Origin of the sequence: Vibrio splendidus 12E03 (genome assembly GCF_000272105.2) — a bacterium.
Lineage (GTDB): Bacteria > Pseudomonadota > Gammaproteobacteria > Enterobacterales > Vibrionaceae > Vibrio > Vibrio splendidus_I.
Genome location: NZ_AJZD02000335.1, coordinates 1 through 41675, shown reverse-complemented (window position 1 = coordinate 41675; position 41675 = coordinate 1). Strand labels below are relative to the sequence as shown.

Below are 41675 nucleotides of genomic sequence, written 5' to 3'. Positions count from 1 at the left end.
TCGTCGGTTCAAATCCGGCTCCCGCAACCAATTTCAATGCTATTATATAGCTTGTATTGGTAGCAAGTTTGCACAGTGTGAACCTCACTGTGAGTTAAGTGCGATATCGAATATGATGGCACTTAACATATAAGGGTCCAGCAACAAAAACCCCGGCTTATACGGGGTTTTTTGTTATCTAAGCATTTGTAAATGTATTTAGATAATGTTTGCTTGGAATTTAAATTGGGCTTTGAGCCCTTTTTTTGTTTCTGGAGTGGTTAAATGACTGGTTTAGAAAGACAACTTACTGAAATGCTTGACGCTCCAGTAGCAGCATCAGGTTATGAGTTAGTTGGATTAGAATTTATTCGTGCTGGTGAGCACTCAACGCTACGTATTTACATCGATTCACCAAACGGTATCAATGTAGATGATTGCGCTGAAGTTAGTCACCAAGTAAGTGCCGTAATGGACGTTGAAGATCCAATTTCAGTGGCTTATAACCTTGAAGTGTCTTCACCTGGTTTAGAGAGACCACTGTTCAAAGCAGAGCATTACCAACAATTTATTGGTCACGAGGTAAGCATCGTTTTGAAAATGGCTGTCGGCAACCGTCGTAAATGGAAAGGTGATATCCAATCTATCGAAGGCGAGACAGTGAAAGTATTGGTTGAAGGACAAGAAGAAGAATTCGTCCTGAGCAATATTGCGAAAGCTAACCTGATCCCTAAATTTTAGTTCTCCTAGAGAGAAGAGCTTAAGAGGCTAGATTAATGAACAAAGAAATTTTGGCGGTAGTAGAAGCTGTTTCAAATGAGAAAGCAGTTCCTCGTGAGCGTATTTTTGAAGCGCTTGAAATCGCGCTTGCAACGGCAACAAAAAAGAAAAGCGAACTAGAAATCGAAGTTCGTGTTGAAATTGACCGTAAAACGGGTGATTTCGAAACTTTCCGTCGTTGGGAAGCTGTTGAGGAAGTTGAATTCCCAACAAAAGAAATCTCTATTGAAGCTGCAAAGTACGATGACCCAGAGATCGAACTTGGCGGTTTCATTGAAGATGACATCGAATCAGTAACGTTTGACCGTATTACGACTCAAACGGCTAAGCAAGTTATCGTACAGAAAGTACGTGAAGCTGAACGCGCTCAAATCGTTGAGCAGTTCATCGATAACGAAGGCGAGCTAGTAACTGGCGCAGTTAAGAAAGTTAACCGTGACACTATTATCTTAGACCTTGGTAACAACGCTGAAGCGGTAATCCTTCGTGATGACCAACTTCCTCGTGAAAACTTCCGTCCAGGTGACCGTGTTCGTGGTCTTCTTTACGCAGTTAAACCAGAAGCTCGTGGTTTCCAGCTTTTCGTTACTCGTTCGAAGCCAGAAATGCTAGCTGAACTATTCCGTGTTGAAGTGCCTGAAATTGGTGAAGAGCTAATTGAACTTAAAGGTGCTGCACGTGACGCTGGTTCTCGTGCTAAAATCGCTGTGAAAACAAACGACAAACGTATTGACCCAGTTGGTGCGTGTGTTGGTATGCGTGGCGCACGTGTACAAGCTGTTTCTAACGATCTTGGTGGTGAGCGTATTGATATCGTTCTTTGGGATGATAACCCGGCTCAATTCGTAATCAACGCAATGGCTCCTGCTGATGTTGCTTCAATCATCGTTGATGAAGATGCACACTCTATGGATATCGCTGTTGAAGCGGATAACCTAGCACAAGCGATTGGCCGTAGCGGTCAAAACGTACGTCTAGCTTCTCAACTTACTGGTTGGGAACTGAACGTAATGACTGTTGCTGATCTCGAGAAGAAGCACCAAGAAGAAGCAGTTGCTTCTATTGAAAACTTCATGAAGCACCTAGACATTGAAGAAGACTTTGCTCAAATGCTTGTTGAAGAAGGTTTCTCTACGCTTGAAGAAGTAGCATACGTTCCTGTGAACGAGCTTCTTGAAGTAGATGGTCTAGACGAAGGTATCGTTGAAGAACTACGTAACCGTGCAAAAGACGCACTGACTACTCTAGCGCTAGCGAAAGAAGAAACTTTCGACGGTGTTGAGCCTGCTGAAGACTTACTTGCACTTGAAGGTCTTGAGCGTGAAATGGCTTACAAGCTAGCAGCAAAAGGCGTTGCGACACTGGAAGACCTAGCTGACCAAGGCGTTGATGAACTAGAAGGCATCGAAGACCTAACTGCAGAACGTGCAGGCGAGCTAATTATGGCTGCGCGTAACATCTGTTGGTTCGGCGACGAAGAATAATTCAGCAAGGAGAGAAAGCGGTATGACACAATTAACAGTTAAAGCACTGAGTGAAGAGATTGGTACGCCAGTTGACCGCTTAATTGAACAACTTGCTGATGCAGGCATGAAGAAAGCAGGGTCGGATCAAGTGACTGATTCAGAGAAGCAAACATTGCTAACGCACCTTAAAAAGGAGCACGGCGATACTTCAGGCGAAACAGAACCGACTCGTTTAACTCTTCAACGCAAGACCCGCAGCACGCTAAGTGTTGCCGCTGGAGGCGGTAAGAGTAAGGATGTTCAAGTAGAGGTACGTAAAAAGCGTACTTACGTGAAGCGCAGCACTATTGAAGATGAAGCGAAACGTGAAGCTGAGGAAGTAGCTAATCGTGAAGCGGAAGAGAAAGCACAACGCGATGCTGAAGAGCAAGCGAAACGTGATGCTGCAGAGAAAGCACAGCGCGAAGCCGAAGAAAAAGTAACACGTGAAGCGGATGCAAAACGTGAAGCTGAAGAGAAGGCTCAACGCGCACAAGCTGAAAAGGCTAAAAAAGACATGAATTCAAAAAATGCAGACGCTAACGCACAAGCGAAAAAAGAAGCGGATGAACTTAAAGCTCGTCAAGAGCTAGAAGCAACTCGTAAAGCAGAAGCTGAAGCAGCTAAGCTTGTTGAAGAAGCTCGTAAGTTAGCAGAAGAGAACCAAGAACGTTGGTCTGAAGAAGAGAAGAAGAAGAAAGAGCAAGAGAAATCTGCGGATTACCATGTGACTACTTCTACTTACGCTCGTGAAGCTGAAGATGCGGCAGATAAAAAAGATGAGAAAGCACCTCGTCGTCGCAAGAAGAAAGCAGTTCCTGCTAACCAACCGGCAAACAACCGTGGTGGTCGTAACCAACGTGGTCGTGGCGGTAAAGGTAAGCTTGCTAAACCAACGTCAATGCAGCAAGGCTTCGATAAGTCAGCAACTGTTGCTAAATCTGACGTTGCTATCGGCGAAACTATCGTTGTTTCTGAACTGGCTAGCAAAATGTCAGTTAAAGCAACTGAAGTTATCAAAGTAATGATGAAGATGGGCGCTATGGCGACTATCAACCAAGTGATTGACCAAGAAACAGCACAACTTGTTGCTGAAGAAATGGGTCACAAGGTAATCCTACGTAAAGAAAACGAACTTGAAGAAGCAGTACTAGCTGACCGTGATAGCGATGCTATCGCTGAAGGTCGAGCTCCTGTTGTTACTATCATGGGTCACGTTGACCACGGTAAAACTTCAACACTTGATTACATTCGTAAAGCACACGTTGCTTCTGGCGAAGCTGGCGGTATCACGCAGCACATTGGTGCTTACCACGTAGATACTGACAACGGCATGATCACTTTCCTTGATACTCCTGGACACGCGGCGTTTACAGCTATGCGTGCTCGTGGTGCTCAAGCGACAGATATCGTTGTACTTGTAGTTGCAGCAGACGATGGCGTAATGCCACAAACAATCGAAGCAATCCAGCATGCGAAAGCGGCAGGCGTTCCTCTGATTGTTGCTGTGAACAAGATCGATAAAGAGGGTGCAAACCCAGACAACGTTAAGAATGAGCTAGCTCAATACGACGTTATTCCTGAAGAATGGGGCGGTGAGAACATCTTCGTTCACATCTCTGCTAAACAGGGTACAAACATCGATGGTCTTCTAGAAGCAATCCTTCTTCAGTCTGAAGTTCTTGAACTTACAGCGGTTAAAGAAGGCATGGCGTCTGGTGTTGTTGTTGAATCTCGTCTTGATAAAGGTCGCGGTCCAGTTGCAACAGTACTAGTACAGTCTGGTACTCTAAACAAAGGCGACATCGTTCTTTGTGGTCAAGAGTACGGCCGTGTTCGTGCAATGCGCGATGAGAACGGTAAAGACATCGAAACTGCAGGTCCATCTATTCCTGTAGAAATTCTAGGTCTTTCTGGTGTTCCTTCGTCAGGCGATGAAGCGACTGTTGTACGTGATGAGCGTAAAGCACGTGAAGTTGCGAACTACCGTCAAGGTAAATTCCGTGATGTTAAACTAGCTCGCCAACAAAAAGCGAAACTAGAGAACATGTTCGCGAACATGACGGCTGGCGAAGTTGCTGAGCTTAACGTTGTACTTAAAGCTGACGTTCAAGGTTCTGTAGAAGCGATTGCTGACTCTCTACTGAAACTGTCTACTGACGAAGTTAAAGTGAACATCGTAGGTTCTGGTGTTGGTGGTATTACTGAAACTGATGCAACTCTTGCTGCAGCTTCTAACGCTATCATCCTTGGTTTCAACGTTCGTGCTGACGCAACTGCGCGTAACACGGTTCAGAACGAAAACCTAGATCTACGTTACTACTCAATCATTTACCAACTGATTGACGAAGTTAAACAGGCGATGGGCGGTATGCTTGCTCCTGAATTCCGTCAAGAGATCATTGGTCTTGCACAAGTTCGTGACGTATTTAAGTCGCCTAAACTTGGTGCAATCGCTGGTTGTATCGTTACTGAAGGTACGATTAAGCGTAGCAACCCAATCCGTGTACTTCGTGAAAACGTTGTTATCTACGAAGGTGAACTAGAGTCACTTCGTCGCTTTAAAGATGACGTACAAGAAGTTAAGAACGGTTACGAGTGTGGTGTCGGCGTTAAGAACTACAACGACGTTCGCGTTGGTGACCAGATCGAAGTATTCGAAATCGTTGAGGTTAAACGTACTCTAGACTAATCAGTCTGTACGACTCGACATATTGACTAAGGTTACTAACATTACTAGTAAAGGTAATAAGTAATCGGTTGTTGAATACACCATGGGGGGCTGGTAATTACCAAGCCCCCCATCTTTCTAAGTGAGAAAAGAAAATGTCAAAAGAATTTAGCCGCACACAACGTGTGTCTCAGCAGCTTCAAAAAGAGCTTGCGCTTATCCTACAACGTGAAGTTCGTGACTCACGTATTGGTATGGTAACTATCTCAGACGTAGAAGTGTCTCGTGACCTTGCTTACGCAAAAGTGTTCGTGACTTTCCTATGTGTTGGTGAGCAAACTCCTGAATCATGTCTTAAAGCTCTTAAAGAGCATGAAGTGCCAGTTCGTATGGCTCTTGGTAAGCGTATTCGCCACCGTCTAACGCCTGAAGTTCGTTTTACTTACGACAACACACTAGTAGAAGGCATGCGTATGTCTAACCTAGTAAGTGAAGTTCTGAACGACGACAAGCGTAAGCAAGAAGAAGCTGGCCGCACTGACGAAACTCAGTCTAAGGGCGAAGAGTAATGGCTCGCCGTCGTAAAGGTCGCCCTATCAACGGGGTAATTCTATTAGATAAGCCGACTGGTATTTCGTCTAATGATGCACTGCAAAAAGTAAAGCGTATTTACTTTGCAGAGAAGGCAGGGCACACCGGTGCTCTGGATCCTCTTGCGACTGGCATGCTGCCAATTTGTCTTGGTGAAGCAACGAAGTTCTCTCAGTTTCTTTTAGATTCTGATAAGCGCTACGTTGTTATTGCTAAGCTTGGTGAGCGTACCAATACTTCTGACTCTGATGGTGAAGTGGTTGAGACACGTGATGTTAACGTGACTCAAGAACAGCTCGAGCGTTGCATTGCGAGCTTCAAGGGTGAAACCGATCAGATACCATCAATGTTTTCGGCATTGAAGTATCAAGGTAAGCCTTTGTACGAATACGCACGTGCAGGTATCGAGGTTCCTCGTGAGTCTCGTAAGATCACTGTGTACTCTATTGAACTGCTTCGCTTTGAAGGCGATGAAGTTGAAATGGAAGTGCATTGTTCGAAAGGCACATACATCCGCACAATTACCGATGATCTTGGTGAAATGCTCGGTTGTGGTGCTCATGTGACCATGCTTCGTCGTACTGGTGTAGCAAAGTACCCATACGAGCGTATGGTGACTTTGGAGCAGTTAAACGAGATCCTAGAGCAAGCACAGACGCAAGAAATTGCACCGAAAGAGCTGCTTGATCCTCTGCTGATGCCAATGGACACTGCTGTTGAAGACTTACCAGAAGTAAACCTGAACGCGGAACTGACTGACTTAGTTCAGCACGGTATGCCAGTTCAGGTTGCTGGTGCGCCAACGGAAGGCACGGTTCGTATGACAAGTGGCGAAGAGAAGCTGTTTGTCGGCGTTGCTCAGATTGCTGAAGATGGCCGAGTTGCACCGAAGCGTTTGGTTGTTTTCAGAGATGAAGAACCACAAGCGTAGCGCTTACATCGAGTCAGATCTTAGCGGTTCGCCTTGAAATGCGAGCAAATAAGATAGAAAGCGAACGCCTAATTTAGGTGGTTCGCTTTTTTCGTTTTTAATGGGTTCGATTGTTATTGCACCAACTGATAAACTTCCCTATAATCCTCGGCTCGCGTAGCGGCTGAATCAGAGATTGGCTGCTACAAATATAAACTTACTCTTATCAGGAGAGAATTATGTCTCTGAATGCAGAAACTAAAGCAGCAATCGTTGCAGAATACGCACAATCTGAAGGCGACACAGGTTCACCAGAAGTACAAGTAGCACTACTTACTGCTTCTATCAACCACCTACAAGGTCACTTCAAAGCGCACAAACACGATCACCACAGCCGTCGTGGTCTACTACGTATGGTTTCTAGCCGTCGTAAGCTTCTTGATTACTTGAAAGGCAAAAACCTTGCTCGTTACCAAGACCTAATCAAGCGTCTAGGCCTACGTCGCTAATAGCGATGTCTGCAAAGACAGTTTGAAGAAAAGGAGCATTTATGCTCCTTTTTTTGTGCCTGTAAGAAAATGCTAGACCGGATGCTCAGAATATCATCTGGCTTTTTCTGATAGGAAATATATCTCCTAATAAAAATAGTTTATACTACGCCCGCCTATAGCGTTTTCAGCGTTTGGCAATCAACCTCTCAAGAGATTACAGTCACAGATGTCGGCCAATAGGTCGCGACTATTCAAAGGCGGATTTGGTCCTAATTCGGCGTATGAACTCATACAAAGAGTCACCATCCTAAGTCCCTTTTCACTAGTCGCGATTGGTAATGTCTTGAGTCATTATTCACTTAATCTAAAGTCTGACTTTAGAGCTAAGGATATACAATGTTTGAAAAACCAGTTGTAAAATCGTTCCAGTACGGTAACCACACCGTTACTCTAGAAACGGGCGTAATTGCACGTCAAGCTACTGCTGCTGTAATGGCGACTATGGACGATACTTCAGTATTCGTTTCTGTTGTTGCTAAGAAAGAAGCAGTTGCAGGTCAAGACTTCTTCCCACTAACAGTAAACTACCAAGAGCGTACATACGCTGCGGGTAAAATCCCTGGTGGTTTCTTCAAGCGTGAAGGTCGTCCATCTGAAGGCGAAACACTAACAGCTCGTCTGATTGACCGTCCAATTCGTCCACTTTTCCCAAGTGCGTTTAAAAACGAAGTTCAAGTTATCGCTACGGTTGTTTCTATCAACCCTGACGTAAACCCAGACATGATCACTATGATCGCAACGTCTGCTGCACTTGCTATCTCTGGTGCTCCATTCAATGGTCCTATCGGTGCTGCACGTGTTGGTCACATCGACGGCGAACTAGTTCTTAACCCATCAAATACTGAGCTTGAAAACTCTAAACTAGACCTAGTTGTGTCTGGTACAGAAGGCGCAGTACTTATGGTTGAATCTGAAGCAGATAACCTGTCTGAAGAAGAAATGCTTTCAGCTGTTGTTTACGGTCACGACCAACAACAAGTTGTAATCAAAGCAATCAACGAGTTTGCTGCTGAAGTTGCAACTCCATCTTGGAACTGGGAAGCGCCAGCAGTTAACACTGAGCTTAAAGCTCAAGTTGCTGAACTTGCTGAAACACGTTTATCTGACGCGTACCAGATCACTGAGAAAATGGCTCGTTACGAGCAAGTTGGCGCAATCAAGAACGACGTTGTTGAAGCTCTAATCGCACAAGACGAAAACCTAGATGAGCGCGAAATCCGCGGCATGCTTGGTTCTCTAGAGAAAAACGTAGTACGTAGCCGCATCATCGCTGGCAACCCACGTATCGATGGCCGTGAAAAAGACATGGTTCGTGCGCTAGACGTACGTACTGGTGTTCTTCCACGTACACACGGTTCTTCTCTATTCACTCGTGGTGAAACTCAAGCACTTGTTACTGCAACGCTTGGCACACAACGTGATGCTCAAATCATCGACAGCCTAATGGGTGAGAAGAAAGACAACTTCCTTCTACACTACAACTTCCCTCCATACTGTGTAGGTGAAACTGGTTTCGTTGGTTCTCCTAAGCGTCGTGAAATTGGTCACGGTAAGCTTGCTAAACGTGGTATCCAAGCAGTAATGCCTTCTGTTGAAGAATTCCCATACACAGTTCGTGTTGTATCGGAAATCACAGAATCTAACGGTTCTTCTTCAATGGCTTCTGTATGTGGTACATCTCTAGCGCTTATGGATGCTGGTGTTCCAATCAAAGCTTCTGTTGCGGGTATCGCAATGGGTCTTGTTAAAGAAGGCGACGATTTCGTTGTTCTTTCTGACATCCTTGGCGACGAAGATCACCTAGGTGACATGGACTTTAAAGTAGCAGGTACTAACGCTGGTATCACTGCACTTCAAATGGACATCAAGATTGAAGGTATCACTAAAGAGATCATGCAAATTGCACTTAACCAAGCGCAAGGTGCACGTAAGCACATCCTTTCTGTAATGGATGAAGCTATCTCTGGTGCTCGTGAAGATATCTCTGAATTTGCTCCACGTATCCACACAATGAAAATCAGCTCTGATAAGATCAAAGATGTTATCGGTAAAGGCGGCGCAGTTATCCGTGCTCTTTGTGAAGAAACGGGTACTACAATCGAAATCGAAGACGATGGCACAATCAAGATTGCTGCTACTGAAGGCGCAGCTGCTAAAGAAGCTATCCGTCGTATCGAAGAGATCACAGCTGAAGTTGAAGTTGGCCGCATTTACCAAGGTAAAGTTGCTCGTCTAGCTGACTTCGGTGCATTCGTTACTATTCTTCCAGGTAAAGATGGTCTAGTACACATCTCTCAAATTGCTGACAAGCGCGTTGAGAAAGTGTCTGACTACCTAACTGAAGGTCAAGAAGTTCCTGTTAAGGTTCTTGAAATTGACCGTCAAGGCCGTGTACGTCTAAGCATGAAAGAAGCAGTTGAAACGCCAGCTGAAGGCGAAGCACCTGCTGCTGAGTAATTCTCAGTGTGTCGATGGTGATATCGCTTTTTAGTGATTTCTAACCTATCGTCAACAAAGCATGTTATAAAGGGGAGCATATCGCTCCCCTTTTTTATTGCGGTCATAACAGGAGTAATTATTTGTGAAATGGTTTCAAACCGCGAGTATGTGTTTACTGCTTGTACTAACAGGTTGTGCGACAACATCAGATAACACCTCACGTTGGGTTTATCCACCGATGGCTGTGCCACTGCAACCAAGCGTTCAGCAAGAAGTTCAAATTGCACGTCTTAGTCAGTTATTACAGCGCCCAGATTTGAACGATGAAGTTCGAGCTAAGATGCTGTTTGAACGTGGTAACTACTACGACAGTGTTGGCCTGCGTGATCTCGCGCGCCTTGACTTCAACCAATCTCTTTCATTGAACCCTGCTCAACCTGATATCTTCAATCTTTTGGGTGTTTACTTTACGCAGGTAGGGGAGTTTGATGCGGCTTATGAATCTTTTGATTCTACGTTAGAGCTTGATCCTGCAAACTCTTACGCAGAAAGAAACCGCTCTATCGCGCTTTATTATGGCGAGCGTTACGACTTAGCCAATGAAGAGATGATGAAGCACTATGCCGATGATCCTAGCGATCCGTTTCGCGCTCTTTGGTTGTACATCATTCAGCATGAGCTAACGCCAGAACAAGCTAAGCTTGATTTACAAAAACGTTATGAGAGTCGTGATGAGCAGTGGGGCTGGGTATTAGTTGCGATTATGCTTGATGACATCACTGAAGAGCAGGCTTTCAAGGCGATCTTAACCGGTACTCGCGACAACACGCTACTTGCGCAGCGCCTAACAGAGACGTACTTCTACCTTGCTAAGCGTTACCACATGAATGGTGACTACGCGAATGCGATCTCTTTGTACAAGTTAGCGGTTTCTTTTAACGTGTATGAATACGTAGAACACCGTTACTCTTTCTTAGAGTTAAGCCGTATCTTCACCACGCTTAAAGCTGAGCACTTAGCACAAGTTAAGTTAACTGAGGCCGAAGAAGAAGCCAACGCTAAGTAAGCAACACATTTTGATTCCGAAAAGCCGCTGCCTGTCAGCGGTTTTTTTATGCTCCTTTTTTATGATCTTCATCTCGTTTTGATTGCTTTTTATTTAAACAATACTAAAATAGTTAGCCTTGCTAACTAAATGCTATTCTTTGATTAGGTGAGTATGCTGAACCAGAATTTAGAAAAGATTGAGCGCTTCGCCTCTAAGATATGGCGCACTCAGGTAAATGAAGATCCTATCTGCCAATTGAGCTTCAATGAGTATGACTATTTGAAGGTCATACAAGCCTCTCCTGAACCGATCCGATTGACTGATCTGGCGATTGAAATGCAGGTGACCAAGCCTTCAGCAACCACTATGGTTCAAAGGCTAGAGAGAAAAGGTCTCGTTGAGCGTAAAGCTTCGCTCGAAGATGCGAGGTCTAAGTTGGTCGTATTGACCAGTAAAGCTGAAGTGGGTTTGGAAGAAGAAAGTAAGATCTATCAGGTAATGGCACAGATACTGGAAAGTCGTTTGTCTGAGCAAGAATCTCAGCAGCTAAACCTATTATTAAATAAAGCTTTGAAGTAACTAATTTAGATATTTAGTTAGCCTTGTTAACTAATTTTCGAGTCATATCTTGTTGATATGCGACTCACAAATGAAAGTAGAGTAAGAAATGAGTAACTCAATTAGTCGCCAGTTTTGGCGATACACAATCCCTACCGTGGCGGCCATGTTGGTTAATGGCCTGTACCAAGTGGTGGATGGCATCTTCATTGGCCGGTATGTGGGGGCTGATGGACTTGCAGGTATCAATGTCGCGTGGCCTGTGATTGGTTCGATTCTCGGTATTGGTATGTTGGTGGGTGTGGGTACAGGTGCGCTTGTCTCGATTCGCCAAGGTGAAAAAGATACTCAAGACGCTAAGCAGATCTTAGCAACGGGCTTAACCTTGTTGTTAGCGATAACGCCTATTGTCTCTGCATTGCTGTTCTTGTTTGCTGATAACTTCTTGCTTTGGCAGGGCGCTGAAGGGCGAGTGTATGAACTTGGTCTGCAGTACTTACACATTCTGATTGGTGCCAGTGTCTTCACGCTAGGTTCGATCGCGATGCCGTTTCTACTGCGTAACGATGACAGTCCGAACTTAGCGACGATACTGATGATCGTTGGTGCGGTGATTAATATCGTGCTCGATTACCTGTTTATCGCTCTCTATGGCTGGGAGTTGATGGGTGCAGCATTAGCAACAGCGATTGCCCAGTTTGTAGTAACGGCTCTCGGCTTGGCTTACTTCTTCTCGCGTCGAGCAAACCTACGTTTACGTTGGAATGAGTTGAGATTGAAGCTGGATGTGATTCCACAAATCTTCGCCATTGGTACATCAAGCTTCTTTATGTACGCTTATGGTTCGATGATGGTGGCGCTGCACAATGCGTTGTTCTCTCAATATGGCGACCAGTTGATGATTGGCGCGTACGCGATTTTGGGCTACATCGTGACGGTGTACTACCTCACGGCTGAAGGTATCGCCAATGGCATGCAACCATTAGTGAGCTACAACCATGGTGCGCGTAACCAAGCGAACATCCGTAAGTTACTTAAGATAGCGATGATGAGTTCGGTATTGATTGGTGTGGCGTTCGTGCTGCTTCTGAACGCGTTCCCACGTGAGTTTGTGTCAGTATTTAACTCAGACGAACCTCAGCTGGTTGAGTACACCGTGTTGGGTATTCGACTTCACATGTTTGCACTGGCGCTGGATGGCTTCTTGGTAGTAGCAGGTGCTTACTATCAGGCAGTGAACAAGGGCAGCAAGGCGATGTTTGTGACGATAGGCAATATGCTGATCCAGTTACCTTTCTTGTACATTATGCCTAAGTTGTATGGTGTACCGGGGATCTGGATTGCGTACCCACTGTCTAACATCGCGCTAAGTGTTGTGGTGATGGTGATGCTCTACAAAGACTTAAAGAAGCTCGATGCCTCACCGATGGAAACCGCGGCGGCATAGGTTGTGTTTCTTAAGTTGAATTAAAAAGGTCTAGCGAATGCTAGACCTTTTTTGTATCTGTTTCTGGTTAGTTCAATGCGAGGAACTAGATGTTCTTAACGTCTAAACCTGCAAGTTGGTGCCAGTAACCGTTGCATTGACGGCTTTCAATCTTCATCGGTTGTTGACCTTGCTCATTGGCTCTGAAGTTATTGATTTCAGAGAAGGTATCGATACCGAGTGGGCTTAAACGAACCACATCAACCAGGTCGTGCATATTTGGCAAATCATTGACTAAGTTGTAGCAGTAGCCTGATTGCGTCTGGATACCATTAAGGTTGAATACTGATTGGCCTTCTTGGCTTTCTACTTGTAGACCGGTTGGGTACTTGATACAGCAGGTTTCGCAATCGTCTTTAGCTTTGTTTTCAGCGCGAGCGGTAAAGCAGCGTGCCGAGTAAGCAAGCGGCAGGTAGCCGTGGCTAAACACTTCAACTTCGAACTTGTTACGAATATTTAGCTCTTCACACTGGGTCATCACGTTGCTTAGCCATTCGCGAGAAAGCTCAACCGGCATACACCAACGCGTCATACCTTGTTTCAAGAACAGGTTCAGCGTGCGTGCGTTGTAGGTGTTTACTGCAGGGCCAACCACGAAAGGTACTTTGCTTTCGCTGGCTAGTTGAATTGCAGATACATCATTAGCTTCGATAGCAAAGTCACCGTTATCAATGTACTTCTTCATGATGTTGACTTCGCTTGGCGCTTCGAGCAATGCCATGGTCGAGAGGACAACTTGCTTACCTGAAGTAGACAGCTCTTTAGCAATGTCCATCCAGTGTTTCGCTTTCATCTCACGACGCTTTGAACACACGGCTTCACCTAGGTAGATGATGTCGGCAGAGCTTGATTTCGCTTGCTCATAGAAGCTTTCAACGTCTTGTTTTGGCCAAAAATAAAGTAGAGGGCCTAATGCGTATTTCATTGAGTTCTCCATTTGGCTCTATTGCCATTTACGGTGATAAGCGCCAAGCGTGGTTTGTGTACCTTCAGATACATTCGCCAGTGTCGCATTCCAAGCTTGTTCCACTTGGTATTGTTCTGGGTTCGCTAAGTAGCGATCGATAGCTGCGCGCCAAGTGCGAGTGACTTGTTCAACATAAGCAGGGCTACGCTGGCGACCTTCAATCTTCACTGAGGCAACGTTTGCCGCGAAAAGCTCAGGCAACATGGATAGCGTGTTGAGGCTGGTTGGCTCTTCAAGTGCGTGATAGCGCTTACGTTCACCATCGATCTCGGCTTCAAAGCGGCCTTTACACAGCGTTGGGTAACCTGCGTTTTCACCTGCTTCGTACTTATCAATAAGGATTTCGTTCAAGCGAGATTCGAGGCCAGTTTCTGTTTCTTGCCAGCGAACGTATTTTGCCGGAGAACAAGCACCAACAGTATTTGGTGATTCGCCTGTCATGTATGAAGAGAGGTAGCAACGGCCTTCTGCCATGATACACAAGCTACCAAAAGCGAATACTTCAAGGTCAACGTCAGAAGTGATGTTACGAGAAAGCTGTTTGACCTGATGAATCGACAACACACGCGGCAGTACGACACGCTTAACGTTGAAGTTTTTATGGTAGAAGTCGATAGCCGCCGCATTGGTCGCAGATGCTTGCACTGACAGGTGCAGTTCGAGATCTGGATACTTATTTGCTGCGTACTCAAGCACCGCGATGTCTGCGATGATCAGCGCATCAACACCCAGAGCTGCGGCGTTGTCTACGGCATTGGTCCAACGGTCGAAGCCATTTGGGTGAGCAAACGTATTTAGGGCAACATGAATTTTCTTGTTGTGGTCATGCACATACTGCACAGCACGATCGAGCTTTTTACCCGCAAAGTTTAGGCCTGCAAAGTGTCGGGCATTGGTATCGTCTTTGAATCCGATATAGACAGCATCCGCACCACAATCAATAGCGGTTTTCAAAGCAGGTAAGTTACCCGCTGGGCATAAGAGTTCCATTTGCTCACTACCAGTAGAATTAAGTTGATGCGAGCATTTTATGAAGAATTGTGAATGACGGAATTGATGTAAGGCAGGTTTAGATGGATAAATCTGCTTTTACTCCGTTTGAGGTACTGACGAATCGTGGTTTTGTGTATTGGTTTCGCTTAGGCGGTAAGGTATTTGAGTCGTTTAATTAGTTCTTATGACGGCGGTTTTGGGCAAACAACTCTTCGACATCTTGTTTTGGTTGCGGACGATAGAAGTGGAAGCCTTGAATCGAACTACAGTTGAGGTTAGACAGCAAAGTCGCTTGTTCACTGGTTTCGACACCTTCTGCAACCACGGTCAAATCGAGAGATTTACCTAGGTTGATGATGTTTTCAATTACGGTGATTTGCTTTGGTAGGGTATCGATATCAGAGATGAAAGCACGGTCTATCTTAAGCTCATCAATTGGGAAGCGAGCAAGGTAAGACAGTGAAGAGTAACCGGTACCAAAATCATCAATGGAGAGAGCAAAGCCAAGTTTCTTGATGGCGTTAAGCATTTGAAGTGTGTGTTCACTATCACTCATTACCGCGCTTTCCGTTAGCTCAAACGTAATCGCACTTGGGTCAAGCTCGGTCGAACACAGCAATTTTTCCATATAATCAATCAGCTTTGGATTACCAAACTGTTCTGGAGATAGGTTGATCGCGACACGACCTGGAAGGATACCTTGCATCTTCCAGCGCTTAACCGTAGCAAATACTTCACGCATTACCACTCGGCCAAGTTGTTCGATAAGACCAGCTCGCTCCGCTACAGGAATGAACGCAGCAGGACTGATATAACCTTCGACAGGATGCTTCCAACGTACCAGAGCTTCAGCGCCGTTGATAGTGAAGTCACGCGCATTGACCTTAGGTTGATACCAAACCTCAAGTCCATTCTGTTGCAGCGCTTTTTGTAGCTCTATCTCAAGCCACAGTCGCATGCGCGCTTCTTTGTTCATCTGTTCGTTGAACTTGATCAGGCGGTTGCGCCCACGATCTTTCGCTTCATACATTGCTGTGTCTGCATTTTGCAGCAAGATGCGAGCATCAGTACCATCTTGAGGAAAGCTCACGCTACCAATTGAGCAGGCTAAGCGTTTGCTAAAGTGGTGAAGATCGAAGGGTTGGTTGATCAGGGATATGATCTTTTCAGCGAGCATTTCAGGTGTTCGCTGATGTTCAGGTTCTGGCAAGATAATACCAAACTCATCCCCGCCTAAATGCCCAATCACGGCCTTACGAGGCAGTAGGCGTTTAAGGCGCGAAGCGACCTCTTTTATCACCTTGTCACCGATATGATGACCAAGTGAGTCATTGATATTCTTAAAGTTATCAATGTCTAAGTAGAGCATCACCACCGGCGTATCGTTGTGAATGAACTGCTCAAGACGCTTAGTAAACCCAACTCGGTTGTAGAGCTTAGTCAGTGCGTCGATGTAGGCATCTTCACTGTTTGCCGGTGTATATTGTTTTGCGGTTTCTTGTGCGTCTTGGATAAGCACCAACTGAGTATTACTTCCAAGAACAGTGGTGGAGTCGATGTTGAGCTGAACCTTACGTTCAAAGCCGCATCGGGCACCCGTTAAGCAAACCAAACCAGACTCAGAAATAATAGAGCTGAGGTTATTATTAAAGACTGTTTTGGTTTGTTCATCGATAAATAGGCGTCCCAACTCTTCACCAATTAACTCTGTGGTTGAGTTAAAGCCAAGCAAGCGCGCTGCTGCTGGGTTAGATGACAAGATGTAGTCACTTTCAACGAGCAGTAATCCGTCTGGGAGTAGTTGAGATAGCTTGTGGAATTTGGCTTCGGATTCTTCTAAAGAACGGACAAGTACTTGGTTTTCTGATGTGTCGAAGGCGTGAAAGACGATGTAGTCGGTTTTGTTGCCGTTGGTAAGCGGAGATAGGCTGAAATGAAGGCTGGTATCGAGGTCAGTTTCGTTGAGGGTGACTTCGGCCTCAATCGTTTCGCCACTGAATGCACGCTCATAGTAAGGCTTGAGATGTTGGTAGAATTGTTCGCCCAATGTTTGGCGGTCATTCATGCCTGCAAGCTCTGTTTGACTCAAACCAGCAATATCGCAGTAACGCTCATTCACCATAAAATAGTTATGTTGGGCATCAAGTACTGCAAAAAAGAACGGACTATTTGCAGTTAGCTGGGTAAACCAATGTTGTAGTTGCTGGGGAGGCATCAAAGTACTACCAATTCTCCAAGAGCTTGAATATTCACTATCGATAAATATTTATTACTTTTTGTGTGGCTATCGATATTTACCTGTGAGTGCAGCGATCCGCTGTAATTCTCATGACCTGAGTTACTATAACTGTGATTTTCAGGATATTAAAGGTCGAGTATCAAACAGAAGTTAATTTGATACATAACAGTAACTGAGATCTCAACATCATCTAAGATGCATTCCATATTATTGACAAAGTTACGGATAAGTCACGTGATAAACAAGATTCGCACTCAACTAGTTCAAAATGCCGCATCAATTTTGCGATCTCCAGTCCAGTTATTGCCTAAAACAGTACAAAAAAGAGCCTTGTTGGAGGCGCTTAAGAATGTATTCAAGGAAGCTTTAGAGGACGGTGACTTTGAGTTTTTAGAAGACAAATGGCTGAAAGTCTCAATAAAAGACATGGGGTTAAGTTGGTGTATTAGCTACAAAAATGAGCAACTGGTTGTAGCTGATAAAGAGGTGGCTGAAGATGTAAGCTTTAGCGGCAATCTTAACGATCTTGTGTTAATTGCGGGGCGTAAAGAAGACCCAGATACGCTTTTCTTCCAACGTAGACTGTCTATTGAAGGCGATACCGAGCTCGGTTTAGAAGTTAAAAACTTGATGGATAGCGTAGATTTGGACTTATTGCCGACTCCTATGAAAACTTTGTTAAATCAATTAGCTGATTTTGTGCAGAAGGGAGTACAATCCCCAGATACACAAAGTGAGGTAATGAATGCTTATTCGAACTGAAGCACCGGCAGATATACTTGTCATTGATCGTTTATTGAAATCTGTTTTTGAAACAGATGTAGAAGCTAACTTGGTTATGAGCTTACGTGAGAATAGCCATTTAACGCTATCGTTGGTGGCTTGTTCTGATGAAGGCGAGGTGGTTGGTCACCTGATGTTTAGCCCTATCACTCTTGATGGCGACGATCATAACTGGCAAGGGCTTGCGCCTCTCGCTGTGAAAGAAGAGTTCCGCAACCAAGGTATTGCCAAATCTCTAGTTGAAGATGCGTTTTCCACTTTGGTTGATTTTGGTTACCCAGCTTGCGTTGTGCTTGGTGATCCTGCTTATTACAGCCGCTTTGGTTTCAAGGCTGCGAGCGAGTTTGGTCTGCGTTGTGTTTGGGATGTGCCTGAAGGCGCTTTCCAAGCGATTGAGTTGGTAGACGGTGCGTTTGCTGGACATGCTGGTGAGATAGCTTACAGCCCAGAGTTCAACGACTTATAAGCTGATTTATCACGCAATAAGATACAAACTGTTTTAGTCTAAATAAAGGAGCTTGATGCTCCTTTATTTTTTGTTAGTATCAGTCCAGTTCTAATAAGCGCTCTTTCAATAGAGGCAGCTTTCACAAAACTAGTTCTAACAAACTTCTGGTTTCAATAAACTTTGGCTCCAATAAACTTAAGGTTACTACCGCTAGATATGTCACAAACACACGCGCAATACCTACAAGAGATGGGCATTAGCCAATGGGAACTAAGTCACCCAGAGCGTTTAGCAGGTTATGAATCTGAATTGACTCCGCTCTCGAACGATTGCAAGTTGCTGTTGGTTTCGCCTGAAAAACCTCAGGAAGATCTCGCTGTGATGTTTGAGCGAGTACTCAAAAGTATCAAGCTCGACTTATCTCAGGCTTTACACCTTCAACCGAAACACTTGTTTACTGTGGATTTAGGTTCGGTTGAGTGGGTATGGTTTGCTGGTTGCGAGTCGCCTCAAGAGCTGAAGGTTAAAACACTTCAATCGCCATTACTGTCTGACATTAACGGTAACAACCAACACCGCCGCGACTTATGGCAACAAATTTGTGCTTATGACTAATCAATTTTTACCGACTTCACAACAACACCTAGATGCCATTTGGAAGATAGAGCAGGCCGCGCATTCTCACCCTTGGTCTGAAACCATGATCCGAGATCTTGATAGCCGAGGCGCTTGTCATCATGTGCTTGAAGTCGATGGGCAAGTGGTCGGATACTTCTTCGCGCAAAACATCGTTGGTGAAGTCACGCTACTTAATATTGCGGTAGACCCAAGCCAGCAGGGCAAAGGGTATGGAAAAGCGTTAACGGAACATTTTCTTGATATGTGCGAACAAGCTGACGCGGAAAGCGCTTGGCTAGAAGTTCGCGAAAGTAATGTGAACGCGTTTAATCTTTACGAAAAGGCCGGTTTCAATGAAGTTGATCGCCGTCGTAACTATTATCCAACCAAGCAAGGCAACGAAGACGCCATCATTATGAGCTATCTTTTTATGTCTTTTAGCTAGTCATACTGTAGCTTTTGGCTAAGCAGAGAGTACGCGAAAAATAGGGTGTAAACTGACCCTTTAGAAAGTGACACGCTTTCTGTATAATCCGCACACAGAATTCAAGGGCAAGTATCATCTACTTGCCCTTTTTACGCTTTAGATCAGCAAAGGGCGACTATGTCTTTCCAACAAGAAGTGAGCAAACGTAGAACGTTTGCGATTATCTCTCACCCGGATGCGGGTAAAACCACGATTACTGAAAAAGTTCTTTTATTCGGAAACGCGATTCAAAAAGCGGGTACCGTAAAAGGCCGTGGCTCTAACCAGCACGCTAAATCTGACTGGATGGAGATGGAAAAAGAACGTGGTATCTCGGTAACTACGTCGGTAATGCAATTCCCATACAATGATTGCCTAGTAAATCTACTAGATACTCCAGGACACGAAGATTTCTCGGAAGATACGTACCGTACGCTAACAGCGGTTGACTCTTGTTTGATGGTTATCGATGCTGCGAAAGGTGTCGAGGATCGTACTCGTAAACTAATGGAAGTAACGCGTCTACGTGATACGCCAATCGTAACGTTTATGAACAAACTTGACCGTGACGTTCGTGACCCAATGGAAGTGCTTGATGAAGTAGAGAGCGAGCTAGGTATGGCTTGTGCTCCTATCTCATGGCCAATTGGTTGTGGTAAAGAGTTTAAAGGTGTTTACCACATTCACCGTGATGAAACGATCTTGTATGAATCTGGCCACGGCCATGAGATCCAAGAAGTTCGCATCATCAAAGGTCTAGATAACCCTGAGCTAGATGAAGCGGTAGGTGCTGATCTTGCGGAAAGCGTACGTGAAGAGCTAGAGCTTGTTATCGGTGCTTGTCCTGAGTTTGATCACGAACTGTTCCTTGCGGGTGAACTAACGCCGGTTTACTTCGGTACTGCATTAGGTAACTTTGGTGTTGACCACATGCTTGATGGTCTAACGAAATGGGCTCCAGCACCTCAAACGCGTCAAGCGAACGAGCGTGATGTTGAAGCGATCGAAGAGAAGTTCTCTGGTTTCGTATTTAAGATCCAAGCAAACATGGACCCTAAACACCGTGACCGTATCGCATTCATGCGTATCGTTTCGGGTACTTACAACCAAGGTATGAAGATGAACCATGTTCGTACTGGTAAGAGTGTAAGTATCTCTGATGCGGTAACCTTCATGGCGGGTGACCGTGCGCGTGCTGAGAAAGCATACGCAGGTGATATTATCGGTCTACATAACCACGGCACTATCCAGATTGGTGATACCTTTACTCAAGGTGAGAGCCTGAAGTTCGCTGGTATTCCTAACTTCGCACCTGAGCTATTCCGTCGTATTCGTCTGCGCGATCCACTTAAGCAGAAGCAACTTCTAAAAGGCTTAGTTCAGCTTTCAGAAGAGGGCGCAGTACAAGTATTCCGTCCTATGCAAAACAACGACCTGATCGTTGGTGCGGTTGGTGTGCTTCAGTTCGACGTGGTTGTAGCGCGTTTGAAAGCGGAATACAACGTAGAAGCTATCTACGAAGGTGTTAACGTTGCAACAGCTCGTTGGGTTGAATGTGATGACGCTAAGAAACTAGAAGAATTCAAACGTAAGAACCAATCTAACCTAGCGCTAGATGGCGGTGACAACCTGTCTTACATCGCACCAACTATGGTGAACTTGAACCTAGCTTCTGAGCGTTTCCCTGCAGTTCAGTTCCGAGCGACGCGCGAGCACTAATAACTCCGCGCTCTATTCGAGTTAAACAAAAACGTCTATTGTTCTGCAATAGGCGTTTTTTAATGCGTTTTATTTGAGGTTTAAAGGCTGAGGTTAGAGGCAGTTATGTTGGGTTGGATAAAAGCTTGGGTTAGGAAATACGATAAGTGGTGTGAAGAGCTTGGCTTAACGCTTGAGAATAAGCGTAGCTGTGTGCCTCATCACCGTGATCCTCAAGGGAAACAAACAGAGAGTAGGGAAGATGACACAGCAAATAAGTGACTTTCCGCTGTTTGATACTCATTGCCATGCGGATTTTGAGGCGTTTGAGCAAGGCTTTACACCTGAACAAAGTATTGATGGCTATCTTAAAGAAGCAAAGCAAGCCCAAGTTGAGAAGCTGCTGATTCCTTCTATTGGTAAAAGTAACTGGAAAAAAGTCGACAAAATCGCTCAATCTCACTCCAATGTTTACTATGCGTTAGGCTTCCATCCTTACTTTTTAGATCAGGCCAATGACGAGCAATTTTCGGAACTTCGCCAATTACTCTCTTCAAAAAACAGCCAATGTGTCGCGATAGGTGAGTGCGGGCTCGACTTTTTTGTGGACGTTGAACGAGAGAAACAAGAGCGCTTTTTCATCCAACAAATGGAGCTTGCGAAGGAGTTTGACCTGCCTTTAATCATCCATGAGAGGAAGTCTTACAACCGACTTATCGAGCTAATAAAGCAGTATAAGTTCACCTTAGGTGGTGTGATTCACGGTTTTTCTGGGAGTGAACAGCAAGCTTTAGCGTGGATCAAGCTCGGTTTCTATATTGGCGTCGGTGGAACGATAACTTACCCAAGAGCGCAAAAAACACGCACAGCCATCGCAAAATTGCCCCTTGAATGCTTGGTATTGGAAACGGATGCTCCGGACATGCCCATGTATGGAAACCAAGGAAATGTTAATCATTCCAAACATTTAGTTACGATCTTAAATGAACTTTTTTTGCTTAGAAAAGAGCCAAAGCAATCGATTGCAGCGCAAATTTGGCAAAATAGCCATCGCTCATTCGGTATATGTGAATAAAATCGAAGGTTTTTGTTTATCGTTTGCGTAAATTGCACTGAGCTTGTGATTTGGCTCACATTTGTGTGTGAATGGTACATGAATCTTCTACGAAAGTGTGAGGACGGCATTACTTTATTAGTGGTCGCATGAGTATAATTGCCTCCGCTTTATAGCCCCATTTTGTAACACGCCAATAAATAACTAATAAGGAAGTCATAAACTATGAGCCTGTTTATGAGCCTAGTCGGAATGGTTGCACTGATCGCAATCGCAGTACTACTATCTGACAACCGCAAAGCTATTAATCTAAGAACAGTGGGTGGCGCTTTCGCTATCCAATTCGCACTTGGTGCATTCGTACTTTACATCCCTTGGGGTCGTGATCTACTTGCAGGTTTCTCTGCTGGTGTAGCAAACGTGATCGACTACGGTAAAGACGGTACTGGTTTCCTATTCGGCAGCCTAGTTAACTTCTCAGTTGACGGTATCGGTTTCATCTTTGCTTTCCAAGTACTACCAACTCTGATTTTCTTCTCTGCACTTATCTCTGTACTTTACTACATTGGTGTTATGCAAATTGTAATCAAAGTTCTTGGTGGTGGTCTTCAGAAAGCTCTAGGTACTTCTCGCGCCGAGTCTATGTCTGCAGCAGCAAACATTTTCGTTGGTCAAACTGAAGCACCTCTAGTTGTTCGTCCATTTGTTCCTAAAATGACTAACTCTGAACTATTCGCAGTAATGTGTGGTGGTTTGGCTTCTGTAGCTGGTGGTGTACTAGCAGGTTACGCATCTATGGGTGTACCTCTAGAGTACCTAGTTGCAGCGTCATTCATGGCAGCACCTGGTGGTCTACTATTCGCTAAAATCATCAAGCCTGAAACAGATACGCCAGATGACAACATCGCTGACGAAATGGACGGTGGCGATGACAAACCAGCTAACGTTATCGACGCAGCAGCAGGTGGCGCATCAGTTGGTCTACAACTAGCACTTAACGTTGGTGCAATGCTACTAGCATTCATCGGTCTAATTGCTCTAATCAACGGTATCCTAGGTGGCATCGGTGGTTGGTTCGGTATGGAAAACCTAACTCTAGAACTTCTTCTAGGTTGGATCTTCGCACCGCTAGCATTCATCATTGGTGTTCCATGGGAAGAAGCAACTATCGCTGGTTCTTTCATTGGTCAGAAGACAGTTGTTAACGAATTCGTTGCATACCTAAACTTCGTACCATACGTTGGTGAAAACGCTCAAGTTGTTGCAGCAACTGGTCAAGTGATGTCTGAGAAGACTCAAGCTATCATCGCATTCGCACTATGTGGTTTCGCAAACCTTTCTTCAATTGCGATTCTTCTAGGTGGTCTAGGTGGTATTGCACCAAGCCGTCGCCACGACATCGCACGTATGGGTGTTAAAGCGGTAATTGCTGGTACTCTATCTAACCTGATGGCAGCAACAATTGCTGGCTTCTTCCTGTCTTTCTAATTAGTTAGATATCGATATATAGACGCCATAATAATATCGCCCCGTAGCAAGAAATTGCTGCGGGGCTTTTTTGTTTTTAGGCCTGCCGTTTTTAGTATATGCACGCGCTTATGCTTAGATTCGATGTAGGGTCTAGAATGTTTTTTTGAGATACAAACCGTTTGCGTTCTAAGGAGCACTACAATTTATTGATGGATACCTATAATGTATAAGCTAAAGGGATAGGGTGTCTCTGTTGGCAAGAAAGTAACCTCGAAATCAACTCGAACGTTATTCTTCTGGGATTAAGCCAAAATTAGCGATACGCTATAGATGTTAGACACAACATGACTGATTTGTTGTGCCATAGACCAAACTGGTACTGTGCGGTGACAAGGATTGCAATTGGTAGCGAAAGTTATCAAGTCTTCAGGGAACCAAGTCCGTTCATTTGTGGCTACTGAGCATTACTAAAATATCCATCTATACTGGATGGAGGGCGAAGTAGTTAACTATTTGAATATATTGATCGGAGATAGAAATGAGCGATTTAAAAGCAGCAGCTCTACGTGCACTTAAACTTATGGACCTAACTACGCTAAATGACGATGACACTACAGAAAAAGTAGTGGCGCTTTGTCATGACGCGAAGACTGCAGTAGGCAACACCGCTGCAATCTGTATTTACCCTCGCTTTATCCCAGCAGCTAAGAAAGCGTTGCGTGAGCAAGGTACTCCAGAAGTACGCATTGCGACTGTAACTAACTTCCCTCATGGTAATGACGACATCGAAATTGCTGTTGCAGAAACAAAAGCAGCGGTAGCGTACGGCGCAGACGAAGTTGACGTAGTATTCCCATACCGTGCTCTTATTGCTGGCAACGAAGAAGTTGGCTTTGAGCTAGTTAAACAGTGTAAAGCAGCTTGTGGTGACATCACGCTTAAAGTGATCATCGAAACAGGTGAATTGAAAGAAGAAGCACTGATCAAGAAAGCTTCTCAAATCTGTATCGAAGCAGGTGCAGACTTCATCAAAACTTCAACAGGTAAAGTGCCAGTAAACGCGACTCCAGAGTACGCGCGCATGATGCTTGAAGTTATTCGTGACATGGGCGTTGCTAAAACAGTTGGTTTCAAACCAGCTGGTGGCGTACGTACTGCTGAAGATGCAGCACTATACCTAGCAATGGCTGATGAGCTATTAGGCGCTGAGTGGGCAGACAACATGCACTACCGTTTTGGTGCTTCAAGCCTACTAACTAACCTTCTTAATACATTAGAAGTGACAGACCAAACTGCTGATCCAGCAGCATACTAATATCCCAATCGGGTGTAACAAGATTTAGTCTGTTTGGTGGAGTGGCGTTAAGCCACTCCATATTACCTCTTTCCCCTACAAACCATACTCACTAGAGTTTGGGAGGCACTAATGTATCTACCTCAAGAAATTATTCGCAGAAAACGTGACGGTGAAGTCCTAACGGCTGAAGAAATTAACTTCTTCATTCAAGGTGTGGCTAAAAACACGGTTTCTGAAGGCCAAATTGCAGCATTCGCAATGGCTATCTTCTTTAACGAAATGACAATGCCAGAGCGTATCGCACTAACGTGTGCAATGCGTGACTCAGGCATGGTGATTGACTGGAGCCACATGAACTTTGATGGCCCAATCGTTGATAAACACTCTACTGGTGGTGTTGGTGACGTAACTTCTCTGATGCTTGGCCCTATGGTGGCAGCATGTGGCGGTTTCGTTCCAATGATCTCTGGTCGTGGTTTAGGCCACACTGGCGGTACGCTAGACAAGCTTGAATCTATCCCTGGCTACAACATTACACCAACCAATGATGTGTTTGGTGCAGTAACGAAAGATGCTGGTGTAGCGATCATCGGTCAAACAGGCGATCTAGCACCTGCTGATAAGCGTGTTTACGCGACTCGCGATATCACAGCAACAGTTGATAACATCTCGCTAATCACGGCTTCAATCCTATCTAAGAAGCTGGCCGCTGGCCTTGATTCTCTAGTGATGGATGTAAAAGTAGGTTCAGGCGCATTCATGCCGACTTACGAAGCATCTGAAGAGCTAGCGAAATCTATCGTTGCAGTAGCAAACGGTGCGGGTACGAAAACAACAGCAATCCTAACGGACATGAACCAAGTACTGGCTTCTTCAGCGGGTAACGCAGTAGAAGTTCGTGAAGCGGTTCAATTCTTAACAGGCGAATACCGTAATCCACGCTTGTTAGAGATCACTCTAGCATCGTGTGCTGAAATGTTGGTGCTGGGTAACCTAGCTAAAGATTCAGACGAAGCGCGCGAAAAACTGATGGCAGTACTGGATAACGGTAAAGCAGCAGAGTGCTTCGGTAAGATGGTAGCGGGTCTTGGTGGTCCAGCTGATTTCGTAACGAACTACGATAACTACCTAGAAAAAGCAGACATTATTAAGCCAGTGTACGCGCTAGAAAGCGGTGTGGTATCAGCAATGGATACTCGTGCAATTGGTATGGCTGTGGTTGGTATGGGCGGTGGTCGTCGCGTAGCAACTGACAGCATTGATTACGCAGTCGGTTTTGATCACTTCATTCGCCTAGGTGAAGTAGCAAGTGAAGATAAGCCATTAGCAATGATTCATGCTCGCAACGAACAACAGTGGCAAGAAGCTGCAACAGCATTACAAAATGCAATCACTGTGGGCGGAGAATATACAGCAACGCCAGACGTTTACCGTCAGATTCGTTCTGAAGACGTGTAAATAACAGATATCGGTATGCCTCGCGTATACCGATAAACAGAGTTCTGGTGCAAAGAGCAATAAGTTGGTGAAGAAAATGAAAAGAGCATTTATTTTAGTTTTAGATTCATTCGGTATCGGTGAAACAGCGGATGCGGACAAATTTGGTGATGTAGGTTCTGACACTATGGGCCACATCGCAGATCATTGTGACCAAGGTCTTGCAGACAATGCAGATCGTAAAGGTTCACTGACGTTGCCAAACCTGTCTAAGCTAGGTCTAGCGATGGCTCATAAAGAGTCTACAGGTCGTTTTGCTCCTGGTATGGATGCAGACGCTGAGATCATTGGCGCTTACGGTCACGCTGCTGAGCTGTCTTCTGGTAAAGACACGCCATCAGGTCACTGGGAAATCGCAGGTGTTCCTGTACTGTTTGACTGGGGCTACTTCACCGACAAAGAGAACAGCTTTCCAAAAGAACTGACTGACCGCATTCTTGAGCGTGCAGGCCTGTCTGGTTTCTTAGGTAACTGCCACTCATCTGGCACGGAAATCCTAGATAACCTAGGTGAAGAGCACATGAAGACTGGCCTGCCTATCTTCTATACTTCTGCAGACTCTGTTTTCCAGATCGCTTGTCACGAAGAGACATTCGGCCTACAAAACCTGTTAGACCTTTGTCAGATTGCTCGTGAAGAGCTAGAAGACTACAACATTGGTCGTGTTATCGCTCGTCCGTTCATTGGCCCGGGCAAAGGTCAATTCGAACGTACTGGTAACCGTCGTGACCTTTCTGTTGAGCCACCTGCAGCTACCATTCTTCAGAAGTTGGTTGATGAGAAGGGCGGTAACGTTCACTCAATCGGTAAGATCTCTGATATCTACGCGGGTTGTGGCATCACTCAGAAAACCAAAGCAACAGGTATCCCTGCGCTATTTGAAGCAACCAAAGAAGCGATCAATGAAGCGGGCGACAACACTATCGTGTTCACTAACTTCGTTGATTTCGACTCAGCTTACGGCCACCGCCGTGATGTTGCTGGTTACGCAGCGGCACTTGAGTACTTCGATGGTCGCATCAATGAAATCATCGATATGATGAAAGAAGATGATGTGCTTATCCTAACGGCTGACCACGGTTGTGATCCTACATGGCCAGGTACAGACCATACTCGTGAGCACATCCCTGTGATTGTTTACGGTCAGAAGGTGCCAGCCGGTTCTTTAGGCCGTCGCGATACGTTCGCTGATATCGGTCAAAGCTTAGCGTCTTACTTTGGTACATCGCCAATGGGACACGGTACAAGCTTTCTATAATAGTTAACGAAGAGAGAGGGAAACCTCTCTCTTCTTTTTTTGTTTTGAGATTAAGGATATTTTCAATGGCTACTCCACATATTAATGCTGAAATGGGTGATTTCGCTGACGTAGTTTTAATGCCAGGCGACCCGCTACGTGCTAAATACATCGCTGAAACCTTCTTAGAAGAAGTGGTTCAAGTGTGCGACGTTCGCAACATGTTTGGTTACACCGGTACTTACAAAGGTCGTAAGGTTTCGGTAATGGGCCACGGTATGGGCATTCCATCTTGTTCTATTTACGCGACTGAGCTGATCAAAGACTTTGGTGTGAAGAAGATCATTCGTGTGGGCAGTTGTGGTGCAGTGAGCGAAGATATCAAAGTGCGTGATGTGGTGATCGGCATGGGCGCATGTACTGACTCTAAAGTGAACCGTATTCGTTTTAAAGATCATGACTTTGCGGCTATTGCGGATTACAAAATGTTGCGCGCGGCAGAAGATGCAGCCAAAGCTCGCGGTGTCGGCGTAAAAGTCGGTAACCTGTTCTCGGCTGAGCTGTTCTACACGCCAGATCCAGAGATGTTCGAAGTAATGGACAAATACGGCATTGTTGGCGTAGAGATGGAAGCAGCTGGCATTTATGGTGTATGTGCTGAATACGGCGCAAAAGCTCTAACGATTTGTACTGTTTCTGACCACATCAAGACTGGTGAGCAAACGACATCAGATGAACGTCAAACGACTTTCAACGACATGATGGTTATCGCACTAGACTCAGTGTTGCTTGGTGACCAAGAATAATATTGATTTGCCTTAGCTTGATAAGTTAACTGATAACAAAAAGCCCCGTTGCTACCTGAGCGTCGGGGCTTTTTATTGGATTGCGGTATTTATTCTGAGTCTAGTATTTATTGTCAGCCTAGTGTGTCTATGAGCTTACATTCTTCAACAGTAAGTTCTCACCAGACTTAGTCGGTCTTCTGCGAATCAGCATGATGAACAACACGCCACTCACAAACCCCATCAACACCATACCGATCATGTAGCGATCACTTTTACGGTAGTGGTGATCTGAAATCGCTGTCATCTTACCGGTTTCGAAGGTCACACGAATAAAGCCAATGATCGTATGTTCTGCAGAGTAAATAGGTTCGACTAATTGCTGTCTACCGATACTTGCGGTTGAAAGTGGCGTGTCTAAGCCAAGAACCTCACGTACAGAGAGCGCTTTTTCGCTCGAAGCCAGTCGAATACCCTCTGCATCATAGATGGTGGTATCGAACACCAGTCTGTCTTGAGATAGCTGGTTAGTCAGATCAAGTAATCGCTCTTGGTCTTGTTGCGTGATCATCTTGCTGGCTGAAAGTGATGCCTGAGAGATAAGCAGCTTGGTAAGAGTTTCCAACTGTTTTGCTTGGATCTTCTCGTTACCTTTACTGATCACGACCGTATTTTTAATCGTTACAACGAACATGGTAGCCAATAAAATGAGGGCTAGCATTCGTAAAGCGTTACGTATTGAGAACAATGATTCATTCATGTTTCACGAAGCCTGAAATAAACAAATGTTATGATTAAGACATATTGAGACTTGCGTTTTCAAATTGCAATAGGTTAACGTTTAGCATAGTTAATTAGGAATCATACACATGGACGCTCAGAAATATCTGCCGATAAAAAGGCATACGACATTATTAACTCGACTCCCCGAGACTCGTTTCGCTTCTCAACTCGCTAAATCCAAAGCCAATTGGATTGTGTTTGGTGAGTACCTATCTCCACAATCTTTCGATGACATCGACTTTTTCACTGGCACTTACAACACCATCCTCGATACGTGGAAGGTTGGGCATTATGAAGTGGCTTTGATGTCAGGCAACCTAACACCAGCACACGAAGAAATCCTCCAAGCGCTAAAGCTTGATTATGCTTGCCTTAGCGAGGTCCCAGACTTATCTAAGCCAGGTTTGATCGTGATGGATATGGATTCCACAGCGATTCAAATTGAATGTATCGATGAGATTGCCAAATTGGCTGGAGTGGGAGAGTTAGTCTCTGAAATCACCGAACGAGCAATGCAAGGCGAGCTCGACTTTGAACAGAGCCTACGCCAACGAGTAGGAGCACTGAAAGGTGCGGATGAGTCGATATTAGAGCAAGTGCGTCAGTCATTGCCATTCATGTCAGACTTGGTCGGACTGGTGAATACTCTGAACAAACTTGGTTGGAAAACGGCGATTGCATCAGGTGGTTTTACTTACTTCTCTGACTACCTGAAAGATACCCTTGATCTTGACCACGCTCAGTCAAACACGCTTGAGATCGTCAATGGTAAGTTGACGGGTGAAGTGTTAGGTGATGTTGTTTCGGCGCAGACCAAAGCGGATATCTTGGTAGAGTTGGCTGAAGAGTACGAATTGGAACTGCATAATACCGTTGCCGTTGGTGATGGTGCCAATGACTTGGTGATGATGGGCTCTGCAGGTTTAGGCATTGCCTACCACGCGAAACCAAAAGTAGAGCAGCAAGCTCAAACCGCTGTGCGTTACGCTGGTTTAGGCGGGGTGCTATGCATCTTGTCGGGTGTATTGGCTAAGCAACAGAAGATCAGCTGGCAAGCGAAACCTTAAGGCTTGCTTACTAGCTTCTACTAGCAGCAAACTATAATAGAACACGGATACAAAAAAAGCAGGCGATGAGCCTGCTTTTCTATTTTCAAATCCAGTAAATGGATGCTGACCTAACGAGTCAGTTCTAATCGAATCAACACTTCATCTGTGATGTCTTCAATCTCACCATAGCCAATAAAAGCGGTGATCTCGTTCTCTAGTTTCTTAGCTTGATGCATGCTGATGCGTGAAAGCTCTTCTAAATCCGATTGGAATAAACTTGTTAGCGGATTAAAGATAGGTGCCGTAGTGACTCGCAATACATACACATCACCCAAGTGCTGCGCCTTCTTAATGAATAAGATGCGCTCTTTTGCTGAGGCGAAATCTTTGACCAACTTGGTATGCACAGATTGGATCTTGTCACCAAACTTTACCGCAGCAATATACACGTCATGGTGTTTAGGCTCTGCGCCTTCGATTCTTTTCAGTGGTTCAGCCAGCAATGAGCTAGTGTGACCCTTAAAGATCGGCTCTAGTGAGAACTTTTGGTTGTGTCCAAGCTTAGCCAGTAACGTTAGGTGCTTATTCAGTGGGAAGTTCACACCAATGATCTTACAACGCAGCGTTGAGCTTGGCTTATCAATGAAGATGGGGTTACTGACCATCTTACTCAGCAATATATTGTGCAACGATTCGAGCAACGAATTGGTTGGCAGTATCTCTTTCTTCTTAATCAGTTTGCTTTGATTTTGATCGATAAGCCCGTTAAGGAAAGCGATGGTTCGCATTGTCTTGGCATTCTCAGCAATAACCAATTGGACGTTTCGGCCATTCGGGCTTACGCGAATTACATGATAAGGCACTGTGCTCAGTGGCAAGTTTTTATCATAGAGCTGTAGCTCATTGAAGTTGACCAATACTGGGTCATTAATCTTGAGTACCATTGGGTGTTCAAGGGTAATGCTGAGCCCACGCTTCGAAATGTCTAAGGTGTGTCCGTTCGCTGCTGCACCATCTTGTGAAGTCAGTTGTAACGGTGATTTAAACTGGTATCTCGGCTCTTTACGACGAGTCTGAGAATCAAAATAGATACTTTGAATGTTCCCAACCACAGTACGCGGGTGACGGAAGCGGTTCAATTCACTGCTTGGAATACGTGGCTTTTCACTCAGAAGATAATCAGCTGCACTTTCGTGATCGCCGATCTCTTGCAAGATTCCGCAATGCGTCAGTTGAGCTGAGCTTTGAGCTAGCGTATCCGAGTGTTTAGCTAATGCTTGTCGCTCGGTGTCTGACAGTTCGAAAACCGAGAACTTGAACGCCTTCCAACTTTTACGTTTGCCACCGATGTGCCAGAACAGCTGTCTTTGTTCACGAGAGGCTTCAGGCAGCATCATTGAATAGAACAAAGTCTTGTTTTGGTGTTCATGGGTAAACGAATAGATGACGTTACTGGTTCCCTTCACTCCTGGTTTCGCCAGCAGGTTCATACGTTGTTCGTTGAACAGGGTGCCCAGTGCTTGTTGATTTCGCTCGTCGTGCCAGTATTGCCACAACGGATGGTTGTTATCCGTAAGCAATGCAAGCTTGAGTTCGCTACCACTGAAGAACAAAGGTAGGTTACAGGTGTGCTTTAGATAGGTGTGCTCGATGCCTCGTGTGCGAGTTCGAATGATCCTATCTTGGTTCTCATGGCTGGTTTTCTTACTGGTGCTATTTAAGGACTCATCAAGCAAGCGAGCCACAATATTGGTGTCGCTTACCTTGATGGTTCTAAGAAATTTAACTGCGTTGTTCTCGTATGATTCATCAATACCCAGAACGCGAAATTCGACTGCTTGGTTAACGTCGTTTTCTTGGGACTTTTCGACAAGTTCTGTGAATTTAACGCTGATGATTTCACCAAGGTTATAGCGAAAGGCACTTGGTACTTTGAACTTTGCACCAGAAGGGGAGATATCAACTGTCACACCGTGTAGGCTTTGCCCTTTCGATGTGGTGATCTCAACCTGTGAGCTAATCTTGAGTCTGTTCTCTTGGCGCTTTAAGTCGTAACCTAGATTAATGGCTTCCGCTTCAAATGGGCTGTTAGCGCTTGTGATGTCGTGGCTATCTTGAGACGAAGTTTTAACAACACTGCGAAGGGGCTGAGTTCGCGGAGTCATTACTAACTCCCATGCGCCTTCTGTGTAACCTTTAAACTTTTTAGTACCACGTTGATACGCGTTTAACGCGATGTCATCGAGCCAGTGCTTACGACCGTCTAACGTGAACTGACGACATTCATTATCAATGCGCCCACGTAAATCAATGCTCTTTGTACACGGAGCCATGATACGATTCAGTTCCATTTTAACCAGCAGTTTTAGAGACGGAGATTCGCCTTCTGTCATTTGAGAAAGAAGGAATTCGAAATCTTCGGCGTGGTAGGCCGGGATAAGACGTTCTGCTACAGATAGAATTTCAGATTGCTGCATACTTTTCTTGTTAGAATGGACGGTGCATTTATGTTATCGACTAGTTTAAATCGATCTTTAAGTATTAGTGGTATGACTGCAACGTTTATTTTCACCCGTACGGTCAAATAAGTCACAAATTGACAACATCATTGTGTAACTGAGTAAATTATTGAGGTTTTATGGCTAAGGCAAAACGAGCTTATGTGTGTAATGACTGTGGTGCTGACTTTCCACGTTGGCAGGGGCAGTGCAACGCATGTGGTGCTTGGAACACGATTACAGAAGTTAGGTTAGCCGCTTCACCTCAAGTAGCGCGCAATGAAAGATTATCTGGTTATGCAGGTGCAGTAACAGAATCGAGCGTTCAGACATTATCTGAAATTAATCTGCAAGAAGTACCACGCTTTAGTAGTGGCTTCAAAGAGCTCGACCGCGTACTCGGTGGTGGTGTTGTCCCTGGTGCTGCGATCCTGATTGGTGGTAACCCAGGCGCGGGTAAATCAACACTATTATTGCAGACCATGTGTCAGCTCTCTTCTCAACTGCCGACTCTTTATGTAACAGGTGAAGAATCTTTACAGCAGGTTGCAATGCGTGCCTCTCGACTTGGATTACCAAAAGAGCACCTAAAGATGCTCTCTGAAACCAACGTAGATAAGATCTGTCAGGTTGCTGAAAAAGAACAGCCAAAGATCATGGTTATCGACTCCATCCAAGTTATGCACGTTGCTGATGTTCAGTCTTCACCGGGCAGTGTTGCTCAGGTTCGTGAATCGGCAACCGCATTAACGCGCTACGCAAAACAGAATAACGTTGCTGTGTTCTTAGTGGGACACGTAACTAAAGACGGCACCTTAGCCGGGCCAAAAGTGCTTGAGCACATTATTGACTGTTCTGTTCTATTGGATGGCGGAACCGATAGCCGTTTTAGAACACTGCGCAGCCACAAAAACCGTTTTGGTGCGGTCAATGAGCTTGGCGTGTTTGCTATGACAGGCCAAGGACTAAAAGAAGTCAGCAACCCATCGGCTATCTTCTTGTCTCGTGGTGAAGAAGAAACCTCGGGCAGTTCGGTGATGGTTGTGTGGGAAGGGACTCGTCCATTACTTGTTGAAATTCAAGCGCTGGTGGATTATTCCCAGCTGGCTAACCCGCGTCGTGTCGCTGTCGGCCTAGAGCAAAACAGGCTTTCGTTGTTATTAGCGGTGCTGCATAAACACGGCGGCTTACAAATGGCTGACCAAGATGTGTTTGTGAATGTCGTTGGTGGTGTTAAAGTAACCGAAACCAGTGCTGATCTTGCGTTGGTGATGGCTTTACTTTCAAGTTTCAGGGATCGCGCATTGCCAAAAGATGTGGTGGTATTTGGAGAAGTAGGCCTAGCGGGTGAGATTCGACCGGTACCGAGTGGGCAAGAGCGTCTGAATGAGGCATTTAAACACGGCTTTAAGAAAGCGATCGTACCGGCAGCAAACATGCCTAAAGGTGGCATTCCTGGAATGCAGATCCACGGCGTGAAAAAATTATCGGAAGCAATTAATGCTTTTGATGAGTTGTAATTGAGCTCACTTCAGCTACTCTATACAGCAGAAATTCAGTCTAACTTGGGCGCGATATTCGCTCTAAGTTAGCACTAAACTAAACAGTCACTTAGATTGTTTCCATAGATTGCCTTTTTCTATATGTTAGAAAAAGGCAAAGTTTTTTAGTCCCAAATGCATGCAAAGCTATCAGTCTTCACAGATTGTGATATACTCTGCGCGCATTTTATATCCTATTAACAGAGTAAGACAATGGCAGATTTATCGAAATACAGAAACATTGGTATTTTCGCGCACGTTGATGCGGGTAAAACAACTACCACTGAGCGTATCCTTAAGCTAACTGGTCAAATCCACAAGACTGGTGAAGTACATGATGGCGAATCAACGACTGACTTCATGGAACAGGAAGCTGAGCGCGGTATTACTATCCAATCAGCAGCTGTAAGCTGTTTTTGGAACGATCACCGTCTAAACGTTATCGATACTCCTGGACACGTTGACTTCACAGTTGAAGTATACCGTTCTCTTAAAGTTCTTGATGGCGGTATCGGTGTATTCTGTGGTTCTGGTGGTGTTGAACCTCAATCAGAAACTAACTGGCGCTACGCTAACGAATCAGAAGTATCTCGTCTGATCTTCGTTAACAAACTAGACCGTATGGGTGCAGATTTCTACAACGTTGTTGACCAAGTTAAAAACGTTCTAGGTGCTACTCCTCTAGTTATGGTTCTACCAATCGGTCGTGAAGACGAATTCGTTGGTGTTGTAGACCTACTAAGCCGTAAAGCATACGTTTGGGATGACACTGGTCTTCCTGAAAACTACGAAATCACAGATGTTCCTGCGGACATGGTTGATGACGTTGAGCAATACCGTGAAGAGCTAATCGAAACTGCTGTAGAGCAAGACGATGACCTAATGGAAGCTTACATGGAAGGTGAAGAGCCTTCTATCGAAGACATCAAGCGTTGTATCCGTAAAGGTACTCGTGATATCGCATTCTTCCCAACGTTCTGTGGTTCTGCGTTCAAGAACAAAGGTATGCAACTTATCCTTGATGCTGTAGTAGATTACCTACCAGCACCAACTGAAGTTGATCCTCAACCTCTAATGGATGAGAACGGCGAAGAAACTGGCGAACACGCTATCGTTTCTACAGATGAAACTTTCAAAGCGCTTGCATTCAAAATCATGGATGACCGCTTCGGTGCTCTAACTTTCGTTCGTATTTACTCTGGTAAACTGAACAAAGGTGACACGATTCTTAACTCATTCACTGGCAAGACTGAACGTGTTGGCCGTATGGTTGAGATGCAAGCTGATGACCGTAACGAACTAACTAGCGCACAAGCTGGTGACATCATTGCGATCGTTGGTATGAAGAACGTGCAAACTGGTCACACTCTATGTGATCCTAAGCACCAAGTAACGCTTGAGCCAATGGTATTCCCAACTCCAGTAATCTCAATCGCTGTATCTCCAAAAGATAAAGGCGGTTCTGAGAAAATGGGTATCGCGATCGGTAAAATGGTTGCAGAAGATCCATCTTTCCAAGTTGAGACTGACGAAGAGACTGGCGAAACTATCCTGAAAGGTATGGGTGAGCTTCACCTAGACATCAAGGTAGATATCCTTAAGCGTACATACGGCGTTGATCTAACTGTAGGTGCTCCTCAAGTTGCTTACCGTGAAACTATCACTCAAGCAATTGAAGATAGCTACACGCACAAGAAGCAATCTGGTGGTTCTGGTCAATTCGGTAAGATCGATTACCGTATCAAACCAGGCGAAGCAGGCTCTGGCTTCAAGTTCAACTCTGTAGTTGTGGGCGGTAACGTTCCTAAAGAATTCTGGCCTGCAGTTGAGAAAGGCTTCGCATCTATGATGGAAAACGGCGTACTAGCTGGCTTCCCAACTCTAGACGTTGAAGTTGAACTTTTCGATGGTGGTTTCCACGCAGTCGATTCATCTGCTATCGCATTTGAAATCGCAGCGAAAGGTGCATTCCGTCAATCTATGCCTAAAGCTGGCGCGCAACTTCTTGAGCCTATCATGAACGTTGACGTGTTCACTCCAGACGATCACGTTGGTGATGTTATCGGTGACCTTAACCGTCGTCGTGGCATGATCAAAGATCAACAAGCTGGCGTAACTGGTGTTCGTATTAAAGCTGACGTACCTCTTTCTGAGATGTTCGGCTACATCGGTCACCTACGTACTATCACTTCTGGTCGTGGCCAATTCTCTATGGAATTCGCACAATACGCACCATGTCCAACTAACGTTGCTGATGAAGTGATTGCAAAAGTTAAAGCAGAAAAAGAAGCTGGTAAGTAATTAGCCCTTTTCTCAATTAGCTAAAAAAGCCCCGCAAGTGAAAGCTTGCGGGGCTTTTTATTGCTTGTAACATACTGCGAGATGCGAGATGCGAGATGCGAGATGCGAGATGGCCCCTAAAAAGTAGGCACAGGGGTTGTCCCGTATTTAATCAACACGGGACAGATGAAGTAGGGAGAGACTAACGCTTTAAGTCGATGTAAATCTGCTCTACCTTGGTACGTGCCCAATCTGTTTTACGCAGAAACTTTAAGCTCGATTTAATGCTCGGGTCTTTTTTAAAGCAGTTGATGTTTACCATGTAACTCAACTCTTCCCAACCGTAATGTTCAACCAATTCAGTCAGTAGCTTCTGTAGAGTGATACCGTGAAGTGGATTATTGTCTTGTGTCATGAGATTTACCCGTCATTTATTTGCTCTCAGTATATCAGCTTAGCCATCAGAGTTTCCCGACCATTTCAATGAGAAGTCGGTATCGACGATATTGAGCATTTCCCTTCCTTTGTTACCAAACTCACTGACCTGCGTTTCTATCCATTTGGAGAAGCGTTGAATCTTATCGCGATGAAAGTATCCCGGCGGCGCACATAAGAAATAGTTGTATTTTGGTCTTAGCGCTGTATTACCAATTCTAACTAGCTTCCCTTCTTGCAGGTATCGATACACCAAACTGTGTTTGACTAAAGCGACTCCTTGAACAGAGAGTGCACCTTCTAGTACAAAGTGGGAGCCATCAAATTGCAACGTGGTGTGACCGCCTTCAACGCCTACTTCATTTAGCCATATTGACCAATCCATGTCTGGCCATCGGTCTTCAATTAGCTCGGCTTTGTGCAGGTCCTCGACACTGTATATTCCATACTTCTCCTGATAGAGCGGATGACAAACAGGATATAACACTTCATCCATTAGCCAGCGCGACTCTAGGTTTGGGTAGTTACCGTGCCCATAGCGTATACAGATATCGATACTCGAATCCTCAAAGGTGATCAGCTTATTGGTAGGCTCAATCAACATAGAAAGGTCTGGATGTCTCTCTCTGAAATCCCCAATCCTTGGCACTAACCAATGCTGGGCAAAAGATGGAACGGTCGAGATCGACAGCTGAGTGGGATTAGGGTCTTGGTTTATTTGTCTTACCCCATCTTGAATATGGGCAAAGCCTTTCTTCGCTTGTAGGTACAGTACTTCGCCTTCATGAGTTAATACTATTTTTCGGTGTTGGCGAATAAACAGATCTGCGCCTAACCACTCTTCAAGTTGGCGAATTTGTTGGCTGACTGCTGCGGCTGTGACAAATAGCTTTTGTGCTGCCAGCTTAAAACTGCCTGTTTCAGCTGCCGTATAAAAATAGTAGATCCCTTGGAATGGTGGGGTGCGTTCTCTCACATTAGTTTTCCTTAACTGAATGCCAGTATCTATCGTTTGTCGACGTTGCTCTGTTGGTCGATTATTGACCATAACAAAGCAAGAGATCAACAGGAGAAAGGCTATGAATACGATCACAGCAACAGCAAATACCAACCATTCACTTTTGTCATCGTTATCAACTAAGAAATTCTATTCTAAATTGAGACTGTATATTCGGAACCGTAGAACCAGAAAGCAGCTGTCTGAGCTACCCGATTATTTACTGAGAGATATAGGGATTACGTCGGAACAAGTCGAGAAAGAACTGAAGAAGTCATTTTGGGAGTGATTCAAGGCAGCGTAGCTTTTAACTCGACGTTGCTTTAACTCAACATAGTTTTGTCGGTGTCGGGAGGTTTACGTTATCGTTCTATGTTGAGTTAGGCACATTGCTTATTTAAGCCTATTCCTTGTTTAAGAAATTAGTAGTTGAGATCTAATTATCCAATAGCTCGTTGACTTCTTCGTGCAACCAATTGGTGAACGCGGTAATGCGCTCTTCTCTCGGGGAGTTAGGATCGAAGCATAGGTTGACTTGAACCCCAGGTGTCATGCCTATATCAAAGGGCTTCACTAGCAAGCCGCGTTCGATGAAGTCACCAGCTAAGCTGTCTGTTGCCAAGCAAACCCCATGCCCCGCCATGACCGTGGTTAGCCCCATATCAAAGGTGCCTACTTCCATCCACTGAATGGTGCTGCTTTGAGTCGATATGTTTGCTTGCCTAAACCATTCCTCCCACGGGAAACAACCGCTATCAAACTGAATCAGCCAACATTTGAGGAGTTGTTCAGGTGATGTGAAGTTCAAAGAGTTTGCGAGTTCAGGGGAACAAAAAGGGTAAACCGGTTCGTTGATTAGCATCTCAAGAGTCAAGCCTTCTTCAACGCATAGATCTTCGCCCTGCAGAATAGCCACATCAATCTCGCCATGTTTTAAATTTGGGGTATCAGACCCTGTTAGCACCTTTATTGGGATTTCTGGGTGCTTTACCGAGAACTTCCACAGCCTAGGCAGTAACCAACGAGAAGCAAAAGAAGGGGGAGTTCTAACAACAAGCAACCCTTGAATAGGTTCTGATTGGATCTTGTTTAACCCCAGTAGAACCTCTTGAAATCCATCAGAGACATGTCTAAAAAGTGTGTGCCCTTCATGTGTCAAAGTCATTGCACGCCCCTTACGAATAAAGAGCTTACATCCAACCTGTTCTTCTAACTGTCGAATTTTCTGGCTGACGGCTGCTTGAGTGACGAACAGCTCTTCAGCCGCTTTGCTGTAATTGTTCAAGCGAGCCGCAACTTCAAAGTAACGGAGACCTGAAAGGTGACGCAGTCTATTGTCCATAATCTCAGCTTATAGTTCTTGTTAATAATGGTTGTTCGATTATCGAACAGGTTGTTTTCATAATAGCGATAAATAAACAGGGAATACAAGAGAGAGAACATGAAAGCAATAACCTGCTGGGTCGTAAGATTTGTTACTCAGGTACTTAAAATCAATGATAATACTAAGGTGAGGAAGGCGACTAAATCTAGACAAGTTGTTTGCTCGGAATCGTTAAGTCATCGAATGAGAAAGGATATCGGCTTAGATTGCGAGAGTAGTGGTACTGCGGATTATACTAAGTACTTATAATTTGATCTTACAAAAAAGGAGCCATAATGGCTCCCTCTCGATTTTGATTATTCTTCCCAAACCACCAATTTATCTTTCGGCCAGTTATGACCGACTTCATGGTATTTCTGCTCTAGGATATGTCGCTTGATTTTGAGAGTCGGGGTTAACACGCCATTCTCAATGCTCCATGGTTCCTTAATCATCAATACACCTTTGATCTTCTCGTGTGAACCGAGCTGCTCGTTCATTTTCTCGATAACGCGTTTTGTCGTTTTCTCATAGCGATCCCTATCGAAATTAGGGAAGTCATGCGGTACCACAAGTAGGATTGGACCTGGTAGGCCAAGCCCTATCAAACACATCATTTCTACGCGGCTGTACTCAAACAGTTTGTTTTCGATTGGCACTGGAGCAACAAACTTACCTTTAGCGGTTTTAAAGGTATCTTTCTTACGCCCACGAATCGTTAGGTAACCTTCGCTGTCGATATCGCCGATATCACCAGTATGTAGCCAGCCATCTGAGTTAAAAGATTCTTGGGTTGCAATATCATTCTTGTAGTAACCAGAGAATAAGCCTTTGCCTCGAACTAGAATCTCTTCATCTTCAGCTATTTTGAGTTCGATCCCTGGACCTGCATTACCAACCGTACCGATTTTATCGGCTCTGAATGGGTAGTTGAGCGTGCTGTAGGCGAAAGACTCTGTCATGCCCCATGCCTCGGTAATGTGTAGGCCAACACTCTCATACCATGCGAGTAGAGCGGGTGATACAGGTGCAGAACCACACCCAAGAACGCGAGCTTGGTCTAACCCTAAACCATCAGCAAGCTTCTTCTTAATGATGTTGTTGATAAACGGAATCTTCAGCAAGAAGTTCAGTTTCTTCTGTGGCAATTTGTCTTGGATTCGCTGCTGGAACAGAGTCCATAAGCGAGGAACTGAAATAAACAGTGTAGGGCGATGCATTTTCACATCATCAATAAAGGTGTCTAAAGATTCAGGGAAAGCCGTAACCACGCCCCCCATCACTGAAGAACCAAAGATGTAAACGCGTTCTGTAATATGAGCAAGCGGTAGGTAAGAAAACAGGCGATCGCCAGGTTGGATTCCAATATGGTCAATCAACCTTTGAACAGACCAAGTAAACGCGCCGTAGGTGAGCATTGCGCCTTTTGGTAGCCCTGATGTACCCGATGTATAAACAAGTGACATCAGCTTATCGTCGTGATGCTGAGGGCGTTTGGTTGATGGTTCATGTGTCTCAATGAGCTGTTCGAAAGTGTGTTGGCACTTCGCTGCGCTGTCGTATGGCAGTGAAATACTCACCAAGCTCGGATTGTCATCAAGTACTTTTTGAGTAGCTTTAGGATCGTCAAGCTTACCCGCAATCACAATTTTACTTTCACTGTGTTCAATACAGTAATGAATGGTATCTGCACCTGCTGTTGGAAAGATTGGGACGCTGACAAAATCTCCTAACATCATGGCAAGATCGCAGATGAACCACTCTGCACAGTTTTTTGATACGAGAGCGACTCGATCGCCAGGTTGGGCTCCGAGTCCTTCTAATGCTGACGCCAGTTTCAGTGCTTTGTCGGCTACTTCTTTATAAGTAAATTCGACAAATTGGCGGTTAATAATCTGTTTCAAATAGACTTCATCTGGGCGTTCTTCTGCCCATTTTAAAATCATATCATTGGGTGTAAGGAGAGCTGTTGCTTGTTCTTGGCTAAACTCGTTAGGCTGAATCATTGTCTAACTCCATGTTTTTCGCTAAGTTATTTTTGGTTATTTTTGTTAAAATCATGTTAAATGTACCATGATTTTTTCTTTTAGGGAGTAAAATTAGCGTTTTCTGTTATCTGTGCAGGCACGCCTGTAACTTGCTGGGGTTACACCTGTCCTTTTCTTAAAAATTCTCGAAAAATACGACACATCCTTGTATCCACATTGATAGGCAATTACAGCAATTTTTGACTCGGTATCCGCCTCAATCAATTTTTTAGCTAGTAGAACTCTTTTATCACAAACAAAGTCTCTAAAGCTTACCCCAAAGTGTAGATGAAACTTTTTCGAAAAGTAGGTTGTTGAACAATGGCACTTCTCGGCGATCTCCGTTTCTCTGATTTCTTTGTTTATGTTATCCATAACATAGTTAACAACCTCAGAAGTAAACAATTTGGTAGGCAGTTGATTGTTGTTATTTATGTCTCTGTCGAAATCGAAGTGAGGTTCGAAGATATGCTGTGTTTTACGCTTAAGTTCTTCGAATGTACTGGTCAGATGATTACTGTTTGTTTCGATAATGAAAAATATATTCTTATGATTTCGAACGATATTAGGTAACTGGTCCGAGCAAATAATGACTATTCGCTTGGGCTTTGTTGCGTAATTAAATTTATAGA

The 41675-nt window shown here is 44.7% G+C and carries 36 protein-coding genes; 26 read left to right on the top strand and 10 right to left on the bottom strand.

Annotated features, from left to right (window positions below; translation table 11 throughout):
* The first annotated feature begins 264 nt into the window (after positions 1-264).
* The 10 genes from rimP to A142_RS21695 all read left to right on the top strand — a co-directional run bounded on the left by rimP (position 265) and on the right by A142_RS21695 (position 12479).
* Positions 265-720 (top strand): ribosome maturation factor RimP, encoded by a 456-nt coding sequence (gene rimP / locus A142_RS21740; RefSeq protein ID WP_004738265.1) that lies wholly within the window; start codon positions 265-267, stop codon positions 718-720.
* 35 nt (positions 721-755) lie between these two features.
* Positions 756-2243, top strand: a complete 1488-nt coding sequence (gene nusA, locus A142_RS21735; protein WP_017059230.1) for a transcription termination factor NusA — start codon at positions 756-758, stop codon at positions 2241-2243.
* Between the two features lie 22 nt (positions 2244-2265).
* Positions 2266-4956, top strand: a complete 2691-nt coding sequence (infB, locus tag A142_RS21730; RefSeq protein WP_019819860.1) for a translation initiation factor IF-2 — start codon at positions 2266-2268, stop codon at positions 4954-4956.
* A 134-nt stretch (positions 4957-5090) separates the two neighbouring features.
* The gene (gene rbfA, locus A142_RS21725) at positions 5091-5504 is read left to right on the top strand and encodes a 30S ribosome-binding factor RbfA (protein ID WP_017065964.1); all 414 of its coding nucleotides are present in this window, start codon (positions 5091-5093) and stop codon (positions 5502-5504) included.
* The gene (truB, locus tag A142_RS21720; RefSeq protein WP_019819856.1) at positions 5504-6457 is read left to right on the top strand and encodes a tRNA pseudouridine(55) synthase TruB; all 954 of its coding nucleotides are present in this window, start codon (positions 5504-5506) and stop codon (positions 6455-6457) included. Before rbfA ends, truB begins: the two co-directional genes overlap by 1 nt.
* A gap of 218 nt (positions 6458-6675) precedes the next feature.
* Positions 6676-6945, top strand: coding sequence for a 30S ribosomal protein S15 (rpsO, locus tag A142_RS21715; protein ID WP_010436144.1), 270 nt, complete (start codon positions 6676-6678; stop codon positions 6943-6945).
* A 378-nt stretch (positions 6946-7323) separates the two neighbouring features.
* Complete coding sequence (gene pnp, locus A142_RS21710; protein WP_019819855.1) at positions 7324-9444, top strand: polyribonucleotide nucleotidyltransferase; 2121 nt, start codon at positions 7324-7326, stop codon at positions 9442-9444.
* Positions 9445-9568: 124 nt separating this feature from the next.
* On the top strand, positions 9569-10492 hold the full coding sequence (gene nlpI, locus A142_RS21705; RefSeq protein ID WP_019819854.1) for a lipoprotein NlpI: 924 nt from the start codon (positions 9569-9571) through the stop codon (positions 10490-10492).
* Between the two features lie 153 nt (positions 10493-10645).
* Entirely contained in the window at positions 10646-11053 is a 408-nt protein-coding gene (locus tag A142_RS21700) for a MarR family winged helix-turn-helix transcriptional regulator (RefSeq protein WP_017056675.1), read from the top strand.
* A gap of 88 nt (positions 11054-11141) precedes the next feature.
* Entirely contained in the window at positions 11142-12479 is a 1338-nt protein-coding gene (locus tag A142_RS21695; protein ID WP_019819852.1) for an MATE family efflux transporter, read from the top strand.
* 85 nt (positions 12480-12564) lie between these two features.
* Here the strand turns inward: A142_RS21695 and A142_RS21690 are convergent, their stop codons facing one another.
* From A142_RS21690 to A142_RS21680, 3 genes are all read right to left on the bottom strand, one after another.
* Complete coding sequence (locus A142_RS21690; protein WP_019819851.1) at positions 12565-13443, bottom strand: U32 family peptidase; 879 nt, start codon at positions 13441-13443, stop codon at positions 12565-12567.
* Between the two features lie 18 nt (positions 13444-13461).
* Positions 13462-14475, bottom strand: coding sequence for a ubiquinone anaerobic biosynthesis protein UbiU (gene ubiU / locus A142_RS21685; protein WP_017068227.1), 1014 nt, complete (start codon positions 14473-14475; stop codon positions 13462-13464).
* A gap of 178 nt (positions 14476-14653) precedes the next feature.
* Positions 14654-16693: a sensor domain-containing protein gene (locus tag A142_RS21680; RefSeq protein WP_019819849.1), complete on the bottom strand. Its 2040-nt coding sequence runs from the start codon at positions 16691-16693 to the stop codon at positions 14654-14656.
* Positions 16694-16951: 258 nt separating this feature from the next.
* On the opposite strand from A142_RS21680, the gene ubiT reads away from it, so the two are divergent.
* The 12 genes from ubiT (at position 16952) to deoD (ending at position 28091) form a co-directional block, all read left to right on the top strand.
* Positions 16952-17479, top strand: a complete 528-nt coding sequence (gene ubiT / locus A142_RS21675) for a ubiquinone anaerobic biosynthesis accessory factor UbiT (RefSeq protein ID WP_032545250.1) — start codon at positions 16952-16954, stop codon at positions 17477-17479.
* Positions 17463-17966: a GNAT family N-acetyltransferase gene (locus tag A142_RS21670; protein ID WP_019819847.1), complete on the top strand. Its 504-nt coding sequence runs from the start codon at positions 17463-17465 to the stop codon at positions 17964-17966. Before ubiT ends, A142_RS21670 begins: the two co-directional genes overlap by 17 nt.
* A 198-nt stretch (positions 17967-18164) precedes the next feature.
* A complete protein-coding gene (locus tag A142_RS21665) occupies positions 18165-18563 on the top strand; it encodes a DNA polymerase III subunit psi (protein WP_019819846.1) in 399 nt (132 codons plus the stop codon).
* Entirely contained in the window at positions 18556-19011 is a 456-nt protein-coding gene (gene rimI, locus A142_RS21660) for a ribosomal protein S18-alanine N-acetyltransferase (RefSeq protein WP_029405257.1), read from the top strand. The genes A142_RS21665 and rimI overlap by 8 nt, the downstream gene beginning before the upstream one ends.
* 159 nt (positions 19012-19170) lie before the next feature.
* On the top strand, positions 19171-20751 hold the full coding sequence (gene prfC, locus A142_RS21655; RefSeq protein ID WP_019819842.1) for a peptide chain release factor 3: 1581 nt from the start codon (positions 19171-19173) through the stop codon (positions 20749-20751).
* Positions 20752-20856: 105 nt separating this feature from the next.
* On the top strand, positions 20857-21012 hold the full coding sequence (locus A142_RS25035) for a DUF5363 family protein (protein ID WP_158008810.1): 156 nt from the start codon (positions 20857-20859) through the stop codon (positions 21010-21012).
* Positions 20993-21805, top strand: a complete 813-nt coding sequence (locus A142_RS21650; protein ID WP_050546508.1) for a TatD family hydrolase — start codon at positions 20993-20995, stop codon at positions 21803-21805. Before A142_RS25035 ends, A142_RS21650 begins: the two co-directional genes overlap by 20 nt.
* 204 nt (positions 21806-22009) lie before the next feature.
* Complete coding sequence (locus A142_RS21645; protein ID WP_017058833.1) at positions 22010-23272, top strand: NupC/NupG family nucleoside CNT transporter; 1263 nt, start codon at positions 22010-22012, stop codon at positions 23270-23272.
* A 520-nt stretch (positions 23273-23792) separates the two neighbouring features.
* Positions 23793-24569, top strand: a complete 777-nt coding sequence (deoC, locus tag A142_RS21640; protein WP_010436196.1) for a deoxyribose-phosphate aldolase — start codon at positions 23793-23795, stop codon at positions 24567-24569.
* A 111-nt stretch (positions 24570-24680) separates the two neighbouring features.
* Complete coding sequence (gene deoA, locus A142_RS21635; RefSeq protein WP_029405256.1) at positions 24681-26009, top strand: thymidine phosphorylase; 1329 nt, start codon at positions 24681-24683, stop codon at positions 26007-26009.
* A gap of 76 nt (positions 26010-26085) precedes the next feature.
* On the top strand, positions 26086-27306 hold the full coding sequence (locus A142_RS21630) for a phosphopentomutase (protein ID WP_017068223.1): 1221 nt from the start codon (positions 26086-26088) through the stop codon (positions 27304-27306).
* Positions 27307-27371: 65 nt separating this feature from the next.
* Positions 27372-28091 (top strand): purine-nucleoside phosphorylase, encoded by a 720-nt coding sequence (gene deoD, locus A142_RS21625; RefSeq protein WP_029405255.1) that lies wholly within the window; start codon positions 27372-27374, stop codon positions 28089-28091.
* A 127-nt stretch (positions 28092-28218) separates the two neighbouring features.
* On the opposite strand, the gene A142_RS21620 is transcribed toward deoD, so the two are convergent.
* A complete protein-coding gene (locus tag A142_RS21620; protein WP_019819837.1) occupies positions 28219-28830 on the bottom strand; it encodes a YtjB family periplasmic protein in 612 nt (203 codons plus the stop codon).
* 109 nt (positions 28831-28939) lie between these two features.
* On the opposite strand from A142_RS21620, the gene serB reads away from it, so the two are divergent.
* Positions 28940-29920 carry a phosphoserine phosphatase gene (gene serB / locus A142_RS21615; RefSeq protein WP_019819836.1) on the top strand — a complete coding sequence of 327 codons (981 nt, stop codon included), beginning with the start codon at positions 28940-28942 and terminating at the stop codon, positions 29918-29920.
* 110 nt (positions 29921-30030) lie between these two features.
* Here serB and A142_RS21610 read toward each other — a convergent pair whose 3' ends face one another.
* A complete protein-coding gene (locus A142_RS21610; RefSeq protein ID WP_019819835.1) occupies positions 30031-32379 on the bottom strand; it encodes a PilZ domain-containing protein in 2349 nt (782 codons plus the stop codon).
* A gap of 161 nt (positions 32380-32540) precedes the next feature.
* On the opposite strand from A142_RS21610, the gene radA reads away from it, so the two are divergent.
* Both radA and fusA read left to right on the top strand, forming a co-directional pair.
* Positions 32541-33920: a DNA repair protein RadA gene (gene radA / locus A142_RS21605; RefSeq protein WP_017058826.1), complete on the top strand. Its 1380-nt coding sequence runs from the start codon at positions 32541-32543 to the stop codon at positions 33918-33920.
* Between the two features lie 234 nt (positions 33921-34154).
* The gene (gene fusA / locus A142_RS21600; protein WP_019819832.1) at positions 34155-36242 is read left to right on the top strand and encodes an elongation factor G; all 2088 of its coding nucleotides are present in this window, start codon (positions 34155-34157) and stop codon (positions 36240-36242) included.
* Positions 36243-36423: 181 nt separating this feature from the next.
* Here fusA and A142_RS21595 read toward each other — a convergent pair whose 3' ends face one another.
* Both A142_RS21595 and A142_RS21590 read right to left on the bottom strand, forming a co-directional pair.
* Complete coding sequence (locus A142_RS21595; protein ID WP_012604684.1) at positions 36424-36636, bottom strand: VF530 family DNA-binding protein; 213 nt, start codon at positions 36634-36636, stop codon at positions 36424-36426.
* Between the two features lie 39 nt (positions 36637-36675).
* Positions 36676-37632, bottom strand: a complete 957-nt coding sequence (locus A142_RS21590; protein WP_019819829.1) for a LysR substrate-binding domain-containing protein — start codon at positions 37630-37632, stop codon at positions 36676-36678.
* 103 nt (positions 37633-37735) lie between these two features.
* Here A142_RS21590 and A142_RS24585 point away from each other — a divergent pair, with 103 nt between their 5' ends.
* Positions 37736-37942, top strand: a complete 207-nt coding sequence (locus tag A142_RS24585; protein WP_019819827.1) for a DUF1127 domain-containing protein — start codon at positions 37736-37738, stop codon at positions 37940-37942.
* A gap of 147 nt (positions 37943-38089) precedes the next feature.
* Here A142_RS24585 and A142_RS21585 read toward each other — a convergent pair whose 3' ends face one another.
* From A142_RS21585 to A142_RS21575, 3 genes are all read right to left on the bottom strand, one after another.
* Positions 38090-38995 carry a LysR substrate-binding domain-containing protein gene (locus A142_RS21585; protein ID WP_019819825.1) on the bottom strand — a complete coding sequence of 302 codons (906 nt, stop codon included), beginning with the start codon at positions 38993-38995 and terminating at the stop codon, positions 38090-38092.
* A 338-nt stretch (positions 38996-39333) separates the two neighbouring features.
* On the bottom strand, positions 39334-41022 hold the full coding sequence (locus tag A142_RS21580) for an AMP-binding protein (protein WP_019819823.1): 1689 nt from the start codon (positions 41020-41022) through the stop codon (positions 39334-39336).
* A 93-nt stretch (positions 41023-41115) separates the two neighbouring features.
* Positions 41116-41675 (bottom strand): helix-turn-helix domain-containing protein (locus tag A142_RS21575; protein WP_019819822.1); only part of this gene is annotated, 560 nt, incomplete at its 5' end.

What these genes read in the sequence shown, in the direction of transcription:
- infB (WP_019819860.1), top strand. Translation starts at nt 2,266, where the DNA reads ATGACACAATTAACAGTTAAAGCACTGAGTGAAGAGATTGGTACGCCA.
- A142_RS21585 (WP_019819825.1), bottom strand. Translation starts at nt 38,995, where the DNA reads ATGGACAATAGACTGCGTCACCTTTCAGGTCTCCGTTACTTTGAAGTT.
- truB (WP_019819856.1), top strand. Translation starts at nt 5,504, where the DNA reads ATGGCTCGCCGTCGTAAAGGTCGCCCTATCAACGGGGTAATTCTATTA.
- A142_RS21610 (WP_019819835.1), bottom strand. Translation starts at nt 32,379, where the DNA reads ATGCAGCAATCTGAAATTCTATCTGTAGCAGAACGTCTTATCCCGGCC.
- A142_RS21620 (WP_019819837.1), bottom strand. Translation starts at nt 28,830, where the DNA reads ATGAATGAATCATTGTTCTCAATACGTAACGCTTTACGAATGCTAGCC.
- rbfA (WP_017065964.1), top strand. Translation starts at nt 5,091, where the DNA reads ATGTCAAAAGAATTTAGCCGCACACAACGTGTGTCTCAGCAGCTTCAA.
- ubiU (WP_017068227.1), bottom strand. Translation starts at nt 14,475, where the DNA reads ATGGAACTCTTATGCCCAGCGGGTAACTTACCTGCTTTGAAAACCGCT.
- radA (WP_017058826.1), top strand. Translation starts at nt 32,541, where the DNA reads ATGGCTAAGGCAAAACGAGCTTATGTGTGTAATGACTGTGGTGCTGAC.
- A142_RS21630 (WP_017068223.1), top strand. Translation starts at nt 26,086, where the DNA reads ATGAAAAGAGCATTTATTTTAGTTTTAGATTCATTCGGTATCGGTGAA.
- fusA (WP_019819832.1), top strand. Translation starts at nt 34,155, where the DNA reads ATGGCAGATTTATCGAAATACAGAAACATTGGTATTTTCGCGCACGTT.
- A142_RS24585 (WP_019819827.1), top strand. Translation starts at nt 37,736, where the DNA reads ATGAATACGATCACAGCAACAGCAAATACCAACCATTCACTTTTGTCA.
- A142_RS21650 (WP_050546508.1), top strand. Translation starts at nt 20,993, where the DNA reads ATGACACAGCAAATAAGTGACTTTCCGCTGTTTGATACTCATTGCCAT.
- serB (WP_019819836.1), top strand. Translation starts at nt 28,940, where the DNA reads ATGGACGCTCAGAAATATCTGCCGATAAAAAGGCATACGACATTATTA.
- A142_RS21695 (WP_019819852.1), top strand. Translation starts at nt 11,142, where the DNA reads ATGAGTAACTCAATTAGTCGCCAGTTTTGGCGATACACAATCCCTACC.
- A142_RS25035 (WP_158008810.1), top strand. Translation starts at nt 20,857, where the DNA reads ATGTTGGGTTGGATAAAAGCTTGGGTTAGGAAATACGATAAGTGGTGT.
- nusA (WP_017059230.1), top strand. Translation starts at nt 756, where the DNA reads ATGAACAAAGAAATTTTGGCGGTAGTAGAAGCTGTTTCAAATGAGAAA.
- deoC (WP_010436196.1), top strand. Translation starts at nt 23,793, where the DNA reads ATGAGCGATTTAAAAGCAGCAGCTCTACGTGCACTTAAACTTATGGAC.
- A142_RS21680 (WP_019819849.1), bottom strand. Translation starts at nt 16,693, where the DNA reads ATGCCTCCCCAGCAACTACAACATTGGTTTACCCAGCTAACTGCAAAT.
- A142_RS21690 (WP_019819851.1), bottom strand. Translation starts at nt 13,443, where the DNA reads ATGAAATACGCATTAGGCCCTCTACTTTATTTTTGGCCAAAACAAGAC.
- A142_RS21670 (WP_019819847.1), top strand. Translation starts at nt 17,463, where the DNA reads ATGCTTATTCGAACTGAAGCACCGGCAGATATACTTGTCATTGATCGT.
- pnp (WP_019819855.1), top strand. Translation starts at nt 7,324, where the DNA reads ATGTTTGAAAAACCAGTTGTAAAATCGTTCCAGTACGGTAACCACACC.
- rpsO (WP_010436144.1), top strand. Translation starts at nt 6,676, where the DNA reads ATGTCTCTGAATGCAGAAACTAAAGCAGCAATCGTTGCAGAATACGCA.
- prfC (WP_019819842.1), top strand. Translation starts at nt 19,171, where the DNA reads ATGTCTTTCCAACAAGAAGTGAGCAAACGTAGAACGTTTGCGATTATC.
- A142_RS21665 (WP_019819846.1), top strand. Translation starts at nt 18,165, where the DNA reads ATGTCACAAACACACGCGCAATACCTACAAGAGATGGGCATTAGCCAA.
- A142_RS21595 (WP_012604684.1), bottom strand. Translation starts at nt 36,636, where the DNA reads ATGACACAAGACAATAATCCACTTCACGGTATCACTCTACAGAAGCTA.
- A142_RS21700 (WP_017056675.1), top strand. Translation starts at nt 10,646, where the DNA reads ATGCTGAACCAGAATTTAGAAAAGATTGAGCGCTTCGCCTCTAAGATA.
- deoD (WP_029405255.1), top strand. Translation starts at nt 27,372, where the DNA reads ATGGCTACTCCACATATTAATGCTGAAATGGGTGATTTCGCTGACGTA.
- deoA (WP_029405256.1), top strand. Translation starts at nt 24,681, where the DNA reads ATGTATCTACCTCAAGAAATTATTCGCAGAAAACGTGACGGTGAAGTC.
- rimP (WP_004738265.1), top strand. Translation starts at nt 265, where the DNA reads ATGACTGGTTTAGAAAGACAACTTACTGAAATGCTTGACGCTCCAGTA.
- A142_RS21645 (WP_017058833.1), top strand. Translation starts at nt 22,010, where the DNA reads ATGAGCCTGTTTATGAGCCTAGTCGGAATGGTTGCACTGATCGCAATC.
- rimI (WP_029405257.1), top strand. Translation starts at nt 18,556, where the DNA reads ATGACTAATCAATTTTTACCGACTTCACAACAACACCTAGATGCCATT.
- A142_RS21580 (WP_019819823.1), bottom strand. Translation starts at nt 41,022, where the DNA reads ATGATTCAGCCTAACGAGTTTAGCCAAGAACAAGCAACAGCTCTCCTT.